This is a genomic window from Chromobacterium sp. Beijing (assembly GCF_021496765.1).
Lineage (GTDB): Bacteria > Pseudomonadota > Gammaproteobacteria > Burkholderiales > Chromobacteriaceae > Chromobacterium.
In genome coordinates this window covers 4,236,019-4,289,961 of sequence record NZ_CP053750.1, presented here as the reverse complement: position 1 = coordinate 4,289,961, position 53,943 = coordinate 4,236,019, and the positions used below count along the sequence as shown (strand labels likewise).

The window sequence follows — 53,943 nt, the reverse complement described above, 5'->3', positions numbered from 1 at the left end:
CAGCCTGGGCATTCTGGCGCTGATCCTGTTGCTGCTGGGCGCCACGCTCAGCCAGTTGCTGCGCCCGCTGGGCCGGCTGCAATCGGCGATGAGCGAGCTGGCCTCCGGCAGCGGCGATCTGACCCGGGCGCTACCCATCGCCAGCCGCGACGAGATCGGCCTGGCCGCCGGCGCCTTCAATACCTTCACCGGCTCGCTGCGCACGATGATGCTGGACGTGCGCCGCCACGCCGGCGATGTGCTGGGTTCTGTGCGCCAGTTGTCCGGCGACGTGGATCAGATCCGCGGCAGCTCGGCGCGCCAGTCCGAGGCCGCCAACGCCACCGCCGCCAGCGTGGAGCAGTTGTCGGTCAGCGTCAGCCACATCGCGGAATCGGCGCGAGTGGCGGAGCAGCGCGCGCGCGAGGCCGATACGCTGTCCAGCGAGGCTTCGGCCAATGTCGACGCCACCGTGCGCGAGATCGGCCGCATTTCGCAGACGGTGCGCGAGCTGGCCGAGGTGCTGAGCGGCATGCAGCAACGCTCGGACCAGATCAGCGGCATCGTGTCGGTGATCCGCGACATCGCCGACCAGACCAATCTCTTGGCGCTGAACGCGGCGATCGAGGCGGCGCGCGCCGGCGAGATGGGCCGCGGCTTCGCGGTGGTGGCGGACGAAGTGCGCAAGCTGGCCGAGCGCACCGCTCAGGCCACGCTGGAAATCTCCGGCGTGATCCAGACCATGCAGCAGGACACCACCAAGGCCTCCGACAGCATGGACGGCGCGCTGCGCCAGGTGGACCAGGGGGTGAAGCTGGCCGAGGAATCGGCGCAATCGATCCAGCAGATCAGCGGCCACGCCCAGCAAGTGGTGGAATCCGTGGGCGACATCGCCGCCTCCACCTCCGAACAGTCCAGCGCCAGCCAGGAAATCGCCCGCCACATTGAAAACATTCACGGCATGTTGCTGCAAACCGACGAATCCATCAGCCAGGCGCAGCAGGCCACCACTTTGTTGGCGCGCCTGGGCGAGGAGCTGGATTCCCTGATTGGAAAATTCAAGCTGTAGCCGCGGCTTGGTCGGATTTTTTGATCGACTCTTGCGGTTTTTTGCGCTTTTTCCGCGCCGTCCCGGCCCGTATAGTCCGTTCATGGCCGGCCGCCCTCCGCGGCCGGCGTCATCAATCAAGGCCGGCGCGCCGGCAGGAGAACGCAAGATGGACAAATGGATCACATTGCTTGCCCGCGTGCTGTTGGCTCAGGTCTTCATCCTGGCCGGGATAGGCAAACTCGGCGCCGGCTACGCTGCCACCCAGGGTTATATGGCCGCGATGGGCGTGCCCGGCTTCTTGCTGCCGCTGGTGATCGCTTTGGAAATCGGCGGCGGTCTGGCCTTGGCGCTGGGCGTGCAAGCGCGCTGGGTGGCCTTGCTGCTGGCCGGTTTCTCGGTCGCCTCGGCGCTGCTCTTCCACTGGGAACCGGGCAATAGCCAGCAAATGATCCAGCTGACCAAGAACCTGGCCATGGCCGGCGGCCTGCTGATGGTGTTCGCCCACGGCGCGGGCAAGCTGTCCTGGGACGGCCGCAAGGACTGAGAGCCTGCTCAAAATGTGCCGCGCGTCGGCGGGAGAGTGAGGCAGGAGCGTTGAACAGGCTCTGCACCGGCCCGGGCCGCGACGGCCCGCCCTCCTCTTGCCCGCCGACTCGTGCCACAATGCCGCATTGCATTGAATCGAGCGCGCCATGTCCCTGCATTTCCACGTGATTCCGGTCACGCCGTTTGCCCAGAACTGTTCCATCCTGTGGTGCGGCGCCAGCGGCCGCGCCGCGGTGGTGGACGCCGGCGGCGATATCGAACGCATCGCCGACTGGACCGCCCGCCAGAACCTGACGGTGGAAAAACTGCTGCTGACCCACGGCCATATCGACCACGCCGGCGGCGCCGCGCGCCTGGCCGAGCAACTGGGCGTCAAGATAGAAGGCCCGCAGCGCGCGGAAAGCTTCTGGCTGGATCAACTGCCGCAGCAAGGCCATATGTTCGGCTTTCCGCGCAGCGAGGCGCTGACGCCGGACCGCTGGCTGGAGGAAGGCGACACTGTCAGCGTGGGCGAGGAAAGCCTGAACGTGATCCATTGCCCCGGCCACACCCCCGGCCATGTGGTGTTTCACAGCCCAAGCGCGCGGCTGCTGATCGCCGGCGACGTGCTGTTCCAGGGCTCGATCGGCCGCACCGACTTTCCAATGGGCAATCACCAGCAACTGATCGACGCCATCCAGCAAAAGCTGTTCCTGCTGCCGGACGACACCACGGTGGTGCCGGGCCACGGCCCTTTGACCACCTTGGGCGAGGAAAAGCGCAGCAACCCCTATGTGGCCAACCCTCGCTACCGCTGAGCCGCGATGCCTCCCGAATTTGAACGCAAGGTGATCGCGCTGCTGCTGGCGCTGCCGCCGGGCCGGGTCACCACTTACGGCGCCCTGGCGGAACAGGCCGGCTATCCGCGCCATTCGCGCCACGTCGGCCGTTTGCTCAGCCATTTGCCGGAAGGCCTCAGCGTGCCCTGGTTTCGGGTGCTGGGCGCCGGAGGGCGCATCTCGCGGCCGGGCAGCGAGCAGGCCGACTGGCAGCGCTTGCTGCTGGAAGAGGACGGGGTGGAATTGAGCGCGGCCGGCAAGGTGGATTTAAGGCGTTACGGCTGGCCGGACGCGCATTTTTGTAGCAAAAAACTGTAGTTCCACAACATTTAATGTTTCATTCAAAATATCTATAGCTCAAAATACATCGCATTTACATAAAATGACAAAAATGCGACAGGCGCATTGTAAATACTTTGCAAACGAATATTTCTGAGCTAGTCTGCGCCCGCGCCGACAGGTCTGTCCGCGCGCACTACACGCTACACGCACAATATTCTGGTGAAACAATGAAAACTCGCAATCTGCTGCTGGCCCTGGCTCTGGTGGGCGGCTGTACCCTGGCGCAAGCCGGTGATTACTCCTTCGGCAATGTCAGCTTCAACCAGTTGAACTGGTCGCCGAGCACCTTGGATCGCACGCAAGCCGGCCCGTTCGGCGCCAAGCGCAACTTCCAATACCTGGAAGCCGAAGGCGGCATCGGCCGTTCCTGGGGCGATGTTTACGGCTTCTTCGATCTGGAGAACTGGAACCGCAACGACAAGGAAATGCCGGCAGGCGATCGTCGCTACACCACCAAGGTAGTTGCGCGTTTCAACCTAGCTGAAGTCGGCGGCGTGCCGGTCAAGCTGTACACCCACGTATACGATACCCGCGGCCACAATTTCTTTGACCAGAACCGCGTAGTGGGCCTGGGCACCGACCTTAGCTTCGGCAAAGTCTGGTTCAAGCCTTTCCTCGGCTTCCACCAGGAACTGAAATATGGCGTTGGCGCCAATATGAACGGCTATATGGCCGGTTATGTCGCCGGTTTCGACTTTACCGCCTTCGGCCAGCCGTTCTCGGTGACCCAGTGGCACGAAACCGAATTCGACCGCGCCAAGGAATACACCACCCTGGCCACCCCGAACGGCGTAAGCGAACGCCGCACCGGCCAGAACGGCGCCATCGGCCTGTGGTGGACCCCGGTCAAATCCATGACCGCCGGTCTGCAGTACCGCTACGCCGTCAACAAGCTGGGCGTGGCCGGCAACGAAAACGCCGTCATCTACTCGCTGAAATACAACTTCTAAGCCCTATCGGCCTGGAAATGAAAGCCACCCTTCGCGGTGGCTTTTTTCATATTGGCCTTCTCCCGCGGCAAGCTTGGCCTCAAGGCCGATTGACACCTTACTTACTAGTAAGTATCTTCAACGCCAACACCGGCAAGCCCAAGCAATCAAACACTTGCCCGCCGCGCTGGCGCCGGACGGCGGCCGCGGCCACAATGATCTGCGCGAGAAATCTACACGAGGACGAAAACATGACGGCATACCCGCACCTGTTGGCCCCGCTGGACCTGGGCTTCACCACGCTGAAAAACCGCGTGCTGATGGGCTCGATGCACACCGGCCTGGAAGAAGCCCCGCAAGGCTTTGAGAAAATGGCGGCCTTTTACGCCGAGCGCGCCCGCGGCGGCGTGGGCTTGATCGTCACCGGCGGCGTCGGCCCCAATCCGGAGGGCTGTGTCGCCGAAGGCGCGTCCATGCTGGCCGACGAGGCCGAAGTGCCGCACCACAAGCTGGTCACCGACGCGGTGCACGCAGCCGGCGGCAAGATCGCGCTGCAAATCCTGCACTCCGGCCGCTACAGCTTCCAGGAAAAATGCGTGTCCGCCTCGCCGCTGATCGCGCCGATCAACTTCTACAAGCCGCGCGAGCTATCCGACGCCGACGTCTGGCAAACCATCGCCGACTTCGCCCGCTGCGCGCGGCTGGCGCAGCAGGCCGGCTACGACGGCGTGGAGGTGATGGGCTCGGAAGGCTATCTGATCAACCAGTTCATCGCCCGCGCCACCAATAAGCGCAGCGACGACTGGGGCGGAAGCTTTGAAAACCGCATCCGCTTCGCCATTGAAACCGTGAAAGCGGTGCGCGCCGCGGTGGGCAGCGATTTCATCATCATCTACCGGCTGTCCATGCTGGACCTGGTGCAGGACGGCAGTTCCTGGGATGAGGTGGCGCATCTGGCCGGAGAGATCGAGAAGGCCGGCGCCACGCTGATCAATACCGGCATAGGCTGGCACGAGGCGCGGGTGCCCACCATCGCCACCATGGTGCCGCGCGGCGGCTTCGCCTGGGTCACCAAGAAGCTGATGGGCAAGGTGAAGATTCCGCTGATCACCACCAACCGCATCAACACCCCGGAAGTGGCCGAAGAAATCCTGGCCGGCGGCTGCGCCGACATGGTGTCCATGGCGCGCCCCTTCCTGGCCGATCCGGACTTCGTCAACAAGGCCGCCGCCGGCCGCGGCGACGAGATCAACACCTGTATCGGCTGCAACCAGGCCTGTCTGGACCACATCTTCCAGGGCAAGCTGACCAGCTGCCTGGTCAATCCGCGCGCCTGCCGCGAGACCGAACTGAACTACGAAAAAACTGCCCAGGCCAAGAAGCTGGCCGTGGTCGGCGCCGGCCCGGCCGGCCTGGCCTTCGCCACGGTGGCGGCGGAGCGCGGCCATCAAGTGACCTTGTTCGACGCCGCGGCGGAAATCGGCGGCCAGTTCAACGTGGCCAAGCGCATTCCCGGCAAGGAGGAGTTCTACGAAACCCTGCGTTACTTCAAGCGCAAGCTGGAACAAACCGGGGTGGAGCAGCGGCTGAACACTCGAGTGGCCGCGGCGGACCTGGCCGGCTTCGACGAAGTGGTGCTGGCCACCGGCATCGCGCCGCGCACGCCGGAGATTCCCGGCGTGGAGCATCCCAAGGTGCTCAACTACCTGGACGTGCTCAAGCACGGCAAGGCGGTTGGCAAGCGCGTCGCCATCATCGGCGCCGGCGGCATCGGCTTCGACACCGCGGAATTCCTGACCCACGAAGGCAAGTCCAGCTCGCTGGACACCGCCGCCTTCATGCACGAATGGGGCGTGGACATGGCGGTGGAGCATCCGGGCGGCCTCAGTCCGCAAGGCCCGCAACCGCACCCCAGCCCGCGCGAGGTCTACCTCTTGCAGCGCAAAACCAGCAAGGTGGGCGAAAGCCTGGGCAAGACCACGGGCTGGATTCACCGCGCCAGCCTGCAGATGAAGCGGGTGCGCATGCTGTCCGGCGTCAGCTACGACAAGATCGACGACGCCGGCCTGCACATCACGGTCAAAGGCGAGGCTCAGCTGCTGCCGGTGGACAATGTGATCATCTGCGCCGGCCAGGATCCGCTGCGCGAGCTGCAGGCGCCCCTGCAGGCCGCCGGCAAGAGCGTGCATTTGATCGGCGGCGCCGACGTGGCGGCCGAACTGGACGCCAAACGGGCGATCGATCAAGGCTCGCGCCTGGCCGCCCGCATCTGATTTCCGCTCGCCCTCTCGCCGGCCGGCCATGCCGTAAAGACATGGCCGCCGGACTGCCGTAAGCAGGCTCTCAGAACGTGTTTACGATCTCGCGAGCTAAGGCGGAACAAGGCGAAAACGGTTGAGAAAGCGGAGTGTACAGACGGTACATGAGCATTTCGAAACCATTTTCAACGCCGTATCGCCGACGCGCAGCAGATCGTAAACAGGCTCTCAGGCCCGGCTCCGCCGGGCCTGTACGCTGCCCCCGCCGTTCCCGCCCGCGCGTCCCCGCGCAAAACACCGTCCTTTAGTACAGATCGGCCCTGATAAAACGTTTTAGCTCTTGTTTGACGTTCATTAATTTGTCATCGTTGCGGCCATCGAATTAATTCATATATATGACCATATGACCGACATGCGTCAGGCGGACCTCCGCCTGCCTCTGTACCAGCAAGTGCGCGACGCTTTGGCGCGCGACATCGCCAACCGGGTATGGAAGCCCGGCGAAGCGATTCCCACCGAGGCGGAGCTGGTGGGACGCTTCCACACCTCCATCGGCACCATCCGCAAGGCGGTGGATCAATTGGTGGCCGACGAGATGGTGGAACGCCGCCAAGGCAAGGGCACCTTCATCAAACCGGCCAACTTCCAATCCTCGCTGCTGCGCTTTTTCCGCTTTCACGACGCGGCGGGCAATTACCGCATCCCGGAAGCGAAAATCCTGCACCGCGAACAATTGACGCCGCCGCCGGCCATCGCCGACAGCCTGCAGCTATCGCCGGGCGCACAGGCCATCCACCTGACCCGCTTGCGCTATCTGGACCGCGAGCCCTTGCTGGCCGAGTCCATCTGGCTGCCGGCGACGCGTTTCCAGGCGCTGCTGGCCATTCCGCTGCACAGCTTCGGCGACCTGCTCTATCCGCTGTACGAGGACTGCTGTCATCAGGTGGTGGCCTCCGCGCGTGAAATCCTGACCGCGGAAGCCATCGCCTCGCCGCACGCGGAACTGCTGCAACTCGCGCCCGGCACCCCGGCCATCGTGCTGGAGCGGCTGGCCAAGGCCTATGACGGCAGCCCGCTGGAATGGCGCAGCGTGCGCGGCCGCGCCGATAAATTCCGCTATCAGGCGGACATCCGCTGATTCCGCGCCGCCCGCGCCGTGGCAGCGGCGCGCGGCGACGCATCGACAACAAGCAAGAACCATAAAGGGCAGCATCATGTTGCATTGGTATAAGCAGGTTTCGCCGGGCGAACGCAAGACCTTCTGGGGCTGTTTCGGCGGCTGGGCGCTGGACGCGCTGGACGTGCAGATGTTCAGCCTGGCCATCCCGGCGCTGATCGCCGCCTTCAGCCTGAGCAAGGCGGAAGCCGGGATGATAGGCAGCGTGACCCTGGTGGCCTCGGCGCTGGGCGGCTGGATCATGGGCGCGGTGTCGGACCGCGTCGGCCGGGTGCTGGCGCTGCAAATCACCATCGTCTGGTTCTCGCTGTTCACCCTGCTGTCCGGCTTCGCCCAAAACTATGAGCAATTGCTGGTGTTCAAGGCGCTGCAGGGCTTCGGCTTCGGCGGCGAGTGGGCCGCCGGCGCGGTCCTGATGGCGGAGATCATCCGGCCGGAACACCGCGGCAAGGCGATGGCCTCGGTGCAAAGCGCCTGGGCGGTGGGCTGGGGCGCGTCGGTGCTGCTGTACTCGGCGATCTTCCTGCTGTTCCCGGCGGAAATCGCCTGGCGCGTGATGTTCGGCATCGGCATCCTGCCGGCCTTCTTCATCATCTATATCCGCCGCCACATTCCGGAACCGCCGCGCCGCGAGCGCCAGGCCGCGCCCGCGGTGCCGCTGCTGGACATCTTCAAACCCGACGTGCTGCGCATGACCCTGATCGGCTCCTTGATCGGCGTCGGCGCGCACGGCGGCTACGCCGCGCTGATGACCTGGCTGCCGATGTTCCTCAAGACCGAGCGCCACTTGTCCATTCTCGGCACCAGCGGCTATCTGGCGGTGATCATCGTCGCCTTTTGGTGCGGCTGCATGGCCAGCGCCTACCTGCTGGACCGCATCGGCCGCCGTCTCAACCTGCTGCTGTTCTCCGTCTGTTGCGTGGCCACGGTGCTGATCTACGTGTTCGCGCCGCTGAGCAATCCGCTGATGCTGTTCCTGGGCTTTCCGCTGGGCTTCTTCGCCGCCGGCATTCCCTCCAGCCTGGGCGCGTTGTTCAACGAGCTCTACCCCAGCGGCATGCGCGGCGCCGGCGTGGGCTTCTGCTACAACTTCGGCCGCATCCTGTCCGCCGGCTTTCCCTTGCTGGTCGGCTATCTGAGCGACAGCTGGACCCTGGGCGCCTCCATCGGCGTCAGCGCCGCGATGGCTTACGCCATCGTCGCGCTGGCCGTGTTCTGCCTGCCGGAAACCAAGGGCAAGCCGCTGAACGACACGCTGCCGGACCCGCGCGGACCGGAAGCCCGCGACGCCCGCGCCTCGGCCTGAACGGCGGACGCGCCATTTCATCGAAATTGTGAGGTCACCATGGCATTAGACGAAATCGCCAACCAGATCACCGATGACGAGTTCGCCCTGGACACCATCCAGGGCGAGCGGGTCATCATCACCTCGCCCATCATCCTGGGCACGGCCGGCAGCGAATGGGAGGGCTCGCCGATTTTCCGGCGCGACTACCTGCTCGCCCTCTTGTCCCACAGCATCCGGCATCAAGTGCTGGACGCCGCCGACATCGACGCGGCGCTGGACCTGGGCGCCGTGCGCGGCGGCGCCTGTCAGGCCTGCGGCTGAACCCGGCGCCGATGATAGACGGGCACGCCCACATCTTTCTGCGTCAGCTGATAGGCACCGCCCCGCTGCGCTACAAGCCGTACCGGGACGCCCCCTTGCAAGCCTATCTGGCTCAGCTGGATCAGTTCGGCATCGCCGGCGGCGTCCTGGTGCAGCCCAGCTTTCTGGGCACGGACAACCGCTATTTATTGCAGGGGCTGCGCGAGAGCGAGGGGCGGCTGCGCGGCATCGCGGTGATCGAGCCGGACTGTCCGCTGCCGGCCATGCGCGCGATGGACGACGCCGGCGTCGTCGGCCTGCGGCTGAATCTGATCGGCCGGCCGCTGCCGGACCTGCACTCGCCGGCGTGGCGCCGCTGTCTGGCGCATGCCGCCAGCCTGGACTGGCAAGTGGAGGTGCACCGCGCGGCGCAGGATTGGCCGGTCTTGCTGCCGCCGCTGCTGGACGCCGGAGTCAAGGTGGTCATCGATCACTTCGGCCGGCCGCATCCCGCTTTGGGGGTGGACGATCCCGGCTTCCGCCGCATGCTGGACGCCGGCGCGGCCAGCGGCCGCGTCTGGGTCAAGATTTCCGCGGCCTATCGCAACGGCCTGGCCGGCCGCGGCGAGGACATCGCCCGCGCCGCGCTGCCGCTGCTGGACAGCGCGCTGGGGCCGGGGCGGCTGCTATGGGGCAGCGATTGGCCGCATACTCAGTTCGGCTCCATCCGCTACGCCCGCATGCTGGAGCTGTTGGAACAGTGGCTGCCGGACGCGGAACGCCGCCGACGCATCACTCACGATACGCCCGCCCGGCTGTTCCGCTTCGACGCGGCTACAGAAAGTGGCGATCCTCCGCCAGATGACTGGCCGGACAGCTGAACATCAACACCAGCGGCGCGGCGCCGGTATTGCTGAGTTGATGCTGGGTATTGGCCGGCACCACGAAGGAGCTCCGCTCCGCCACCTCATGGGCGCGCGCCGCCCCGGTGGCCACATCCACCAGCCTCATCTCGCCTCGGCCGCTGACGATATGGTAGTGCTCGTCGCCATGACGATGATAATGGCCGTTGATGGCCACCCCGGGGGCGATTTCGGTTAAATACGTGCTGAAGCCGGCGTCGCCGGCCAATTTCAAAATCTTGATGCCCACGCTCTTGTCGTAAACGCCGTTTTCAAGTTCCAACTGCCAATCAATCACCTTCATGATATTCCTAACAAACCGTAATAGCGGACAAAACAAACATTAAAAGCGAGCTATTATTTCAAACCTGCGCGCCTTATGCGCCTTCTCCGTGCGCCTTAATCCTTTAGTACAGTTAATCAAGGCCAAACGGCCATTCGCATTGACACTATCGGAACAAAAAATCTATAAGTGCCCAGCTTAGAGCCTGTTCAAAGCTTAGCGAACAAGAGCGAGACACGGCGTTGCGGCATTAGGAACGCGCGCGCATACGGCGCGCCGCGTTTCAAAACCGGTTTCAACGCCATTCCAAGCATCTCGCCAACGCTCAGCAACCATTGGACGGCGGCCGACGCGACAGCGAGGCCAAGACAGCGCACCCCGACATGACCAACCTCCGCACCAGGCGCACATTATGGACTATCAGCTCGTCTCCCCTGAACGCTTCACCGAAGAGCAAAGCGAATTCGTGGCTCAGTTCCGCCAATCCGTCACCCAGATCTCCGGCCAGACCGACATGATCGTCGGCGCCAAAGACGCCAACTCCCGTCATCTGGCGTCCAGCGACGCCTACGCCAGAATCGTGGCGCTCAAGCGCGGAGACGACGTGGTGGACCGTCTGGACAAGGAAATGCCCTGCGAAGGCACCGCCCAGTTCGCCGATTGCTATGTGCAGGAAGACTTGGCGCTGATGCAAACCTGCGATCCGACACGCAAGGTCTCCATCCTCAACGTGCATGAATACGGAGACGGCCTCAAGGCGCGGGTGTTCTCCAAGCATCTGCTCAAGCACGAGGCGACGCGCTCCATCCTGGGCACCATCTATTACGCGCATGAAATCGAGATCGCCAACTTCATCAACCTGATGCCCAATTACATTTTGGAATTCGGCGCCGGCTGCAGCATAGAACAGGTGCAGGGCGAATTGAAACTGCTTGACGTGGAATTGACGGAATACGAACAGGAAGTCTGCTTCCTGATGCTGCTGAATTGGGACTTCAAGCAAATCGCCGACTTCATGAACAAATATCGGCCCAAGCCCAAAACCCGGGTGGCGGATTCTATTATCAAGAGCAAAAACTATATCTGCGAAAAACTGGGCCTGCCCTCGCAACGACGCGCCGAATTATGCGATGCGCTGATTGCCGCCGGCATGCACCGCAAAATGCCGACCTCGCTTTTTAGCCGGCTGATCGGTTCCAAACAGCTGTGATATCCAACTGGGTATTCTCCATTTTTCTGGAGTTACCCCATAAGCATAAAAACGCTATGCTCTGAGCCTGGAGCGGTACACCGCGCGGCCGGACTGCCATCCCATGCCGATATCGCCGGCCCATCACGCGGCGAAGCCGGGCGGCCGACGCATCTCGCCGGTTCGCGCCTCAAGCGCGACGCCGCGACGCACTATCGGGATGCCGGCCGCTCGACAATAAAAAAACTTGAAACGCCGCCAAATCCAGCCCTTGCGCAACGCCAAGCGCCTCCCGCCTGCGCGCCGCCTCAGGCGGGCGTCGCAAGGCGACGCCAGGACGGCGAAGCGGCGGCCATTTCAAGATCAACGCGGGCCAAAGAGAAACCATGATGCGACAGGAGTCAGCAATGAGCATACGCGCCTTGAATTATGGCAAGCATTCTGCAAGATCCTTATCGGGAATCGCCAGAAACGTGGAGGCCTTCGCGCTGGACACGATAGACGGCGAACGCGTGATCATCACCCTGCCCGCCATCCAGGGCGAGCAAGGCAGCGAATGGGAAGGATCGTTGATTTTCCGTCACGACTACCTGTTGGAGCTGCTGGCCTACAGCGTGGAACACGGCATCATCAAGCCCGGCGAGGTCAGCAAGGCCTTGATCGACGGCAGTTCGCGGCCCAGCCAGGCCTAAGACCGCGAACAGACGCCAAACCCGAACCCGAGCATCCTCCAACCGCCGCGCCCTGCGCGGCGGTTTTGCTTTCAGCGGCCGCCCCGGCGGCATATCGCCGCCAGTTCCCCGGCCGCGGCGGCCGGGTCCGCCGCGCCGAACACGCCGCCTATCACCGCGATCGCATCCGCGCCGGCCGCCAGCGCCTGTCCGGCGTTGCCGGCATGGATGCCGCCTATCGCCACCAGGGGCGCGCCCAAGCTGCGCGCCTCGGAAAACAGACCCAGCCCCGCGCGCGCCGCGTCCGGCTTGGTGCCGGACGGAAACACCGCGCCGAAGGCGAGGTAGCTGGCGCCGGCCTCCGCCGCCCGTCGCGCCCGCTCCAGGCTGTCGTAGCAAGACGCGCCTATCAGCGCGCCGGCGCCCAGCCGCCGCCGCGCCGCGCTCAGGGCGGCGTCGTCGCGGCCCAGATGCACGCCGTCGGCCCCGACGCGCGCCGCCAGCTCCACATCGTCGTTGACGATGAAGACCACGCCCTTGCGCCGGCACAGCTCGGCCAACGCCTGCGCCTGCTCCAGACGCAAAACCGCGTCCTCGCTCTTGTTGCGGTATTGCAGGATGTCGATGTGCGGCGCCGCCGCCTGCGCCAGGCTCAGCAGCCGCGCGCTGTCCTCGGTGTCCGGCGTGATCGCGTACAGCCCCTTAAGCCTGTCCGGCATCGTCGTCCTCATCGTCGCCGCGCGCCCAGAACATCCGATCCGGCAGGAACTGGCCCATGCCGGGCCGGAAACCGTTCAGCAAGGCCTGGTAGGTGTATTCCTGCGCCTCCCGCACCGCTTCCGGCAACAGCAGGCCGGTGGCCAGCATGCCGGCGATGGCCGAGGCCAGCGTGCAGCCGGAACCGTGGTAACTGCCCGGCAGACGCTCCCAGGCGTCGGAGCGCACCAGACCGCCGGGACCGTACAGCTGGTTGACCACTTCCTTGGTGTTTTCGTGGGTGCCGGTGATCAGCAGGTGCGGGCAGCCCAGCGCCAGGATGCGCTGCGCGCACTGCTCCAGCGTCAGATCTTCGTCCTCGTCGGCGTCGTTGCTGGCGATGCGCCGCGCTTCTATGCTGTTGGGCGTCAGGATGGACACCTGCGGAATCAGCATGTCGCGCATCGCGGCGATCAGGTCCTCGTCGGCCAACTCGTGGCCGCCGCCGCTGGCCAGCACCGGATCCAGCACCACCGGGATGTCCGGGTAGTCCGCGATCAGCTGCGCCACCACCGCCACGTTCTCCACGCTGCCCAGCATGCCGATCTTGAAAGCGGTGACCGGAATGTCTTCCATCAGAAAACGCGCCTGGTCATTGACCCAGTCCGCGTCCAGCACCATAAAGTCATTGATGCCGACGGTATCCTGCACCGTAATCGCGGTGATCACCGACAAGGGATGGCATCCCAGGCTGGCCAGCGTCAGAATGTCGGCCTGGATGCCGGCGCCGCCGGAAGGGTCCGAGCCCGCCAGGGTAAGGACCACGGGAGGAGTGGGCTGAGTGGTCAAGACGGAAACCTCTTCGTTCTGTATATGGGCGGAGCGGCCGGCGGGCGCATTGTCAGTGTCGCGGACCACTCTTAGAATAACTGTTTTACTCGATCACAAGGTGATGCGATGCGTACTTGGATGTGTCTGATCTGCGGCTTTATCTACGACGAGGAAGCCGGCCGTCCGGAGGATGGTATCCCGCCGGGCACCAAGTGGGAAGACATTCCGCCCAACTGGACTTGCCCGGATTGCGACGCGCGCAAAGACGATTTCGAAATGGTGGAAATCTGAGCCGGCGCCGCCCGCGTCCGCCGCGATTTCCCGCCGCGCCGCAGCTCGCCGTTCAGGCGGCGTCCGGCGCTCAAGAGGCCATACCGCAATGAAAAGTTTCTGGAGCAAAACCCTGGCCGGCCTGCTGGTCGCCGCCGCCCTCGCCGGCTGTGCTCAGGTCAACACCACCCAGGGCGGCGCCGTCGGCGTCAACCGCGGTCAAACCATGCTGCTGTCCAGCCAGGAAGTGGAGCAGATGTCGGCCAAATCCTATGCCCAGCAGCTGGGCAAGGCGCGCGCCGGCGGCCAGCTCAACGCCGACGCGGCGATGACGGCGCGGGTGCGCAAGATCTCCCAGCGCCTGATCGCCCAGGCGCCGGTATTCCGTCCCGACGCGGCCAAATGGCGTTGGGAAGTCAATGTGATGCGCAATGACGAACCCAACGCCTACGCGATGGCCGGCGGCAAGATCATGGTCTACTCCGGCCTGATCACCAAGCTCAAGCTGAGCGACGCCGAACTGGCGGCCGTCATCGGCCATGAAATCTCGCACGCATTGCGCGAGCACTCGCGCGAAAGCATGAGCCAGGCCTACGCGCAGCAAGTGGGTCTGTCGCTGGTGGGCGCGGTGGCCGGCCTCAGGCAGAACCAGCTGGACATGGCGGCGATGGCCGCCGACGTGGCCTTGTCCAAGCCCAACAGCCGCACCATGGAATCCGAGGCCGACATCATGGGCCTGGAACTGATGGCGCGCGCCGGCTACGACCCCAACGCCGCGGTCAACGTCTGGAACAAAATGCAGGCGGCCGGCAATGGCGGCGGCGTGGAATTCCTGTCCACCCACCCGTCCGGCCCCACCCGCATCCACGACCTGCAGCAGCGCATCCCGCAAGTGATGCCGCTGTACCAGGCCGCGAAGAAAGGCTGAACATGCCCTTGCGCAAAGAGGATATGGACGCGCTGCTGGCCCAGGCCCGCGCCTTGCCGGGCGCCCAGTTCGACATCAAGTGGGAAACCCGGCGCGTGCTCAGCCTGGAAAGCAAGATGTTCGCCCTGTTCAACGACGACACGGTGATGTACAAGGTGGCCGACGACGATTTTCTCGTCCTCAGCGGCCTGCCCGGGGTGCGGCCGGCGCCGTATCTGGCGCGGGCGCGCTGGATAGAAGTGTCGTCGCTGGAGGCGCTGAGCCTGGAGCAGTTGCATGACGGCCTCGCCGACGCGCGGCGCCTGGTGCTGGCCAAGCTGCCCAAGGCGGTCAGACAGCGCTACGAGGCCAACGCATGAGCGCAGCCGGGCCCATCGCCGCGGTGCTGATTCACGTCGCCGATTGGCGCGCCGGACTCGCCTGGTATCAACGGGCTTTTCCAGCGGCGCAAGCCGTAGACCTGCCCGAGTTCGACTTCGCCTGCCTGGAATGGCAGGGCGTCCGGCTGGAAATCGTGCGGGCCGACGCCAAGGTGGGCTCCGGCGCGGCCGGCAGCGTCGTCTATTGGCGCAGCGGCGACCTGGACGCCGACATCCATCGGCTGACCGGCCTGGGCGCCGCCTTGTATCGCGGCCCGCTGGCGATAGAAGCGCAACAGGGCATCTGCCAATTGCGGGACCCATGGGGCAATTGCATCGGTTTGCGCGGCCCATGGACGCCCGCCACAAAGACAAGGACACCGTGAGCTACCTTTACCTGAAAGCCTTTCACATCTTTTTCGTGGTGTCCTGGTTCGCCGGGCTGTTTTACCTGCCGCGCCTCTATGTCAATCTGGCGCTGGCGGAACAGGACGCCGAATACCAGCGCCTGCTGCTGATGGCGCGCAAGCTCTACCGCTTCATGACCCCGCTGGCCGCGCTGGCGCTGGCCACCGGTCTTGGCCTGTGGCTGGGCTTCGGCATCGGCGGCGGCTGGCTGCACGCCAAACTGACCCTGGTGCTGCTCTTGGTCGGCTACCACGGCTGTTGCGGCAAGCTCTACCGCGACTTCGCCGCCAAAACCAACCGCCGCAGCCATACCTGGTTCCGCGTGTTCAACGAACTGCCGGTGCTGGTATTGCTGGCGGTGGTGATTCTGGTGGTGGTCAAACCGTTCTGAGGAGATGGATCGCATGCGCAAATGGATTGCATTGTGGCTGGGCTGCCTGCCCGCCTGGGCCGCCACCCCGCTGCCGCCCAAACCGGCGCTGCCGCCGGAAGTGGTGGCCACGCTGCGCCGCGACGGCGCGGAGCTGCTGCGGCTGCCGATGTGCGTGGACGCCAAGGGCGCTTTTTCCGGCCAGCGGGAGGTCGGCGACGCCCTGCTCAGCATCGGCGGCACCGTCTCCGCGGCGCGCGCCCAGCACAAGCCCTTGCTGAACGCCAACGCCAGCTGGAGCGACCAGGACGGCAAACGCGTGGTCAGCGCCCAGACCCTGATCGGCGCCCAGCCGGAATTGGTGGGGAGCTGGCCGCAACGCGCCACGCCTTACGGCCAGAGCAGCGGCGTAGTCTCTCAGCAAAGCAGCCTGTCGCTGTATCTGCAGATCTCGCCGCGGGCGGAAGCCTGCGGTAAACCCAAGGGCGAACAGATCGCCCATTAGAAGCTGTTCAATGTCCGCTGCACTGCGGCGATACAGCGTTGAACTGGCTGGAGTAGGTATAAAATGGCAGTGGAAATCGAACGCCGCTTCATCGTCGTAGGCGACGCCTGGCGCGGCCTGGCCCCAGGCGTGCAATACCGCCAGGGTTATCTGTCGGTGGAAAAGGAACGCACCGTGCGCGTGCGCGTGGTCGGAGATCAGGCCTGGCTGACGTTGAAAAGCAATATCAGCAACGTCAGCCGCCACGAGTTCGAATACCCGGTGCCGCTGGCCGACGCGCAAACCATCATGGGAGCGATGTGCCCGATGGTGGTGGACAAGCTGCGCCACCGCATCGAGCACGGCGGCTTCATCTGGGAAGTGGACGAATTTTTCGGCGACAACGCCGGCCTGGTCTTGGCCGAAATCGAGCTGCCGGATGAAAGCACCTCATTCGACCAGCCGGCCTGGATAGGCGAGGAAGTCACCGAGGACGGCCGCTACACCAACGCCTATCTGTCCAAGAACCCCTATAGCCGCTGGTAGTCTTGCCGGCCTGACGCCATAGATTAGCGATGGCTCGGATCAAGGCTATGCGAATGGGTTGCCATATTGCAGAACGTAATCATGGTAGCCCATTTTAAATAACTTATGCTCCATCTCTATTTCCGCCGAATCACCCGCGTGCAAAGATTTTAATACGCTTTCCGAAAACTCCATGGCCGCGGTTCCATTCGCTGTGATCAGGTTTCTATCCCGCACCGTTTGCGCTGCGATAAAGCCCGCGTGATGGCGATATTCCGGATATTCCGCCCACAAATGCTGAGCATTGCCGGTGTGGCGATAATCATTCAACAAGCCGTTCCGCGCCAAAAAATCCACCGCGCCGCAGATTGCCGCCACGACAACCCCTGTTGCCAAGCAAGCGGCAACCCTCTCCCTCAACTCAGAGCTATCCAGGCTCCAGGCGTTGCCGCCGACTAAAACCAACAGCGCGGTATCGCCGGGAATATCCATCAGAGCGTAGTCAACAACCGTTGTAAAACCGCCCATGGATTTGCACACGCCCCGCTCCAAGGAGGCCGTGGCCACCGACCACTGCTTGCTCATCGCCAGCCGGCTGGACAGAAAAGCGCTTTCCCACTCGGCGTACTCATCCAATAAGAAAAATACGGCTTTTTTCATGACGCGTTCTCTATCGAAAATGACATGGTCAAAAGCATATATCACTCATAGCCCACCCACGCCAGCCTCGGTTAAAATAGCGGCCAATGGCGGGTCCAGCGCCCGCGCCCAATCCGAACACACCCGCGGCCGCGGCCGCCCGACAAGGAAACGCACATGTCCCGCAATCTGGAACTGTTTGAACGTGGCAAGAAATCCATCCCCGGCGGCGTCAACTCGCCGGTGCGCGCCTTCGGCCAGGTCGGCGGCACGCCGCGCTTCGTCAAGCGCGCCGAAGGCGCCTACTTCTGGGACGCCGACGACAAACAGTATCTGGACTATGTAGGCTCCTGGGGTCCGGCCATCGTCGGCCACGCCCATCCGGACGTGGTGCGCGCGGTGCAGGAAGCGGCCGTCGGCGGCCTGTCCTTCGGCGCGCCCACCGAGGGCGAAGTGCTGATCGCCGAGGAAATCCGCAAGCTGCTGCCCTCGGTCGAGCAAGTGCGCCTGGTCTCCTCCGGCACCGAGGCCACCATGTCGGCGATCCGCCTAGCGCGCGGTTTCACCGGCCGCGACCTCATCGTCAAATTCGAAGGCTGCTACCACGGCCACTCCGACAGCCTGCTGGTCAAGGCCGGCTCCGGCCTGCTCACCTTCGGCAACCCGTCCTCCGGCGGCGTGCCGGCCGACTGCACCAAGCACACCCTGGTGCTGCAGTACAACGACGTCGAACAGCTGGACAAGACCTTCCGCGAAATCGGCGGCCAGATCGCCTGCGTGATCCTGGAACCGATCGCCGGCAATATGAATTTGATCCAGCCTTCGGCCGAGTTCGTCCAGGCGCTGCGCAGCCTGACCGAACAACACGGCGCGGTGCTGATCTACGACGAAGTGATGACCGGTTTCCGCGTGGCGCTGAACTGCGCCCAGGGCCTGCACGGCGTCAAGCCGGACCTGACCACGCTGGGCAAGGTGGTGGGCGGCGGCATGCCGCTGGCGGCCTTTGGCGGCCGCGCCGACATCATGGCCTGCATCGCGCCGCTGGGCAACGTCTACCAGGCCGGCACCCTGTCCGGCAATCCGCTGTCGGTGGCCGCCGGCCTCGCCACCCTCAAGCTGATCCAGCAGCCGGGCTTCCACGCAGAGCTGGGCCGCCGCACCGCGCGTCTGGCCCAGGGCCTGGCCGACGCCGCGCGCGCGGCCGGCGTGACCATGAGCAGCGACAGCGTGGGCGGCATGTTCGGCTTCTACTTCAGCGAGCACGCGCCCAAGTCCTACGCCGAAGCCACCCGCTGCGACATCGAACGCTTTAAGCGCTTCTTCCACGCGATGCTGGACGAAGGCGTCTACCTGGCGCCGTCCGCCTACGAAGCCGGCTTCGTCTCCAGCGCCCACAGCGACGACATCATCGAGCAGACCCTGGCCGCCGCAGCCCGCGCGCTGAGCCGCGTCTAAGCCTGAACGCCGCCGCCTCCGCGCGGCGGCGCCTTCCCGCATGCACACTCCCCCCACCCGCCTGGCCTGGCGGCTGCGCGTCGAAGCCTCCGGCGTCGAACTGCAGCCCTGCGAGCAAACGCGAGGCCCCGACGGCTACGGCCGCGGCCGGCGCCTGCCGCTCACCAGACTGCTGGCGGAACAGGACGGCCTGGACTGGCTCAGCGGCCAGGACCGGCTGATCCTGCGCGCGCTGGCCGCCTTGCAGGCCGACATCGCCGCCGACGGCCACGCGGCGCTGGACGCGCTGGCCGCGCTGCCGCTGCTGGTCGGCCACCCGGCGCTGTACTGGGCCGACGCGCCGGAACAGCCGCTGCGGGTGGAGGCCGGCCAAGTGGCGCTGGAACTGGAGCGCCAGGGCGAACAGATCTCCCTGCGGCTGAGCCCGCCCGGCATCGCCGCCTGCGCCGGCGTGCTGTGGCGCAAGCTGGCGCCGGACCGTCTCGCGGTCTACCGGCTGGACGAGGAGGTGCGCCAGATCGCCGCCCTGCTCGGCCACAGCCTGAGCCTGCCCTGGCACGCCCGCAAGAAAGTGCTGGACGCCATCCGCGACATCGCGCCGGAGCTGCCCTTGCACGACGTCAGCGCCAGCTTCGACGACAGCCTGCCCAGCCAACCGGCCGACGTCACCTTGCGCGCGCTGCTGCGGCTGGACGAGGCCGGCCTGCGCCTGCAGCTGAAAGTGCGCCCGCACCCGGCCAGCGCGCTGTACGCGCCCGGCCGCGGCGCGCCCGGCCTGGTGGTGAGTGTGGACGGCGTCGCGCTGCAGCTCAAGCGCGACCTTCCCGCCGAGCGCGCCCGCCAGCGCCAGGTCCACGCCGCCTGCCCGACGCTGGCCGCCGCGCACCGCGACGGCGACGAATGGGTGCTGGACGGCCAGCAGGCGGCCTTGGACCTGCTGGCCGAACTGCAGACGCTGGACGCGGACACCCTGCAATGCGAATGGCCGTCCGGCCAGCGCCAGCGCATCCGCGCCGGCGTCGGCCTGCCGCAGCTGAAACTGAGCGCCAAGCGCAAGGGCGGCTGGCTGGAAGTGGACGGCGAACTGAGGCTGGACGACGGCAACATCCTGGCGCTGCGCCATCTGCTGGAAGCGCTGGCCGGCCAGCCCGGCCGCTACCTGCGCCTGTCCGACGGCGATTGGCTGGCGCTGTCCGACTCCCTCGCCGCCCGGCTGCGCCAACTGACGCTGCTGGCCGACCACGCCGCGCCCGGCGGCCTGCGCCTGAGCCCGCTGGCCGCGCCGCGACTGGGCGAACTGGCGGCCGAGGCCGGCGCTTTCGACGGCGACGCGGGCTGGAATGAACAATGGCGGCGGCTGCAATCGCTGCAAAGCTTCGAACCCGAAATACCGGACACCCTGCGCGCCACGCTGCGGCCTTACCAGCAGCAAGGCTACAACTGGCTGGCGCGGCTGGCCCACTGGGGCGCCGGCGCCTGCCTGGCCGACGATATGGGCCTGGGCAAGACGGTGCAGACGCTGGCGCTCTTGCTCAGCCGCGCCGCGCTCGGCCCGCAGCTGGTGGTGGCGCCCACCTCGGTGGCGCTGAACTGGCTGGCCGAGGCCGCCCGCTTCGCGCCCAGCCTGCGGCTGCGGCCCTACCAGCAACAACGACGGCTGGACAGCGCCGGCCCCGGCGATCTGGTGGTGGCCAGCTACGGCCTGCTGCAACGCGACGCCGACACCTTCGCCGAGGTGCGCTGGGCCAGCGTGGTGCTGGACGAGGCGCAGGCGATCAAGAACGCAGCCAGCCAGCGCGCCCAGGCCGCCCACGCGCTCTACGCCGATTTCCGCCTGGCCGCCAGCGGCACCCCGGTGGAAAACCATTTGGGCGAATTGTGGAGCCTGTTCCGCTTCGTCGCGCCCGGCCTGCTGGGCAACGAGGACAAATTCCAGCAGCGCTTCGCCCAGCCCATCGCCGACGGCGACGAAGACGCCCGCGACGCGCTGAAGGCGCTGATCCGCCCCTATCTGCTGCGCCGCACCAAGCAACAGGTGCTGACAGAGTTGCCGCCGCGCACCGACATCACCCGCGCCGTCCCGCTGAGCGAGGCGGAAATGGAAGTCTACGAGGCGATGCGTCAGCAGGCGCTGGACAAGCTGGGCCAGCCGGGCGAGGCCGAGGGCGGCGCGATGCAAGTGCTGGCCGAACTGACCCGGCTGCGCCGCTTCTGCTGCCACCCCACGCTGACCCAGCCGGACAGCGCCTTGCCCTCCGCCAAGCAGGCATTGTTCCGCGAACTGATGCTGGAACTGCTGGACAACGGCCACAAGGCGCTGGTGTTCAGCCAGTTCGTCGATCACCTCGCCATCGTCCGCCGCTGGATGGACGAGCAAGGCATACGCTACCAATACCTGGACGGCGCGGTGCCCGGCCCGCAACGCAAGGCGCGCATGGACACCTTCCAGGCCGGCGACGGCGAGGTGTTCCTGATCAGCCTGAAAGCCGGCGGCACCGGCCTCAACCTGACCGCCGCCGACTACGTGATCCACCTCGACCCCTGGTGGAACCCGGCGGTGGAAGACCAGGCCAGCGACCGCGCCTACCGCATGGGCCAGCAGCGGCCGGTGACGGTGTACCGGCTGGTGGCCCAGCACACCATAGAAGAAAAGATCGTGGCGCTGCACGCCAGCAAGCGCGAGCTGGCCGACAGCCTGCTGGACGGCGGCGATCTCAGCGCGCGGCTGGACGGCGCGGCGCTGTTGGCACTATTGCGCCAAAGCTGAGCATTGCCCTTTCGTCATAAAATGGGCAAGCTGGCGTCATTTCCTTGATTCCGGATTATCCATGCTCAAAGCCATCCTGCTGTCCAGCCTGCTGCTGTCCGCGCTGCCCGCCTGGGCCGGCCTGTCCCAGACCGACACCGCCTCCGAGAAAATCTCCGTCGGCACCCTGTCCATCGTCGCCGCGCCGGCGATCAGCGTGGCCGGCAGCGCCCAGGGCAAGGGCGAATCGCTGCTGGCCCCGGTGCTGGCGGTGACCGGCAGCGCCTATGTGATCACCGGCCTGGCCCAGGGCGCCGGCGACACCGTCAAGATGTCGCTGGATGCGGCGCAAGGCGGCGCCAAGCTGGTGGTGGAGTTGTCCGGCAAGGCGCTGAAAGCCACCGGCGCCGCGGTCGGCGCCTCGGTGCAAGTCACCGCGGTGGCTAGCGGCACCATGCTGGTCACCTCCGGCAAAGTGCTGGCCTTCATCCCCAACAAGCTGGGCGAGGCCCTGCTGGAGCACAACCGTGTCCCGTCCTGACGCTCTGCCCGCCCGCCTCGCCGGCCTTGGCCTGGCGCTCTGCCTGCTGCTGCCGCACACCGCCCAGGCCGGCCGCAGCTGCGAGGAACAAACCATCACCCCGGCCACCTTCGGCAAGGCGATGGCCGCCGCCGAACAGCTGCGGCAAAAGCTGGACGCCAGCGGCGGCGACGTCGCGGTGATCGGCCGCGTCGGCCAGGACCTGTCGCGCTTCAAGCTGCGCTACACCCATGTCGGCATCGCCTACCGCCAGCCGGAAGGCCGCTGGCGCGTCGCCCACCTGCTCAACGACTGCGGCAGCGCCAGCTCCGACCTGTGGTACGAGGGCCTGGGCAATTTCTTCCTCGACGATATGTATTCCTTCGAATCGGTGGCGCTGCTGCCGCCGCCGGCGCTGGCCGCCCGCCTGCGCGAACGGTTGCAGACGCCGCCGCGGCTGCGCGAACTGCACACCCCGCAATACAGCCTGCTGGCCTATCCCTTCGCCACCCGCTACGAAAACTCCAACACCTGGGTGCTGGAAACGCTGGCGGCCTCGGCCAGCCAGGAAGCGCGCATCGCCAACCGCGAACAGGCGCAAATGTGGCTGAAGCTCAACGGCTACGCGCCGTCGGAACTCAAGCTGGGGCCGCTGACGCGGCTGGGCGGCCGCATGTTCAAGGCCAATGTCGCCTTCGACGACCACCCCAACGAAATGCGCTACGCCGACCGCATCCAGACCGTGACCGTGGATTCGGTGATGAACTTCCTGCAGGCGCGCAAGGAGGGCTGGCAAGTGTTGGACATCCCCGCGCCTTGACTTGGCCTAGAGCCTGTTCACGATCTTTTATGAGTACCTTGAGATGCTGTGTAGATACGTAGGAGACTTCGTATTCGACGCGCCCCGGCACCCTTCAAACCTGCCGTCGGGTGGCGGGCCCGAGGTTTTAGCTACGCAGCAACTTCGCTTCGCTCGTTTTAAGCCGCGGCTTGTTCGAGCACCGCGACCTTAGCGCCCCATCACTGAGAATCTTTGATTCGCTCAGCGATGGGGCGGTTGGCTCGCGCAAATCTCCCTTTCCGTTTGACTCCCTCGCGACGCTTCGCTCGGTCAGGGCGGAACCGGCCCCAAATCATCATTTAGGCCATTAGCCCGATCTGAAATGATCAAAAACAAGCTCCAGCAGCAAAACCGGCCTACATAGCGCGGCGACGGGCCTGTGCCGCCGCCGCGCCTGGCCTCAACCGCTGTTGCGCAAGCCGGCCGAAGTGCCGTTGATGGTCAGATGGATCGCGTACAAGGCCTCGGCGTCGTCCGGCTGACGGCGCAGCCGGCTCAGCAACTCGGCCTGCAACAGGCCCAGCGCGTCCAGATACGGCAAGCGCGTTTCCAGGCTGCGGTGCAGCGTCGGGTTCTTCTCCAACAGCGCGCTTTGGCCGGTGACGGCGTAGAAAGCGTCCAGCGTGGCCTGCCACTCGGCCTGGATGCGGCCGAACAGCGCCTCGGCCAGCGCGCGGTCCTCCACCAGGCCGGCGAAGCGGCGGGCGATGCCCAGATCCGCCTTGGCCAGCACCTGCTCCATATTGGACAACACCACCTGGAAGAACGGCGAACTGCGATACAGGCTTTGCAGGCGCGCGCGACCGGCTTCGCCGTGGCGCTCGATGAAGGCGCGCACCGCCGAGCCGACGCCGAACCAGCCGGGCAGCATCACCCGCGATTGCGACCAGGAGAACACCCAGGGAATGGCGCGCAGGTCCTTGATCGAAGCCAGGCTCTTGCGAGAGGCCGGCCGGCTGCCGATATTGAGCTTGGCGATGGCGTTGATCGGCGTCGCCTCCAGGAAGTACTGCATGAAGCCCGGCGCTTCCACCAGCTCGCGATAGGCGCGGTAGGCGGCGTCCGACAGCTCGTCGAACACCGTCTCGTCGGTCTCGCAGCTGGCGCAGCCGCTGAGGCTGGCTTCCAGCGTCGCCGCCACCAGGGCTTCCAGGTTGCGGCCGCCGATGGCCGGGTCCGAATACTTGGACGCGATCACCTCGCCCTGCTCGGTGATGCGGATGCGGCCGGCCACGCTGCCGGCCGGCTGCGCCATGATGGCTTCGAACGACGGACCGCCGCCGCGGCCCACCGAGCCGCCGCGGCCGTGGAACAGCCGCAGCTTGACCCGGCCGTCGGCGAAACAGCGCACCAGCCGCTTTTCCGCCTGGTAGAGCTGCCATTGGCTGGTCAGATAACCGCCGTCCTTATTGCTGTCGGAATAGCCCAGCATCACTTCCTGCATGCGGCCGCGGCTGTCCAGCAGTTGCTGGTACCACGGCAGCGCGAACAGCGCCGTCATCACCTGAGCGCTGCGGTCCAGATCGGCGATGGTTTCGAACAGGGGCACCAGGTTGACGCTGGCGCGCGGCTGCCCGTCCACCAGCCGGATCATGCCGGCCTCCTTCAGCAGCAGCGCCAGCGCCAGGATGTCGCTGACCTGGGCGCAATTGGAAATAATGCTCTGACCGATGGCGTCCACGCCGAACTGACGTTGGATCAAGGCCGCCTCGCGGAAGATGGCCAGTTCCTTCTCCGCTTCGGCGCTGTAGTCCAGATAGGGCGAATACAGCAGCCGCGGCGTGGCCAGCTCGCGCAGCAGCACCCGGGTCCGCGCCGCCTCGTCCAGCGCCGCGAACTCCTCCAGCCCGGCGCGGGCGAACAGCTCGCCCACCACCGCCTCGTGGCTGCCGGCGAACTGGCGCAGGTCCAGCGGCATCAGGAAGAAGCCGAACACGTCCACCGCGCGGATCAGTTCCGCCAGCCGGCCGTCGGCCAGCGTCGCGCTGCCGTGTTCGCGCAGCGAGGCGTCCAGCACCGCGAGATCGGCCTGGAATTCAGCCTGGTCCGCATAGGGCCGGCCCGCCGGCCAGCGGCCGCTCAGGCTCACGCCCAGCCGCAGGCCGGTGGCCAGCACCCGCGCCTCCATCGCCGCCAGCGCGCGCCGGTACGGCTCCTCGCGGCGGCTCTCCTCCTGGTCCGGCGTCAACGCCGCCAAACCCACCAAGGCCGGGCTGACGCCGACCAGGCGCTGCGACAGCGACAGCTCGCGGTACAAGGCCGCCAGCTCGTACAGATAATGTTCGAAGGCCACTTGCGCCTGGCGCGTCACCGCGTGGCGCAGCACCACGGCGTCGACATTGGGGTTGCCGTCGCGATCGCCGCCTATCCAGCTGCCGACGCGGATGAAGGACGGCAGCGGCGTCGTCTGGCCCCAGGTGGCCTCGATCTGCCGGTCCAGGCGCTGATACAGCGCCGGCAAGGCCTGAAAGAAGGTCAGCGGGTGGTAGGCGACGCCGTTTTCGATCTCGTCCTTGACCGCCAGCTTGAAGTGACGGATTTCCGAGGTCTGCCACAGCGCGACGATCACGCGCTTGAGTTTGGCCTCCAGTTCCTCTTCTTCTTCCGGCGTCAGGTCCGCCGCCGCCAGCTTGCCCAGGAAACGGCGCACCGCGCGGTGGCCGTCCAGCACGCTCTGGCGCTGCACCTCGGTGGGGTGGGCGGTGAGGATGGCGCCGACATAGGCGTCGCGCAGGGTGTCGGCCAGCATGGCGATGCTGACGCCGTCCGCCTTCAGCTTGCCCAGCGCGCGCGACAGGCTGCCCTGCTGCGGCGCGGAACCGGCCTGGCGGTGGGCGCGGCGGCGGCGCACATGGTGCAGGTCCTCGGCGATATTGAACAGCTGGGCGTACAGGCCGCAGGCGCGCACCAGCGCCATCGCCGCCGCCGGGCTCAACTCCGCCGCCAAGGGCTGGCTGCGTTCCTCGGCGCTGCGGCCGGCGATGGCGCGCACCTCGGCGTAGACCTCGGGTCCGGCCTGTTCGCTCAACACCTCGGCCAGCGCGCGGTCCAGGCGCGCCAGATCGGCGCGCAGCGGCAAGTCCTTGTCTAAATCGCTCATTCGGTATTCCTTGATGATGACGAGCGGCCGTGGCCGCTCCTAGTTTTGAATCGGCTCAAGTCAGCGCGGTCGCTGACTTCAGACGATTCGTTTCGCATGCAAAACATCATAAGCAGGCTTGCCGCTGTAGTGGCAACACTACTGTCATTTAAGCCGTTAGATATTGACCTGACTGCGCATTGCGCAACATCAAGCTTTACGCCCCCGCCTGGACGATGCCGCGGCGCTGCGCGTCGGGCCGGCGTGCTAGAATGCCCGCCATCCAAGCACATAGCCCAATCGGAAACCGGTTTTCATGGACAAAATCGTCATCGCCAGCCGCGAGAGCCGGCTGGCCATGTGGCAGGCCGAACATATCCAGGCCCGGCTGCAAGCGCTCTACCCCCACCTCAGCGTGGACATTCTGGGCATGACCACCCAGGGCGACCAGATTCTGGACAAGACCCTGTCCAAGATCGGCGGCAAAGGCCTGTTCGTCAAAGAGCTGGAAGTGGCGCTGGCCGAAGGCCGCGCCGACCTGGCCGTGCATTCGATCAAGGACGTGCCGATGGTGCTGCCGGAAGGCTTCGCGCTGGCCGCCATCTGCGAGCGCGAAGACCCGCGCGACGCGCTGGTGTCCGCCCGCTGCGCGGACTTGTCGGAGCTGCCGGACGGCGCGGTGGTGGGCACCTCCAGCCTGCGCCGCGAATCGCAGATCCGCGCCCGCTATCCGCGGCTGGTGGTCAAGCCGCTGCGCGGCAATGTGCAAACCCGGCTGCGCAAGTTGGACGACGGCGAGTACGACGCCATCATCCTGGCCGCCGCCGGCCTCAAGCGCCTGGGCCTGTCCGAGCGCATCCGCAAGGAGCTGCCGCCGTCGGAAAGCCTGCCGGCCGCCGGCCAAGGCGCGCTGGGCATCGAAATCCGCGCCGACCGCGCCGACCTGATGCAGCTGCTCGCGCCGCTGAACCACGCCGCCACCCACGCCTGTGTCAGCGCCGAGCGCGCGCTGGCGCGCGAGCTGGGCGGCAGCTGCCAGGTGCCGCTGGGCGCCTTCGCCACCCTCAGCGAAGACACGCTGACGCTGGGCGGCTTCGTCGCCAGCCCGGACGGCTCGGTGATGCTGACCGCCAGCGCCAGCGCCCCGGCCGATTACGCCGACGCGCTGGGCCGCGCCGTGGCTAAGAAGCTGCTGGACGACGGCGCCGGCCCGCTGATCGAGGCGGTGCTGGCCGACCCGCGCTGAGACGGCGATGCCGCGCGTCCTGGTCGCCCGCCCGCTGGCGCAAAGCGCCGAGTTGCTGCGCCTGCTCGCCGCCGCCGGCTTCGACGCCGGCCATCTGCCGCTGATGGAGATCGCTCCGCAGCCGGACGCGCTGGCGGCGCTGCCGCGACAAGCGGCGGCGGCGGACTGCCTGGTCTTCGTCAGCCCCAGCGCCATAGATCAGGCCTGGCCGGCGCTGCGAACGCTGGACCTCGCCGCCAAGCGGCTGGTCTGCGTCGGCCGCGCCAGCGCCGCCAAGCTGGCCGCGCTCAGCGGCCGGACGGCGCTGCACCCCGCCGAGGGCAGCGACAGCGAAGCCTTGCTGGCCCTGCCCGAACTGGCCGATATGCGCGGACAGCGCGTGCTGATCGTGCGCGGCGTCGGCGGCCGGCCGCTGCTGGCGCAAAGCCTGGCCGCGCGCGGCGCGGCGGTGGAGTTCGCCGAAATCTACCGCCGGCTGGACGGCGCGCCGGACTGGGCGGCCTTCGACCTCGCGCCGCCGGACGCGGTAATCGTCACTTCCGGCGAAATCGTAGAGCAATTGTTCCGTCTCGCTGGCCCCAGTCGAATCAGGACGTTACAATGCCTGCTATATTGCGTGCCGCATCCGCGCGTGGCCGACCGGCTCGCCGCGCAAGGCGCGACGCGCATCATGACAACCCGGGCCGAAGACAGCGCGCTGGTCGCCGGCCTTAAAAAATGGTTCTGTCGTCACCCATGAGCGAATCCCAGATCACCGAAACCGCCAAACCCGAGTCCAAGAAATCGCTGAGTCCGGCCTTGCTGATCGCCATCGCCGCGCTGGGCGTGTCCGGCTGGCAGTACTTCAGCACCCAGCAGGAACTGACCGCCGCCCGCCAGGAACTGGCGCGCCGGCTGGCCGAAGGCAGCGGATCCGCCAAGGAGCTGCGCGCGATGACCGAGCAGGCGATCAGCGCCAACCGCGCCACCGAAGGCCGGCTGGCGCTGATGGAGGCCCGCGTCAACGAATCCGCCGGCCAATACGCGACGCTGAACGGCATGTACCAGGAACTGACCAAGAACCGCACCGACTGGCTGCTGTCCGAAGTCGAGCACACCCTGGCCATCGCCAGCCAGCAATTGCAGCTGGCCGGCAATGTGCCGGCCGCCGTGTCCGCGCTGGAAATGGTGGACGCGCGCCTGGCCAAGTTCGACCGCCCGCAGCTGATCGGCGTGAAAAAGGCGGTGGCCACCGACCTGGAAAAACTCAAGGCCCTGCCCTATCTGGACAGCGTCGGCCTCACCGTCAAGCTGGACCGGCTGATGCTGTCCGCCGACAGCCTGCCGCTGGCGGTGGACGCCCACCGCCTGGCCAGCCAGAAACCGCAGGCCAAGGCCGCGACGCCGGCCAGCGCGCCGCTGTGGGAACGCTTGGTGGCCGACGTCAGCAAGAGCCTGGGCGAGCTGATCCATATCCGCCGCATGGACAAGCCCGAAGCGCTGCTGCTGTCGCCGGAGCAAGCCTTCTTCCTGCGGGAAAACCTGAAAATGCGCCTGCTGGACGCGCGCCTGGCGCTGATCCAGCGCGACGGCAAGACCTTCGCCGCCGACATCGTGGCCGCGCGCAGCTATGTGCAGCGTTACTTCGACCGCGACGCTCCGGCCGTCACCCAATGGCTGGGCACGCTGGGCGAACTGGAAGGCGCGCCGCTGGACGTGGCGCTGCCGGACATGAACGCCAGCCTCAAATCGGTGCGCGACGCCCAAGGCGCGGCAGGAGAATAAACCGTGAAATTCGCCTTGTGGATTACCGGGCTGTTTGCCCTCGCGGTGCTGGTCGGCCTGGCCGCCACCCTGAACACCGGCTACGCCATCCTGTTCCTGCCGCCTTACCGGATGGAAGTGTCCTTCAACCTGCTGATCGTGTCGGTGGTGGCGCTGATCTTCGTGGTGCACCTGGTGCTGCGCATGGTGGCGGTGGCCGCCAATCTGCCGGCGGAAGTGCGCCGCTTCCAGCGCCAGAAAAAGCTGAAAGCCTCCCGCCACGCGCTGCGCGAAGCCGGCATTTCCTACTTTGAAGGCCGTTTCCAGAAAGCCGAGCGCGAGGCCAGCAAATCGCTGGACGACGAATACTCGCCGGAAAACAAGGCGCTGGCGCTCTTGATCGCCGCCCGTTCCGCCGGCGCCGCCGGCGATCTGGACAAGCGGGACGGCTATCTGGCGCAACTGGACGCCATGCCGCCGCGGCTGCAGCTGGCGCGCCATATGCTGGACGCGGAACTGAAGCTGGAAGCCAAGGACCCGCTGGGCGCCTTGGCCGCCATCGAACGCGCGCGCGCGCTGTCGCCCAATCTGACCAACGCCTTGCGGCTGGAATTGAAGGTCCGTCTGTTGCAGAAGCAGCCGGAGGCGGTGCTGGCGCTGACCGAGAAACTGCTCAAGGCCGACGCGCTGGAGCCGGAACAGGCGCGGCGCTACCGCTTGGCCGCCTACCAGCAACAGCTGGTGACGCTGCTGGGCGGTCAGGAAATCCGCGACTGGCTGCGCCGCATTCCGGAAGCCGAACGCAGCAACCCGCAGCTGATGGACCAGGTGGTGGCGCGGCTGATCGTGCTGCAGGACTACGACTACGCCGCCACCTTGCTGGCCGGCGCGCTGGCCAACGACGACCACGACACCCCGGAGCTGTCTCGCGAACTGGGCAAGCTGGCCGAGCACCTGAGCGAGGACAAGCGCCTGGAACTGCTGAAAACCGCGGAAAACTGGCTGAAGAAGCGGCCGCGCGACCACTGGCTGCTGATGGCCTTGGGCCGTCTGGCCCTGTGCCAGCAGCTGTGGGGCAAGGCGCAGAGCTATCTGGAAGCCAGCGCCTCGATCTCGCCGACGCTGTGCGCCCACGCCGAGCTGGCGCGGCTGTTCGAAGCCACCGGCAAGGAAGAGCTGGCGGCTCAGCATTACAACAAGAGCCTGGAGCTGGCGCTGAAACAGGGCTGCTGACCCCGAGGACTCCATACGAAAAAGGACATGCTCGCGCATGTCCTTTTTTATTTGCCCTGATTGTTATCGGCTCAACTCGACAACAGCAGCACCCCCAGGCCAAGGCCAGATAGCGCGCCGCCTTGCCCAGGGTCAGCCACAGAATGCTGGACCACCAGGGCAGGCGCAGCCAGCCGGCGGCCAAGGGGATGGCGTCGCCGATCACCGGCAGCCAGGACAGGGCCAGCACCGCCGGGCCGAAACGCTGAAACCAGCCGGCCAGCCGCGGCGGCAGCTCCTTGCGCGGCGCCAGCCGCCCCAGCCACAGACTGGTGACGCTGCCGGCGGTATTGGCCACCGTGGCCACCAGCAAGGCCGGCCACAGCCACTCCGGCCATTTGTACAGAAAGGCGGACAGCGCCAGTTCGGAATTGCCGGGCAGGATGGTGGACGAGGTGAAGGCCGACACCGCCAGCCCGCCCAGGCCCAGCCAAACCAAATGACTCATTCATCAAACCCGATGGTTTCGCCGCAGGCGGCGGCGATGGCGGCGCTGAGCGTGGAGAAGAACTCCGAACCGTCGCGCGCGGCGATCCAGCGGCCGTCGCGGAAGGCGAAGTGGTAGCCGCCGCTCTTGGCCGCGATCCACAGCTCCTGATTGGCGGTGTGGCGGTTGACGATGATCTTGGCGCCGTCGCTGAACTCGATGTCCAGCACATTGCCGGACACCAGGTAGTCGGCGTCCAGGTCATTGTCGTCGATGGCGGCTTCGATGCGTGCGAAGATGGCGTCGGTGTGCCGCAGAAATTCGGTTTCGTTCATTGCGCTTTCCCGTTGAATGACGGCCTGGACGCCGTCTTGGCGCGGCTCAGGCCTTGATCGCCGGGCGCATCGGAATCACACGACGCGCCGCAGCTTTGCTAGTATCCAGATTTTGCCACATTGGAACTCATTCGTATGCGCACCTTGCTGGCTTGTGCAAGCCTGACCCTGTTCCTGGCCGCCTGCGGCTTCAAAGGCCCCTTGTATCTGCCCGCCCCCGCCGCCAAGCCGGCCGCCGCCGCGCCGGCCGTCAAACCCGCGGCCAAGGCCGACGCCTCCGCCCCGCGCGCCGCGGCCGAACCCGCCGCTCCCGCCGTCCGCTGACGGTTCCCGCCGCGCTTTGGGCCCGGCGCGGCGGCCGCGAAATGCCGAAGACATATTGATATTCCCACGCGGTTTCCTGCGCTTCAGTCATATCCTTTACACTCAAAGGCTGTATCTGCAGATAAAGGAGCCGCCGATGTCCCACTTCGCCCGTCATCTGGAACATCACACCATCGTCAACCCCTTTCCCGGCATCGCCAAGCTGGAAGCGGCCTTGGGTCACCGCATCGGCGCGCGCATCGGCTCCAATGAAAGCATGGCCAAGCCGGCCTCGCCGCTGACGGCGGAATTCGGCGAGATGATGACGGAGCTGGCCCGGCTCTACCCGGACCCCTACGCGCACGGGCTGCGCCAGCGCGCCGCCGCCCACAACCGCGTGGACCCGAGCCAGGTGCTGTTCGACACCGGCGCCGACAGCCTGATCCTGCTGGCGCTGCGCCTGGCCTGTAATGTCGGCGACGCGGTGGTGTGCACCGCCGGCACCTATCCCACTTTCCGCTATTTCGCCGAAGGCGTGGGCGCGCGCATCCTGGAAGTGCCCTACCAGCAGCAAGGCGACCGGCTGCAAGCCGATCTGCCGCGGCTGGCGGAGGTGGCGCGCGCCGAACGCGCCGCCGTGCTCTATCTCGCCAACCCGGACAATCCCAGCGGCCATTACTGGGGCGCGGACGATATCCTGGCGCTGCGCGAAATGCTGCCCTCGTCCACGCTGTTGATTCTGGACGAGGCCTACGTCGATTTCTGCGTGGACGCGCAGGATGCGCCGCCGCAAGGCGCGCTGCCCAACACGCTGCGGCTGCGCACCTTGTCCAAAGCCTATGCGCTGGCCGGCCTGCGGGTGGGCTACGCCGTCGGCCCGCAGCACATCGTCGCCAAGGCGGACCAGATACGGCCTCAATTCGCGCTGTCCAGCTTCGCCCAGCTGGCGGCTCAAATCGTGTTGGACGATCCGGACTACTCGCGCCAGCTGATCGCCGCCACCATCCATCTGCGCGACAAGCTGTCCGACGCCTTGCGCGCGCGCGATCTGGTGGTGATGCCCTCGCACACCAACTTCGTCTGCATCGCCTATCGCGACGCCGCCAGCAGCGAGGCCATTCACCGCCAACTGCTGTCCGACGGCATCGCCGTCCACCGGCCGCCGCATCCGGCGGTGCGCCATCTGCTGCGCGTCACCGCGCAGCCGCAGGCGCTGTCGGCCAAGGTGATGGCGGCGCTGGCGGAAGGTTAAGAAGCGGCTCAACATACGCTGCGCTTCGTGATACGAGGCGCGGCGAGCACCGCTTCGTAAACGCCCGCGCGCTACGCGTGCGTTTCGCTTCCTCAGCGGTTTTCGCCTTGTCTCGCCCTGGCTCGCAAGACTTTGAACCGCTCTCCCGCCCCATAAAAAACGCCCTGGACCGGCTAGCGGCCCAGGGCGCGGTCTTTTCCCCGCCGTCCTCACTCCGAGGTGCTGGGGTTCCAATAAGCCTGGCTGATGAAAGGCTGGGCCACCAGCTTGGCGGCGATCTCCTCCAGCTCCTCCCACTCCACCGAGGTGGACAGCAAGGTGGCGGTCATCTCCACCTCGTCGTCGCCGAAGGGCTCCACGTCCAGATCCCCACCGGGTATTTGGACTCCTCCAGCAGATCGCTGAGCAAGGCCATCGCGTGCTTCTGGCCGGAACGGCTGGAAATCACGCACAGCTGGTAAGTGACTTCGCTGGTTTCGTCGTCGATCGGCTTGCGGTTGATGGAGTTCACCACCGGACGCAGCAAGGTGTTGCTGGCCAAGACGAACAGCGTGATCAGAAAGGCCTGCGGAATCTGACCGGCGCCGGCGCTGGCGCCGACCGCGGCCGAGCCCCACAAGGTGGCGGCGGTGTTCAAGCCGCGCACGTTCAGGCCTTCCTTCATGATGGTGCCGGCGCCCAGAAAACCGACGCCGGACACCACGTAGGACGCCACCCGCGCCGCGCCGCCGGTGCCGTCCAGCTGCAAGGCCATGTCGACGAAGGCCGCCGCGCCCACCGCCACCAGGGTATTGGTTCGCAAGCCGGCGGTACGCTGACGGAACTGCCGCTCATAGCCAATGGCCGAGCCCAGGATGAAAGCCGTCAACAGGCTGAGCAAGGTTTGCAGCAGACCAGACCCGTTGAAGCCCAGAAACTGCAGTAAGGTTTCCACTTCTTATTCCTCCTGCGGTCGATTGAAAAAACAGCGCTCCCGTCGCGCCGGGAAACAGTCAGGCAGTTTGCCACATCCGCGTCACCGGGTCGTGTCCTACCAGGCGATTGCTGCGCGGCGAAGCACACGTGGCGCCGGCCCAAGCAGGAAAATTGACGACGGCGGATTCCTGCTGACAGTACGCTGTCAGCAGGGGGGCCGCACACTGTCCTCCAGGCCGCAACGCCGCCTCCGTCCCGCCCGGAAGCGGCGCCGGGATGTCCCCGGCCGGATCTCGATAAAACCTGTTCAAGGAGTGTGCCATGTCCCCCGTTCTACACTGGTTTGAAATTCCCGTGCTCCAATTCGAGCGCGCCGTCGCCTTCTATCAACAGGCGCTGCGGGTGGAGCTGCAAGAAGAGAGCTTCGACAATAATCGCATGGCCCTGTTTCCCCAAACCGGCGACAGTTGCGGCGGCGCGCTGCTCAGCTGCCCGCAAGCCCGCCCCCATGTCGACGGCGTGCGCGTCTATCTGGACGGCGGTGCCGATCTCGACGCCACGCTGGAACGGATCAAGAGCGCCGGCGGCATCGTGGTGCAGCCCAAGACCGCGCTGCCGGAGAACTGGGGCCAGATCGCGCTGTTTTCCGATCCGGACGGCAATCTGATCGGCCTGCACAGCGCCGCATGAGCCGGCGCTACTGGATAGGCGTGGCCAGCCGCGACCATGTTCGGCGCGGCCTGGCCGGCGGCTTCGCCCAGCTCTGCCACGGCAAGGCCGCGCCGCTCAGGCGGATGGCGGCCGGCGACGGCCTGATCTATTACTCGCCGGTGTTGAGCCTGGAGGGGCGCGAGCCCTGCCAGCGCTTCACCGCCGTCGGCCTGGCGGCGGACGCGCGGGTCTATCCCTTCCGGGTCAGCGCCGATTTCGAACCCTACCGGCGCGACATCGCCTTCTGGCCGGCGGAGGACGCCGACATCCGTCCGCTGCTCGGTCAATTGGCCTTTATCGCGGATCCGGCGCGCTGGGGCTACGCTTTCCGCTTTGGCCACCTGGAAATCGGCCGCGCCGATTTCCTGTTGATCGCGCGCGCAATGCGGGCGACACTGCCGCCATCCATGCTGCGGGAATCCGACTGAATGCGCCGAGCCGACCGACTGGTCCAAATCCTCTTGCTGCTGCGCGGCCGCCGCCGCACCACCGCCCGGCAATTGGCCGAATGGCTGGAGGTGACGCCGCGCACCGTCTACCGCGATATGGCGGACCTGATGGCCAGCGGCGCGCCGGTCAACGGCGAGGCCGGCGAGGGGTATTGGCTGGAAGCCGGCTTCACGCCGCCGGCGGTGGCGTTTTCCGCGCGCGAACTGGCGGCGCTGGAAGTGGGCGCCCGCATGCTGGCCGCCTGGGCCGACCGCGACACCGCGGCGGCGGCGCAATCGGCGCTGGGCCGCATCCACGCGGTGCTGGGCTCGTCCGGCCTGCCGCCGGAACCGCTATACGCGCCGACGTCGGGCAATTACCCGCGCGAGCGCTTGGCGCCGCTGCGCGACGCCATCGTCTCCCGCCAGCCGCTATGGGTGGACTACCGCGACGAAAGCGGCCGCGGCAGCCAGCGCGCCTTGATGCCGCTGGCGCTGTTCTTCTGGGGCGACCGCTGGCTGCTGGCCGCCTGGTGCGGACTGCGCCTGGACTACCGCAGCTTCCGCGTGGACCGGCTGCAAAGCTGGCGCGCCACGGACTTGAGCTGTCCGCCCGGCGTCAGCCTGGCCGGCTATCTGAGCCATGTGGACGCCGGCGGCCAGGCGCTGGCCTGGCTGGAACGACACCAGCGCCAACCCTGGCATCAAGAATAAGCGCCGCGTCGCCGGCTCAAGGCAGCAAGATGATGGAGCCGCTGGTCTTGCGTCCTTCCAGATCGCGGTGCGCCTGCGCCGCCTCGGCCAGAGGATAGCGATGCGAAGGCGCCACCTTGATCCTGCCGTCCGCCACCCGTTCGAACAGCGCCTGGGCCGAAGCCTCCAGCTCCGCGCGGCTGGCGATGTAATCGGCCAGCTTGGGCCGGGTGAAGAACAGAGAGCCGCGGCTGGTCAATTCCAGCGGCGCGAACGGCGGCACCGCGCCGGAGGCGTTGCCGAAGCTGACCAGCATGCCGCGCGGGCTCAGGCTGGCCAGCGAGATCTGGAAAGTGTCCTTGCCCACCGAATCGTAAACCACCGGCACGCCCTGGCCGCCGGTGATCTCGCTCACCCTGGCCACCACGTCTTCGCGGCTGTAATTGATCACATGCTGGCAGCCCAAACCGCGCACGATGTCGGCCTTGGCGTCGGAGCCGACGGTGCCGATCACCGTCGCGCCCAGCGCCGTCAGCCACTGCACCGCGATCTGGCCGACGCCGCCGGCGGCGGCGTGCCACAGCACGGTCTGCCCCGGCCGCACCGGGTAGCTGCGCTGCACCAGATACTCCACGGTCATGCCCTGCAACATCATGCAGGCGGCGGATTCGTCGCTGATGCCGTCGGGAATCTTCACCAGCACCGCCGCCGGCAACAGCCGTTCGCTGCTGTAAGCGCCCAGCGGGCCGCCGGCGTATGCGACGCGGTCGCCCACCGCCAGGCCAGACACCTCCGGCCCCAGCGCCTCCACCACCCCCGCCGCTTCCTGGCCCAGGCCGGACGGCAGCGGCAGCGGATACAGGCCGCTGCGCTGATAGGTGTCGATGAAGTTGACGCCGATGGCGGTGTGACGCACCCGCACCTGGCCCGGTCCCGGCGCGGCCAGCGTCTGGCTCTGCAAGCCCAGTACTTCCGGCCCGCCGGTATGGGAGAAAACGATGGCTTGAGTCATGGCGGCCTCCTCGGCGCAAAAAATCCAGTGTGCGGCAGCGCCTTCCCCCGGACAAGCCACTGTCGCAGAACAGACTGTTTCGATGCTCAGGCCAATAATTGCCCGCGCCCCCAGGCCAGCGCCTCCGGCAAGATGCGCGGCCAGGCTTCAAGCCTGTGGTCGTCGCCGTTGAACACCGTCTGACGGCAGTCCAGATACAGCGCGGCCGCTTCGCGCCAGTCCAGCACCTCGTCGCGGCTGCCCAACAGCAGCCAGTAACGGCGCGCGGACGGCTGCGCCACGCGCTGCGCCAGCAAGGCCCGCATGTCGGCGTCGCTCAGGGTATAGACCACGCCGGTATAGGGATTGGTTTGCTCGCCGATGAAGCGCGCCAGGTCGTCGTAAGGCCGCACCGCCGGGTTGATCAGCACCGCCGGGCGTTGATGACGCTCGGCCAGAAACGTGGCGTAATACCCGCCGAGGGAGCTGCCGATCAACAGGGTGTCGGCCGGCAAGGAGGCCACCAGGGCGGACGCCTGCTCAATCGCCTCGGCCGGATGCGGCGACAGCTGCGGACAATGCAGGGTCGCATCGAAAGCGTTCTGTTGCAGATAAGCGGCGGTTTCGTTCGCCTTCAGCGATTGCGGACCGGAGTTGAAGCCGTGCAGGTAAACAATATGCATGCGGATGGGAACAAACGGAAAAGAAAGAGTTCATTCTAAATGGCCATCGTCCCAAGAAAAACCCTGGCAGCCGCGGCTGGCAACCGTCCTTTCGACGGGCTTGCCAATACATTCGCATGAATGATACAAAAACGCGGAAAAAATAATAAAACCGACGATTTATGCCATTGAGCGCGGTTTACAAAGATAACAGGAGAACATTAATGCTTGCCACCCTGCCGGACAACGCCCTCGTCGCCGACGCCACCACCACCAAGCCTTACTCCGTCGCCAGCCTGATCATGGCTTGCGGCTTTCTGCACCACAGCGCGCAGGCCTTTCTCGACGACGTGCGCGCCGATCAGGCGCTGATCCGTTCCGGCTTCTGCCCCCGTCACCATGTGCATGTGGACCGCGACGGCCAAGCCACGGTGGACGGCTTCGTCCACGAACAAGTGGGTTTGTTGCTGCAACACAACGCCTCCCTGCATTTCGCCCTGCATGAGATGCTGATGCAGTTTGGCCCGGACGCCTGCAACGACACCCTGGCCGGCATCATCGTGCGTGGCCTGCGCGGGGTTCAGGACTGGCAGGCCGCCTGCCAGTGCCTGGCGGCGATGCGCCGCGGGCCGGCCCGCGCCTGAAAGCCCGGCCTGGATTTCGAGGCCTATTTGGCCCTCTTGGCCAGATCCAGCGCCTTGAGTCTGGCGCCGACGTCGCCCTGAGCCGCCGCCTTGGCGTACCAGCGTATCGCCGCCGGCAGATCCCGCTCCACGCCGTCGCCGTGCTCGTACATGCTGGCGATCAGATATTGCGCGCCCATATCGCCCTGCTGCGCGGCTTTTTCGTACCAGTACGCGGCCAGCCGGTAGTCCTTGGCCGCGCCGCGGCCCAAGAAGTACTGGGTGCCCAGATCCAGCTCCGCCGGCAGATAATCCTGCCGCGCGGCCAACTGGAACCAGCGCGTCGCCTCGGTCTGCGACTTGGCCACTTGCTGGCCGCTTTCATACAGCGCGCCCAAGGCGTGCTGCGCCTGCGGCAGACCCGCGTCGGCAGCGCGGCGCAGCCAGCGCTCGCCCTGCGCCCGGTCCGGCGCGCCGCCTTCGCCGCGCCAATGCATCATCGCCAGGTCGAAAGCCGCCACCCGGTCGCCCGCCTGGGCCGCTTGCTCGAACTGCCGGCGCGCGGCGGCGAAATCGCCGCGCTGATAGCTGGCCCAGCCCGCCACGTCCGCGGCCAGGGACGCCAGCGCCCACGCCGCCCATATCCCGCCTGCCCACGCCTTCATCGCGCCTCTCCTCATCGGGCCCGTACTACCAAAGCTTAGAAGCTGTTCAAAGCCCGCTGAAGCGCCAATGCGCTACTGACGCATTCCGCTTTCTCAGCGGCGTTCGCCCTGTCCCGCTCTCGCTCGCGAAACTTTGAACAGACTCTTAGTCGGCGGCGGCCGGGAAATCTGTCGGCGGCGGCTCGCCGCCCAGCTTCCGGTCGATGAACTCCAGGAAGGCCGCGCCTTGGCCGGCACGTGCTTACGCTCGGGAAACACCGCGTGCAGCGGCAAGGGATAGCGCTCCAGCAGAGGCAGCAGCCGGCCGGTAGCCCGGCGCAATGCTTGCTATGCTGAAAGTCCATCCCGCGCGACTAAACCACCATGGCTCCACCCCTAGGCCCTCATCCCGAGCGACAGCTGTACCGCGACGCGGACGGCCGGTATTGCGCGCGTCTGGGCGGCTGTCAGCTCAGCAGCGTGTTCCAGCCCTTGTTCTACCGCAGCGGCGGCGTGTTCGGCTACGAGGCGCTGCTGCGCGTGCGGACGCAGGACGGCCAGACGCCGTCCCCCGACTCTTTTTTGTCCGGCCTGCCGCCGGAGCTGGCGCTGGAGGCCGATCAGCTGGCGCGGCTGATCCACATCCGCAATTTCGCGCAAAGCGGCCAATCCGGCTGCCTGTGCCTGAACCTGCTGGCCCAGACCGCGGTGGTGGACAACCACGGTCGCAATCACCTTCCCCTGCTGCAAGGCCTGCTGGACTCGCTGGAACTGGACAGCGGCGGCGTGATTTTCGAACTGCCGGAATACGAGGTGGAACACCACGGCCAACCGCTGATCAACAGCCTGCGCCTGACCGCCGAGGCCGGCTTCGGCCTGTCTGTGGACGATTTCGGCGCGGTGGCCGCTCGCCACGGCAAGGTCAAGTCGCTGTGCCCGGACCTGATCAAGATAGACCGCAGCCTGCTGCTGGACTATATGTCCGGCGAACGCCACCGGCTGCCGGTGCTGCTGGAGCTGGGCTGGCAGATAGGCTGCCGCATGGCGGTGGAAGGCATAGAAACCCGCGAGCAACACCAGGCGATGCAGGAACTGGGGGTCGAGCTCTACCAGGGCTTCTACCTGGGCAAGCCGGCCGAACTGCCGGTGACCTGCCAGCTGTGACCGGCGCGGTCCAGCCACAGGCTGAGCAAGGCCAGCGCGGCCAACGCCGCGCCCAGCCATACCGGCGCGCGCAGGCTCCAGCCGGCGTCCAACAAGACGCCCCCGCCCCAGGAACCCAGCATCAGACCCAGATTGACCACCGACATGTGCAGGCTGTTCACCATAGGCCCGCTGCCGCCGGCGCGCACCACCCGCGCCACCATCGCCGGATTCATCGGCAGGCCGGCCAGGCCCAATAGCAGCACGCACGCCGCCGTCGCCGCCTGCCATTGCGCCAGCAAGGCCAACGCCACCAGGGCAGCCAGCAAGACCAGCAGACCGCCGCGCAGCACGGTGCGGGTGTGGCTGTCCGCCAGGCGGCCGCTGAACAGATTGCCGAGCACCGTCGCCAGCCCGTAAGCGGCGAACAGCCAGGGCAGCGCCGAAGCGGCGAAGCCGCTGACCCGGGTGAACAAGGGCGCCAGATAAGTGAAGGCGGCGAACACCGCGCCTATGATCAGGCCGCTGCTCAGATAAGCCGCCCATAGGCTGGGTCGCGCCAGCCGGCGGCCCTCCTCGCCCAGACTCAAGGTCTGCGGACGGACGCCGGACGGCGTCAGCGCGGCGATGCCCGCCGCGGCCAACGCCACCATGCCCGCCACCAGCCAAAAACTCACACGCCAGCCCCAGCTCTGATCCACCCAGGCCGCCAGCGGCAGGCCGGCCACCGAAGCCAGCATCAGGCCGTTGAGCACCAGCGCGGCGGCGCGCGCCACCCGGTGTTCGCCCACCAGTTCCGCCGCCAAGGCCAGGGCCACGCCGAAGAAAGCCGATTGCGCCACGCCGCAGATCAGCCGCGACCACAGCATCTGCCCGTAATCGCCGGCCAGCGCGCCCAAAGCCTGCCCGGCCAGGAACAACAGCAACAGACCGATCAAGCTGTGCTTGCGCCGCGCCGAACGCAGCAGCCAAGTCAGCGCCGGCCCGCCCAGGACCACGCTGGCGGCGAAGGCCGATACCAGATTGCCCACCGCCGGCAAGCCGACGCCCAGGGCCGCCGCCAACGACGGCATCATCCCCGCCACCATGAACTCCGACGTCGCCATCGCAAAAATGCATAAGCCCAACAGATACACCGTCGCCGGCATTGCCGACTCGCCGCTATTGCCTGTCATCCCGCTTCTCCCGTATCGCACATGAACGAGGGCTTATGCTAGATTCCTTGGCGATACGGAAAAATAGTCTTCAATTCCATACATAACGGAACTGGATTCCGTAATTTCGAGGCAAGCCATGGAAAAAATGAGCGGCATCGAGCTGTTCGCCCATATCGCCCAGCAAGGCAGCCTGGTGGCCGCCGGACGGCAATTGGGCATTTCCGCCTCCGCCGCCGGCAAAGGCCTGGCGAGGCTGGAGGCGCGCTTGGGCGCGCGTCTGGTTCAACGCAGCACCCGGCGGCTGACCTTGACCCCGGCCGGCGAGCAATACCTGCAACGTTGCCTGCGCATTCTGGACGAAGTGGAAACGGCGGAGCGCGAGTTGCAACAAGAGCAGGCCGCGCCGCGCGGCCGGCTGAAGGTGGGCCTGCCGCACGAATGCGGCGTGCTGGCCCCGCTGCTGGCCGCTTTCATGCAAGACTATCCGGAGATCGAACTGGATCTGGACTACAGCGACCGTCTGGTGGACGTGATAGGCGAAGGCTTCGATGTGGTGATTCGCGGCGGCGAACCGGGAGACTCGCGCTTAAGCGCGCGGCGGCTGGGCGCTTATCGCATGCGGCTGGTGGCCGCGCCGGCCTACTTCGCCCGCTGCGGCGAGCCGGCGTCGCCGATGGATCTGACGAAGCACCGCTGCCTGCATTACCGCTATCCGCGCAGCGGCAAACTGGCGCCGTGGCCGCTGGCCGGCCAGGATGAAGACGCGCCGGCGCTGCCGGTCCATGCCTGCGCCAATACCGGCGACGCGCTGATCCAGCTGGCGGAGCAAGGCGCCGGCATCGCCTGCCTGCCGGACTTCACCGTGCGCCGCCAACTGGCGGACGGACGGCTGCGGGCGCTGCCGGAAGCCTGGGCCGAGCGCAGCGGCGTCCTTTATCTGCTATGGCCCGGTTCGCCCTATCCGCCGCCGCGGCTGCGCGCCTTCATCGACTTCTTCGCCAAACGCGGCTTCCCCGGCGGCTGAACCCCGCCGGACTCTGGCTCAGGGCGCCGACACCAGCCGGTCCGCCATCGCCTTGATCGCCCGCATCTGCACCCCGTTCTTCCAGGCGAAATTCACGCCGGTATAGCCGAACCAGTCCCAGCAGCCGTTCGGGTTGCCCGGCGGCATCGCCGTGGTCTGCGGATACAACACGATGATGCGATTGCTGTCCGCCCATTCGTTGTAGCCGGCATGGCCGTAGAAAGCGTCGCCGACCGCGCCCGCGTACTGGCGGCAACCGTGCAGCGCCACATGCACCTTGCAGGATTCGCCCTCGGCGCAGGCGCGCGGCACATAGACATAGCCCTCGTCGGCCAGGCTGCTGCCCGGCGGCGCATACGGCTTCTGGTTGAAAGCGGACACCTGGCTGCTCAATTGGCCGGCGCGCGGCTGCAAGGGGCCGTAGATTTGCGTCAGGATAGCGCCGGCCTGGTCGTAGCCTTCGCCCTTCCAGTCGCAATGGTTGACGTAAGGCGACTTGGTCTCGCCGCAGTCATTGCCGTAAGCCGGCGTGATCTGGGCATGGCCGGCCGGCAGGCTGCGCAGGTAGTCGATGCTCGCCGCCGGCACCCCCAGCTTGCGGAAGTAACGCTCGGCGCTGTCCACCACCGCCGTCTTGACGGTATTGTCCTGGCTGCCGCTGAACAGATAGACGCGGCGCTTGGCCAGGTTGGACAAGGGATCGATCTGTCCCGCCAGCGCGAACTGCTGCGTCGCCAGCACCAGGCCGCCCACTGCCGGCGGCGGACCGCTCATGCAGGCCGGCGCGCCCGCCAGCATGCCCTTGGAACAATAGTAAGGCCCGCCCGCCACCACGCCGACGCCTCGCACCGAGGCGGAAAACGCCACCTGATACTGCACCGCCATGAAGGCGCCGGACGACAGACCGGACACCGATGACTGCCGCGCGTCGCCGCGATACGCCGGCAGCGGCTCCGCCGCCGCCATCTGCGCCAGCGTCAACGCCAGCGCCCCAGCCCACCACCAAGCAGGTTTCAACATAAGCCCTCCTTAAAGAACCCGTTCCCTGTCCGCCCCGCGTCATCAAACGCGACACGGCGAGCGCGGCTTTGAAACGCCCATGAGCCACGAGCGTTCCGCGTGCTCGGCTGCGTCGCCTTCGCTCGCGAGACTTTGAACAGACTGCGGTATCGCGCGAGGATCGCGCTCCCGCCTGGATTATGGCGTCCCCAGCCGGCAAAAATCACCCCAATGTCATGAATCGTCGGCAAATCGGTCAGTTCCCGCCCTACCCCCAACCCCTCTCTGCCGCCGGAGCTGTTCCGCGTCGCTGGTATTCCGTACTATTCCAGTTTCATCAATGACAAGAAGAACGGCATGCCCCCGCTCCCCGCTCCCCGCACCGCCGGCCTGCGCGTCTCGCTGTTGCTCGGCCTGACGCTGACGCTCGCCGCCTGCAAACCCCAGCCGCCTCCGCCCGCCGCCGAGCCGGCCGACACCGCCAGCGCGCCGTCCGTCGCCGGCCAAGTGCGACGCCTGAGCGCCGTGCCGGCCGGCGTCGAGCTGCGCGGCAAGCTGACCGCCGCCTACGGCTGGACGGACAGCGCCGGCGAGCACGTGCTGGTGCTGGCGGAGCGACAGGAAGCGCGCGGCGCCGACGGCGCGCAGAGCGCGACGCTCTACGCCGCGCAATACACGCTGGGCCAGGATAGGCCGCGACGGCAGTGGATGCTCAGCGACGGCGTGACGCGCTGCGAGTTCGACGCCAGCGCGACCTTCGATCTGGCCTCCATTGCTTTTCCGGACCTCAACCGCGACGGCGCGCTGGAAACGGTGGTCGGCTATCGCAGCGCTTGCGCCAGCGACGTCAGCCCCAACGACTACAAGCTGATTCTTCACGCCGGCAAAGCCAAATACGGCCTGCGCGGCCTGGATCGCCAGGGCGTGCGCTGGCTGGATCCGGACAGCGGCCACCTGACCGGCCTGCCGCTGCCCGAGGACTGCAGCCCGCAGGGCCAGCGGGCGCTGCAGGCCAAGGGCTGGGAGAAAGACTTCGAACCGCCCTATCTGCCCGGCTGTTACACCGACGAAAACGACTTCGCCGCGGCGCCGCCGGCTTTTGCCCGCCACATGCGCCAGCAGTGGTTCGCGCTGATGCGGCATCAGGAAGACAACTGGCTCAAGCAACAACAGGAATGAGCGCGCGGCTTGCGGCCCTCGCAAACCTGCCCTTCGGTAATTATGATAATAATTCTTGTTTGCAATAAAATCGGAGCCACCACCCGCGTCTATCCTAAGGATTTTCATGGCTTCCGATTTTTCCCGCCCGCGCCGCGCCGCGCTGCGCTTATGGCTAAGCGCCGGCCTGGCTCTGGCCTTGAGCGCCTGCGGCGCGCCTGAGCAAAGCGCCGACGCCTCCGCCGCCGCCGCCGGCCAGTGGCCGCGCACCTTGAGCACGCCCAAGGGTCCGTTGACGCTGGAGCGGCCGCCGCTGCGCATCGTGTCCACCAGCGTGACCCTGACCGGCACCCTGCTCGCCATCAATGCCCCGGTAGTGGCCAGCGGCGGCAGCGCCGCCAATTCCAAAGTCACCGACGGCCAGGGCTTCTTCACCCAATGGGGGGCCGTGGCCAAGCAACGGGGCGTGCAGCCGCTTTACCAGGGCGAGCCCAATGCCGAAGCCATCATCGCCGCCCAGCCGGACCTGATCGTGATGGCCGGCACCGGCGGCGACTCCGCGCTGAAGCTGTACGAGCAATTAAGCCAGATGGCGCCGACTCTGGTGGTCAATTACGACGACAAGAGCTGGCAGGAGCTGGCGACGCTGCTGGGACGCGCCAGCGGCCGCGAGGCCGACGCCCAGGCGGTGATCGCCCGTTTCGACGCCGAAGTCGCGCAGTTGAAAAGCAAGCTGAAGCTGCCGCCGCAGCCCACCGCCGCCATGGTGTACAGCGAGGACGGTTCCGGGGCCAATCTGTGGACGCCGGAATCGGCCCAAGGCAAGCTGCTGCAAGCGCTGGGCTTTACGCTCGCCACCGCGCCGGACAGCGTCAAGGGCAACACCAGCCAGGGCGTGCGCCGCGACATCGTGCAGCTGTCCGGCGAGAAATTCGCCGAAGGGCTGCGCGGCAACAGCATCCTGCTGTTCAACGCCGACGCGCCCAGCGTGCCCAAGGTGCTGGCCAATCCCTTCCTGGCCGGCAACGCCGCGGTGCGCGGCAAGCAGGTCTACGCCGCCGGCTTCGACACCTTCCGCCTGGATTACTACAGCTCGCGCAATCTGCTGGCGCGGCTGGCGCGGCAATTCCAATAGCCGGCAGCGGCCGGCTTCCTTCCCGACAGGCTCGCGCCCGACACGGCGCGGGCCTGTTTTCACATTGATCGCCGCCATCCGGCGCCGCCTTCTCCATGAGCCGCCTTCCCATTACGGAGCCGTGTAATTTTTTTAAGTAAATAAACAATGTTAATCATTAAATAAATTACATTAATGGCAATCGATGGAAAAGCATCGATAGCAAAGCCTATTTAGCCCCCCATATGAAATCACGGCCAAATCAGGAGGCTCCCACCACAAGCGCCGCTTGTCAGGCGCAAAAAAGCCCCGGGCGCGGACGCGCCTCGGGGCACTTCAATGCATTCCATGCCGCGATCAACTTGATGAGCGGCCATGCCGGCGCGCGGCGCCGCGCCGCGCGACAAAAAAAGGCCGCCTTGAAAGGCGGCCTGTTCGGCATGCGGCGCTTATTGCCGCCAAGCGGGATGATTCACGACCAACCCAGGCTGGCCAGCTCCTCCGCGCTCAGATGCCGCCATTCGCCCTGCGGCAGCTCGCCCAGCGCCACGCTGCCCAGGCTGATGCGGTGCAGCTGTTCCACCCGGTTGCTGGCCGCCGCCACCATGCGTTTGACCTGGTGATACTTGCCCTGGGTGATGGTCAGCAGAATCACATGGCTGTCCAGCCGCTCTATGCTGTCGGCGGCGAACTCCGCGCCTTCGTCGTTCAGATAAACCCCGCTTTGCAGCTTGGCGATGAACTCCTCGCTGGCCGCGTGTTTCAGCGTCACCTGGTAGCACTTGGGTACCAGCTTCTTGGGCGAGCTGAGCGCGTGCACGAACTGGCCGTCGTTGGTCAGCAGGATCAGGCCGGTGGTGTCCACGTCCAGCCGGCCCACGGCGGTGATGCCCAGATTGCCGAACTGATAAGGCAGCAGCCGATAGATGCCGGGATTGTGCTGCGGCTTGTGCGAGGTTTCGTAATTGGGGGGCTTGTGGAACAGCAAGTAGAGCGGCCCGGTCACCACGTCCCAGGGCTTGTCGTCCACCACCAGTTGCCGGATATCGGCCAGTTCCACCTGCTGACGGTAGTTGTCGACGATCTCGCCATTGAGTTCGACCAGGCCGTAGTCGATCAGCTGCCGGCATTCCTTGCGGCCGCCAAAGCCTTGTTGTTGCAGTAGTCGGTAAAGTTCCATCAGCGGATGGTAGCACACCGCCCCCGACGCGCCAGGCCGCCAAGCCGGAGCGTCAGGACACCAGCGGACGCATGGGATCCGCCACGCACACCCGGTCGCGCCCTTCCTTCTTGGCGCGGTACAAGGCCGCGTCGGCGGCGGCCACCACGCTGCCGGCGTCGGTGCCGTGCAGCGGGCACAGCGCCAGCCCCACCGACAAGGTGACGCGGATATCGTGCCCGCCGGCCACGATGGGCAGAACGCGCACATCGTGGCACAGCTGGCGCGCCTTGGCGTAGGCGTCGTTCAGCGACGCGCCGGGCAGCAGGATGAAGAACTCTTCGCCGCCGTAGCGGCACACGATGTCGCCGCTGCGGAAGGCGTCGCTCAGATGCGCCGCCAGCGCCGTCAGCACCGCGTCGCCGCAAGGGTGGCCATACCGGTCGTTGATCTGCTTGAAATGATCGGCGTCGACCATCAACACCGCCACGTCCCTGTGCACCGCCAGCATATGGCTGAGGATGCGCGGCAGAATATCGTCCAGATGACGGCGGTTGAACAGGCCGGTCAGCGGATCGCGCAACGCTTGCTCGCGCAAGCCCTGTTGCAGCAGTTCTATTTCATTCAGGTTCTGACGCAGCGCCTGGTTGGCCTGCAGCAAATCCTGCTCCAGCTGTTTGCGCTCGCTGATGTCGTTGACGCCGTTGATCACAAACCAGCCGTCGTCGGCCCTCACCACGGAACAGGAGATCAGCGCCCAGAACTCCCGGCCGTCGGCGGCGCGCAGCCGCACTTCGCGGTCGCGCACGCAACCGCCTACGCGCAGCAGCGCGGACACGCGCTCGCGCTCGGTTGGATCCACGTAGAAGTCCTGCACCCGCAGCGGCCGCCCGGGCGCCAGACGTTCGCGGAACAGCTCCTCGGCGCGGGCATTGGCGTAGATCAGTTCGCCGCCCTGCAAACGGTTCATCGCCAAGGGGAAGGGCGCGGCGTCGGCCATCAGGCGCAAACGCGCCTCGCTGTCCGCCAGTTCGCGGGTGCGGGCGCGGACCTTGCCCTCCAATTGGCGATTGACGCCGCGCAGCCTGGCCTCGGTGCGTCGCAGATCCACCGCCAGCGCGCCGAACACCAGCAAGGTGGTGGTCTGGATCAGCATCAGCATGCTGAGAGTCAGCAATGCCTGCTCGCCGTGCCCAAAAGCGCCGTGGCCGGACACGCCGCCGGCCAGAGCCAGCAGCAAAATCCCCAGCGACAGGCCATGGGCCAGCCGCAAGCGCTGGCGAAACGCGAACCACAGCAGAGGCAGGCTGAAGCAATAAGGCAGGGCGGCATAGCGTCCGGTGCTGTCGTCTATGCCCAGCATGGCCAGGCCGGCGACCAGCAAGGTCAGCCAGGCGGTCAAACCGTCCAGCGAGCCGAGGCCGCCGTGGCCTTCGCCTGTCACCGCGCGCCTCAACAGCAGCAGACAGGGCGTCAGGCTGAAAATGCCGGCCAGGTCCGCCAACCACCAGGCGATGAAGTGACGCCCCAGCGGCAATAAGAGTTGCGGCTGGCCATGCAGCAGGGCCGCCGTGCCGCCCATGGCGGCAACGGCCGCGGCCAGCGCCGCGCCGGCGATGAAGGCCTGGACATAGGACAGGCTGTGCAAGGGCAGGCGCCGGCCGCAGCGGTAGCGCACCAGCAAGGCGCCCAACAAGCTGCCCACCGTATTGGCGCCGGCGATCAACAAGGCGTCCGCCAGCGGCAACTGGCGCGACAAGAGGCTAAACAGCAAAGACCCCGCCGCCAGCCCCATGCCGTAGCGCTGGCCGCCGCGCAAGGCGACCGCCATCGCCAGGCCGGCCGGAAACCAGGCCGGCGTCAGCCAGGTTTCCGCATTCATGAAGCCGGCCATCAATAGCCGCGCCAAGCCCCAATAGGCCGCGGCCACGCTCAGCTGCCGCCATGCGACCGCCCAAAAGCCCGCGGCGGCATCCCTCCATCGCTGCATGCTTGTCTCCACCCTCCCTCAGCGCACAGCCGCGACGGCCGGCGAATGGGGGAAACCATCCGTCCCCCGCGCGCCGGCTTGAGCGCGACCGGTGTTCCGGGCCGTCCCCGGAACGGGGAGCAAGGCGGGAAACGCCGCTTTTTAGTCAATATAGATATATTGGATAAATTCCGCCGTCATTCCTTGGCTTTCTTGACTGCCACGCACGCAGGGGGCGGGCGGGCTATCTTGCTGATTCACATCGCGATTGAATAAATGATAGCTATCATCTAAAACGGAATCACCGCTTCGTCATTGCGTTGCGCCACCCTACTAGCCGAACAGGAAGGTCAACGATGCGCTACAGCTCAACTCACAAGACCGAAACCCGTCAACGGATCCTGACCATGGCCTCGCTGCGTTTTCGAGCCGAAGGCGTGGCCAATGTCGGCATCGCCAATCTGATGGCCGATCTGGGACTGACCCACGGTGGTTTCTACGCCCACTTCCACAGCAAGGACGATCTGGTGGCGCAATCCTGTCGCCAGGCGCTGCTGGACATGAACGAGATTTGGCAGGCCCAACTGGAGCAGGCGCCCAACGGCGCCGGGCTGAAACGGCTGGCCAAGGATTATCTGAGCGCGGCGCACCGCGACTTTCCTGACTCCGGCTGCGCCGCCGCCGCGCTGGCCGGGGAGCTGGCCCGCCACGACAAAGCCACGCGCCAGGCGTTTTCCGAAGGCTTGCAGGCGCTGCTGCACACGCTGCGCCAGGCGCAACAATGCGACACGGCGGCCGGCTCGCGGCCGGCGCTGGCGCCCGAAGCCTGCCTGGCCCTGATGGTGGGCGCCTTGCTGCTGTCCCGCGCCATCTCGGACGAGACGCTGTCCGACCGGCTGCTGAAAACCGCGGCGGCGGCGCTGGCCCTGCAAGCCCGGGCGTAGAACCCGTTCAAAACCTCGCGGACAAGCGCGAGACAAAACCTTGCGGCGGAAGAAACGGAAGGAGCGCGCGGCGCGTGAGCGTGCTGAGACCTAGCCGCCGCGCGAGATCTCGCGCAGCGCAGCAGGTAGGAAACAGCCTCTTTAGACGATGTCGAGGTGGTCTATGCCTTCCAGCGGGTCCCTGGACTTGGAGCCTTCGCTGTAAAGCTTGATCTTCAGCCGCAGATCGTTGATGGAGTCGGCGTTGCGCAGAGCGTCCTCGTAGCTGATCAGATCCGCCTCGTACAGCTCGAACAAGGACTGGTCGAAGGTCTGCATGCCGGTCTCGCGCGAGCGGCCCATCACTTCCTTCAGACCGGCGATTTCGCCCTTGAAGATCATGTCGGACACCAGCGGGCTGTTGAGCAGGATTTCCACCGCCGCCACCCGGCCGCGGCCGCTTTTGATCGGCACCAGCCGCTGGGAAATGATGGAACGCATATTCAGCGACAAATCCATCAAGACCTGTTGATGACGCTCCTCGGGGAAGAAGTTGAGGATGCGGTCCAGCGCCTGGTTGGCGTTGTTGGCGTGCAGCGTGGCCAGGCACAGGTGGCCGGTTTCGGCGAACTGCAAGCCGTAGCCCATGGTTTCGCGGTCGCGGATCTCGCCCATCAGGATCACGTCCGGCGCCTGGCGCAGGGTGTTCTTCAAGGCGATGTCCCAATCATCGGTGTCCACGCCCACCTCGCGCTGGGTGATGATGGACTTTTTGTGCTGGTGCACGTATTCGATCGGATCTTCGATGGTGATGATGTGGTCGTGGTTGTGGCTGTTGCGCCAGTCCACCAGCGCGGCCAGCGAGGTGGATTTGCCCGAGCCGGTGCCGCCGACGAAGATCACCAGCCCGCGCTTGATCAGCGCGATGTCGCGCAAGACCAGCGGCAGGTTGAGCTGGTCGAAAGTGGGGATTTCGGTGTTGATCTTGCGCAACACCATGCCGGCGTGGCCCTGCTGCACATAGGCGCTGACGCGGAAGCGCCCCAGGCCCGGCGGATTGATCGCGAAGTTGGCCTCCTTCTTGGTTTCGAACTCCTCGGTCTGCCGGTCGTTCATCACCGCGCGCACCAATTCCTTGGTGTGCTGGGCGGACAGGGGCTGCGGCGCCACCGGTGTGATCTTGCCGTCTATCTTCATCGCCGGCGGGAAATCGGCGGCGATGAAGACATCGGAGGCGTTCTTGCCGGTGGCGTGCTTCAGCAGATCCAGTATGAACTTGGAAGCCTGGTCTTTTTCCATGATGAGGTCCCGCGGGTCGCCGTTCTAGTGTAGCGCAGCGCCCGCTCAGAATTGATCCTTGTTGGCGGCCTTTTGTCTGGCGTCCGCCGGCGACACCATATTGCGCCGCACCAGCTCCTGTAGACACTGGTCCAGCGTCTGCATGCCGTGCTGCTGACCGGTCTGGATCATGGAGTTGATCTGGGCGATCTTGTTCTCGCGGATCAGGTTGCGGATCGCCGGGGTGCCCAGCATGATTTCATGCGCGGCCACCCGCCCGCTGCCGTCCTTGGTCTTGAGCAGGGTCTGGGCGATCACCGCGCGCACCGATTCGGACAGCATCGAACGCACCATCTCCTTTTCCCCGGCCGGGAACACGTCGACGATACGGTCTATGGTCTTGGCGGCGGAGCTGGTGTGCAGGGTGCCGAACACCAGGTGGCCGGTTTCCGCCGCGGTCAGCGCCAGGCGTATGGTTTCCAGATCGCGCAATTCGCCCACCAGGATCACGTCCGGGTCTTCGCGCAGGGCGGACTTCAGCGCATTGGCGAAGCTGTGGGTCTGCAAGCCCAGCTCGCGCTGGTTGATCAGGCACTTCTTGCTGTCGTGGACGAACTCGATCGGATCCTCCACGGTCAGGATATGGGAGAAGTGGTTGTCGTTGATGAAATCAATCATCGCCGCCAGCGTGGTGGACTTGCCTGAGCCGGTGGGGCCGGTCACCAGCACCAGCCCGCGCGGAAAGGCGGCGATTTCCTGGAAGATCTTGGGCGCGCCCAGCTGCTCCAGCGACAGCACCTTGGACGGAATCACCCGGAACACCGCCCCCATGCCGCGGTTCTGCACGAAGGAGTTGACGCGGAAGCGGGCGATGCCGGGCAGGTCGAAGGAAAAGTCGCACTCGAAGGTGTCTTCGAAGATTTTGCGCTGGTAATCGTTCATGATGTCGTACACCATGTCGTGCACGTCATGGTGGTCCATCGGCGGCAGGTTGATGCGGCGGATGTCGCCGTTCACCCGGATCATCGGCGGCAGCCCGGCGGACAGGTGCAGGTCGGACGCCTTGTTCTTGACCGTAAAGGCCAAGAGCTCCGAAATTTCCATAATATAATCTCCACGATGACTGCGCCGCCGCCATGGTTTCAGCCGCCAGGCGACCACTTGAAAAATAATGAAGAACCGCCCGCGTCGGCGACGCGCCCGAACGAGACCCCGGCATTTCCGGCTCTGGCGCTGATTGTAAGCTCAACTCAGCCATTTGGGATATCGCCGTCACCCCTATTATTAATGATGCGCGGCCATGATTCTTTGTAGAAACCCCAAACCCGGGCAACAAGCCTCACCGCCCGCAGCAAACCATTTCTCGACGCCATGACAGACTCCATCTCCCAACCCTTGCAGCAAGTCCGCCAACGCCTGGCGGACGCGGAACACGCCGCCGGCCGTCCGGCGGGATCGGTGCGCTTGCTGGCCGTCAGCAAAACCTTCCCCGCCGCGGACATCGAGCAAGCCTATCTTGCCGGCCAGCGCGCCTTTGGTGAAAACTACGTGCAGGAATTGCAGCAGAAGGCCGAGGCGCTGGCCGGCCTGGAGATCGAATGGCACTTCATCGGCCCGATGCAATCCAATAAAACCCGAGCGGTGGCGGAATTGGCGCACTGGGCCCACTCGGTGGAGCGGCTGAAAATCGCGGAACGGCTGTCGGCGCAACGTCCGGCGGCGCTGCCGCCGCTGAACGTGTGCATTCAGGTGAACGTGTCCGGCGAGGCCAGCAAGAGCGGCTGCGCGCCGGAGCAGGCGCTGGAATTGGCGCGCGCGGTGGCGGCCTTGCCGCGTCTGACCCTGCGCGGCCTGATGTGCATCCCGGAACCCACGGAGGACACGGCGCGGCTGGCATCTCAGTTCGCCCAGCTGCGCAGGCTGCGCGAACGCCTGATCGCCGAAGGGCTGGCGCTGGACACGCTGTCCATGGGCATGTCCTCCGACATGGCCGTCGCCGTCGCCGAAGGCGCCACCCTGGTGCGGGTGGGCACGGCCATTTTCGGCGCGCGCCATTATCATTGAATGACATCGGCTTGAAACGATAGCAGTTTCAGGCCGGTTTATAAGGAAAAAGCATGCGGATTACCTTCATAGGCGGCGGCAATATGGCCAACGCCATCATCGCCGGCCTGATCAAGCAGGCGGCGCATCGCATCCACGTGGTGGACCCGGACGCCGGCAAAGTGGAACGGCTGCGCCAGGAATACGACGTCAGCGGCGGCGCGGCGCTGCCGGACGCCTTCGGCATCGGCGACATCGTGGTGCTGGCGGTCAAGCCGCAGCATCTGCGCGACTTGTGCCTGGAGCTTGAGCCCAGGCTCAACGGCGCGCTGGTGATCTCCATCGCCGCCGGCATCCGCCTGGACGCGCTATGCCGCTGGCTGGGCAGCAAGCGCGTGGTGCGGGTGATGCCCAACACCCCGGCGATGATAGGCAAGGGCGTGTCCGGCCTGTTCGCCTCGGTGGGCGTCAGCGAAGACGACCGCCAGGACGCCAACACCGTGATGCAGGCGGCCGGCATCACCGTCTGGCTGCAAAACGAACAGCGCATCGACGACGTCACCGCCGTGTCCGGCAGCGGCCCGGCCTATGTGTTCTATTTCATCGAAAGCATGATAGAAGCCGCCCAGCAAACCGGCTTTTCCGAAGCGGAAGCGCGCCGGCTGGTGCTGGCCACCTTCGAAGGCGCGGTGGAACTGGCCAAGCAAAGCCCGCTGTCCGTGGCCGCCTTGCGCACCAATGTGATGTCCAAGGGCGGCACCACCGAACGCGCCATCGCCCGCTTTGAGGCGGAAGGCGTCAAGCAGGCCATCATCGCCGGCACGCTGGACTGCCGCGACCGCTCCATCGAAATGGGCCAACAACTCAGCCAGGACTAAGCCACATCATGTTCTTCGACACTTTGCGCTTTCTGATCCACACCCTTTGCGGCCTGTTCGTGCTGGTGCTGCTGCTGCGCTTCTATCTGCAAGTGGCGCGCGCGCCGTTCAAACACCCGCTGTGCCAGTTCGTGATGGCCGCCACCAATTTCGCGGTGCTGCCGCTGCGCAAGCTGGTGCCGGCGATGCGCGGCTACGACAGCGCCACCATGTTGCTGGCCTGGCTGGTGGCGCTGCTGTCCAATGTGCTGGTCACCTTGCTCAGCTCGGTGCCGGAAGTCTTCACCTTTCCGCAGGTCTGGGTGGCGCTGTCGCTGCTGTCGCTGCTGGAAGTGTTCAAGCAATCGCTGACCCTGTTGATGGGCAGCGTCATCGTTCAGGCCGTGCTCAGCTGGGTCAGCCCCTACAACCCGCTGATGCCGGTGCTGGACGCGTTGACCCGGCCCTTCCTGCGCCCGTTCCGCAAGGCCAATATCGGCGGCGTGGATCTGTCGCCGCTGGTGCTGCTCCTGATCATCCAGGTGATCCTGATGCTGCCGGTGCGCATGCTGGAAGCAAGCTTCTTGACCCAACTCAAGGTAGTACTGTAGCAATTCAGGTTATTTGTCATATTTTTTCGCGGCCGCGCTTTGCGGCCGCTCGTTTGGCAACCGATTTGCATCACCACACCAGGAGACTTCCAATGAAAAAAGCCTTGCTCGCCGCCGCCCTGTTGAGCGCCGCCGCCGCTCCCGCCTTCGCCAATATGCAGCTGGCGCAAAAATACAGCTGTACCGCCTGTCACGCGGTGGACAAGAAGATCGTCGGTCCGGCCTATAAGGACGTGGCCAAGAAATACGCCAGCCAGAAAGGCGCGGAAGCCATGCTGATGGCCAAGATCAAGAACGGCGGCTCCGGCGTGTGGGGCCCGGTGCCGATGACCCCGCATCCGAACATCCCGGACGCGGACCTGCGCGCGCTGGCCAAATG

The 53,943-nt window shown here is 66.1% G+C and carries 59 protein-coding genes and 1 pseudogene (2 of these 60 cut by a window edge); 42 read left to right on the top strand and 18 right to left on the bottom strand.

Features of this window, described 5'->3' with window-relative positions; genetic code table 11:
* From HQN78_RS19960 to HQN78_RS19915, 10 genes are all read left to right on the top strand, one after another.
* Positions 1-1,048 carry the 3' portion of a methyl-accepting chemotaxis protein gene (locus HQN78_RS19960; RefSeq protein ID WP_158274386.1) on the top strand. It extends 935 nt beyond the left edge of the window, so only the last 1,048 of its 1,983 coding nucleotides appear in the window; its start codon lies off the left edge, out of view; it ends in the stop codon at positions 1,046-1,048.
* A 148-nt stretch (positions 1,049-1,196) separates the two neighbouring features.
* Entirely contained in the window at positions 1,197-1,574 is a 378-nt protein-coding gene (locus tag HQN78_RS19955) for a DoxX family protein (protein ID WP_235085778.1), read from the top strand.
* A gap of 148 nt (positions 1,575-1,722) precedes the next feature.
* Positions 1,723-2,373, top strand: coding sequence for an MBL fold metallo-hydrolase (locus HQN78_RS19950; protein WP_235085776.1), 651 nt, complete (start codon positions 1,723-1,725; stop codon positions 2,371-2,373).
* Positions 2,374-2,379: 6 nt separating this feature from the next.
* Positions 2,380-2,712 carry an MGMT family protein gene (locus HQN78_RS19945; protein ID WP_227105683.1) on the top strand — a complete coding sequence of 111 codons (333 nt, stop codon included), beginning with the start codon at positions 2,380-2,382 and terminating at the stop codon, positions 2,710-2,712.
* Positions 2,713-2,903: 191 nt separating this feature from the next.
* Positions 2,904-3,686: an outer membrane protein OmpK gene (locus HQN78_RS19940; RefSeq protein WP_227105685.1), complete on the top strand. Its 783-nt coding sequence runs from the start codon at positions 2,904-2,906 to the stop codon at positions 3,684-3,686.
* Positions 3,687-3,916: 230 nt separating this feature from the next.
* Positions 3,917-5,938, top strand: coding sequence for an NADPH-dependent 2,4-dienoyl-CoA reductase (locus tag HQN78_RS19935; RefSeq protein ID WP_235085773.1), 2,022 nt, complete (start codon positions 3,917-3,919; stop codon positions 5,936-5,938).
* Positions 5,939-6,326: 388 nt separating this feature from the next.
* Positions 6,327-7,061 (top strand): GntR family transcriptional regulator, encoded by a 735-nt coding sequence (locus tag HQN78_RS19930; RefSeq protein WP_235085771.1) that lies wholly within the window; start codon positions 6,327-6,329, stop codon positions 7,059-7,061.
* A gap of 76 nt (positions 7,062-7,137) precedes the next feature.
* Positions 7,138-8,406, top strand: a complete 1,269-nt coding sequence (locus tag HQN78_RS19925) for an MFS transporter (protein WP_235085768.1) — start codon at positions 7,138-7,140, stop codon at positions 8,404-8,406.
* Positions 8,407-8,445: 39 nt separating this feature from the next.
* The gene (locus HQN78_RS19920) at positions 8,446-8,709 is read left to right on the top strand and encodes a hypothetical protein (RefSeq protein ID WP_235085766.1); all 264 of its coding nucleotides are present in this window, start codon (positions 8,446-8,448) and stop codon (positions 8,707-8,709) included.
* An 11-nt stretch (positions 8,710-8,720) separates the two neighbouring features.
* A complete protein-coding gene (locus tag HQN78_RS19915) occupies positions 8,721-9,569 on the top strand; it encodes an amidohydrolase (RefSeq protein ID WP_235085763.1) in 849 nt (282 codons plus the stop codon).
* On the opposite strand, the gene HQN78_RS19910 is transcribed toward HQN78_RS19915, so the two are convergent.
* Positions 9,523-9,894 (bottom strand): cupin domain-containing protein, encoded by a 372-nt coding sequence (locus tag HQN78_RS19910; protein WP_107801183.1) that lies wholly within the window; start codon positions 9,892-9,894, stop codon positions 9,523-9,525. The genes HQN78_RS19915 and HQN78_RS19910 overlap by 47 nt on opposite strands.
* Positions 9,895-10,285: 391 nt before the next feature.
* Here HQN78_RS19910 and HQN78_RS19905 point away from each other — a divergent pair, with 391 nt between their 5' ends.
* Together HQN78_RS19905 and HQN78_RS19900 are read left to right on the top strand one after the other, a co-directional pair.
* The gene (locus HQN78_RS19905; RefSeq protein WP_107801184.1) at positions 10,286-11,083 is read left to right on the top strand and encodes a hypothetical protein; all 798 of its coding nucleotides are present in this window, start codon (positions 10,286-10,288) and stop codon (positions 11,081-11,083) included.
* Between the two features lie 386 nt (positions 11,084-11,469).
* The gene (locus HQN78_RS19900; protein ID WP_235085761.1) at positions 11,470-11,754 is read left to right on the top strand and encodes a hypothetical protein; all 285 of its coding nucleotides are present in this window, start codon (positions 11,470-11,472) and stop codon (positions 11,752-11,754) included.
* 71 nt (positions 11,755-11,825) lie between these two features.
* Here the strand turns inward: HQN78_RS19900 and thiE are convergent, their stop codons facing one another.
* Together thiE and thiD are read right to left on the bottom strand one after the other, a co-directional pair.
* On the bottom strand, positions 11,826-12,452 hold the full coding sequence (thiE, locus tag HQN78_RS19895; protein ID WP_107801186.1) for a thiamine phosphate synthase: 627 nt from the start codon (positions 12,450-12,452) through the stop codon (positions 11,826-11,828).
* Positions 12,436-13,278 carry a bifunctional hydroxymethylpyrimidine kinase/phosphomethylpyrimidine kinase gene (thiD, locus tag HQN78_RS19890; protein WP_227105696.1) on the bottom strand — a complete coding sequence of 281 codons (843 nt, stop codon included), beginning with the start codon at positions 13,276-13,278 and terminating at the stop codon, positions 12,436-12,438. The genes thiE and thiD overlap by 17 nt, the downstream gene beginning before the upstream one ends.
* Positions 13,279-13,386: 108 nt before the next feature.
* Here thiD and HQN78_RS19885 point away from each other — a divergent pair, with 108 nt between their 5' ends.
* From HQN78_RS19885 to HQN78_RS19855, 7 genes are all read left to right on the top strand, one after another.
* Positions 13,387-13,551, top strand: coding sequence for a rubredoxin (locus tag HQN78_RS19885; RefSeq protein WP_039756174.1), 165 nt, complete (start codon positions 13,387-13,389; stop codon positions 13,549-13,551).
* Positions 13,552-13,639: 88 nt separating this feature from the next.
* A complete protein-coding gene (locus HQN78_RS19880; protein WP_227105698.1) occupies positions 13,640-14,458 on the top strand; it encodes a M48 family metallopeptidase in 819 nt (272 codons plus the stop codon).
* Positions 14,459-14,460: 2 nt separating this feature from the next.
* Entirely contained in the window at positions 14,461-14,817 is a 357-nt protein-coding gene (locus HQN78_RS19875; protein WP_235085757.1) for an MmcQ/YjbR family DNA-binding protein, read from the top strand.
* Positions 14,814-15,203, top strand: coding sequence for a hypothetical protein (locus tag HQN78_RS19870; RefSeq protein WP_235085754.1), 390 nt, complete (start codon positions 14,814-14,816; stop codon positions 15,201-15,203). Before HQN78_RS19875 ends, HQN78_RS19870 begins: the two co-directional genes overlap by 4 nt.
* Complete coding sequence (locus HQN78_RS19865) at positions 15,200-15,616, top strand: CopD family protein (RefSeq protein ID WP_107802058.1); 417 nt, start codon at positions 15,200-15,202, stop codon at positions 15,614-15,616. The genes HQN78_RS19870 and HQN78_RS19865 overlap by 4 nt, the downstream gene beginning before the upstream one ends.
* 13 nt (positions 15,617-15,629) lie before the next feature.
* The gene (locus HQN78_RS19860) at positions 15,630-16,100 is read left to right on the top strand and encodes a hypothetical protein (RefSeq protein ID WP_235085752.1); all 471 of its coding nucleotides are present in this window, start codon (positions 15,630-15,632) and stop codon (positions 16,098-16,100) included.
* A 63-nt stretch (positions 16,101-16,163) separates the two neighbouring features.
* Positions 16,164-16,625, top strand: coding sequence for a CYTH domain-containing protein (locus HQN78_RS19855; RefSeq protein ID WP_166450475.1), 462 nt, complete (start codon positions 16,164-16,166; stop codon positions 16,623-16,625).
* Positions 16,626-16,670: 45 nt separating this feature from the next.
* Here HQN78_RS19855 and HQN78_RS19850 read toward each other — a convergent pair whose 3' ends face one another.
* Positions 16,671-17,264: a DJ-1/PfpI family protein gene (locus HQN78_RS19850; RefSeq protein WP_235085749.1), complete on the bottom strand. Its 594-nt coding sequence runs from the start codon at positions 17,262-17,264 to the stop codon at positions 16,671-16,673.
* A gap of 156 nt (positions 17,265-17,420) precedes the next feature.
* On the opposite strand from HQN78_RS19850, the gene hemL reads away from it, so the two are divergent.
* The 4 genes from hemL to HQN78_RS19830 all read left to right on the top strand — a co-directional run bounded on the left by hemL (position 17,421) and on the right by HQN78_RS19830 (position 22,784).
* The gene (gene hemL / locus HQN78_RS19845; protein ID WP_107801193.1) at positions 17,421-18,698 is read left to right on the top strand and encodes a glutamate-1-semialdehyde 2,1-aminomutase; all 1,278 of its coding nucleotides are present in this window, start codon (positions 17,421-17,423) and stop codon (positions 18,696-18,698) included.
* Positions 18,699-18,738: 40 nt separating this feature from the next.
* Entirely contained in the window at positions 18,739-21,465 is a 2,727-nt protein-coding gene (locus tag HQN78_RS19840) for a DEAD/DEAH box helicase (protein ID WP_235085746.1), read from the top strand.
* A gap of 61 nt (positions 21,466-21,526) precedes the next feature.
* Positions 21,527-21,985: a hypothetical protein gene (locus tag HQN78_RS19835; RefSeq protein ID WP_235085744.1), complete on the top strand. Its 459-nt coding sequence runs from the start codon at positions 21,527-21,529 to the stop codon at positions 21,983-21,985.
* Positions 21,972-22,784, top strand: coding sequence for a DUF2145 domain-containing protein (locus HQN78_RS19830; RefSeq protein WP_235085742.1), 813 nt, complete (start codon positions 21,972-21,974; stop codon positions 22,782-22,784). The genes HQN78_RS19835 and HQN78_RS19830 overlap by 14 nt, the downstream gene beginning before the upstream one ends.
* A 421-nt stretch (positions 22,785-23,205) precedes the next feature.
* On the opposite strand, the gene ppc is transcribed toward HQN78_RS19830, so the two are convergent.
* Positions 23,206-25,905, bottom strand: a complete 2,700-nt coding sequence (gene ppc / locus HQN78_RS19825) for a phosphoenolpyruvate carboxylase (protein WP_227105713.1) — start codon at positions 25,903-25,905, stop codon at positions 23,206-23,208.
* 295 nt (positions 25,906-26,200) lie between these two features.
* Here ppc and hemC point away from each other — a divergent pair, with 295 nt between their 5' ends.
* From hemC to HQN78_RS19805, 4 genes are read left to right on the top strand one after another with little or no spacing between them, the layout of a single operon-like run.
* Entirely contained in the window at positions 26,201-27,130 is a 930-nt protein-coding gene (gene hemC / locus HQN78_RS19820; RefSeq protein WP_235085740.1) for a hydroxymethylbilane synthase, read from the top strand.
* Positions 27,131-27,137: 7 nt separating this feature from the next.
* Positions 27,138-27,869: a uroporphyrinogen-III synthase gene (locus HQN78_RS19815; RefSeq protein WP_227105715.1), complete on the top strand. Its 732-nt coding sequence runs from the start codon at positions 27,138-27,140 to the stop codon at positions 27,867-27,869.
* Positions 27,866-28,894 carry a uroporphyrinogen-III C-methyltransferase gene (locus HQN78_RS19810; protein WP_107801199.1) on the top strand — a complete coding sequence of 343 codons (1,029 nt, stop codon included), beginning with the start codon at positions 27,866-27,868 and terminating at the stop codon, positions 28,892-28,894. The genes HQN78_RS19815 and HQN78_RS19810 overlap by 4 nt, the downstream gene beginning before the upstream one ends.
* Before the next feature lie 3 nt (positions 28,895-28,897).
* Positions 28,898-30,106: a heme biosynthesis protein HemY gene (locus HQN78_RS19805; protein WP_048412739.1), complete on the top strand. Its 1,209-nt coding sequence runs from the start codon at positions 28,898-28,900 to the stop codon at positions 30,104-30,106.
* A 91-nt stretch (positions 30,107-30,197) separates the two neighbouring features.
* Here the strand turns inward: HQN78_RS19805 and HQN78_RS19800 are convergent.
* Together HQN78_RS19800 and cyaY are read right to left on the bottom strand one after the other, a co-directional pair.
* A pseudogene (locus HQN78_RS19800) lies at positions 30,198-30,593 on the bottom strand (YqaA family protein); the annotation flags it as partial.
* Positions 30,590-30,907 carry an iron donor protein CyaY gene (cyaY, locus tag HQN78_RS19795; RefSeq protein WP_107801201.1) on the bottom strand — a complete coding sequence of 106 codons (318 nt, stop codon included), beginning with the start codon at positions 30,905-30,907 and terminating at the stop codon, positions 30,590-30,592. The gene cyaY and the pseudogene HQN78_RS19800, both read right to left, overlap by 4 nt.
* A gap of 135 nt (positions 30,908-31,042) precedes the next feature.
* Here cyaY and HQN78_RS19790 point away from each other — a divergent pair, with 135 nt between their 5' ends.
* Both HQN78_RS19790 and HQN78_RS19785 read left to right on the top strand, forming a co-directional pair.
* Positions 31,043-31,231 carry a lipoprotein gene (locus HQN78_RS19790; protein ID WP_107801202.1) on the top strand — a complete coding sequence of 63 codons (189 nt, stop codon included), beginning with the start codon at positions 31,043-31,045 and terminating at the stop codon, positions 31,229-31,231.
* Positions 31,232-31,367: 136 nt separating this feature from the next.
* Positions 31,368-32,462 carry a histidinol-phosphate transaminase gene (locus HQN78_RS19785; RefSeq protein ID WP_107801203.1) on the top strand — a complete coding sequence of 365 codons (1,095 nt, stop codon included), beginning with the start codon at positions 31,368-31,370 and terminating at the stop codon, positions 32,460-32,462.
* Positions 32,463-32,671: 209 nt separating this feature from the next.
* On the opposite strand, the gene HQN78_RS19780 is transcribed toward HQN78_RS19785, so the two are convergent.
* Both HQN78_RS19780 and HQN78_RS19775 read right to left on the bottom strand, forming a co-directional pair.
* Entirely contained in the window at positions 32,672-32,821 is a 150-nt protein-coding gene (locus tag HQN78_RS19780) for a hypothetical protein (protein ID WP_235085738.1), read from the bottom strand.
* Entirely contained in the window at positions 32,788-33,396 is a 609-nt protein-coding gene (locus HQN78_RS19775; RefSeq protein ID WP_235085736.1) for an MgtC/SapB family protein, read from the bottom strand. Before HQN78_RS19775 ends, HQN78_RS19780 begins: the two co-directional genes overlap by 34 nt.
* A gap of 302 nt (positions 33,397-33,698) precedes the next feature.
* Here HQN78_RS19775 and HQN78_RS19770 point away from each other — a divergent pair, with 302 nt between their 5' ends.
* From HQN78_RS19770 to HQN78_RS19760, 3 genes are read left to right on the top strand one after another with little or no spacing between them, the layout of a single operon-like run.
* Positions 33,699-34,067, top strand: a complete 369-nt coding sequence (locus HQN78_RS19770; protein ID WP_107801204.1) for a VOC family protein — start codon at positions 33,699-33,701, stop codon at positions 34,065-34,067.
* Positions 34,064-34,516 (top strand): EVE domain-containing protein, encoded by a 453-nt coding sequence (locus tag HQN78_RS19765; RefSeq protein WP_107801205.1) that lies wholly within the window; start codon positions 34,064-34,066, stop codon positions 34,514-34,516. The genes HQN78_RS19770 and HQN78_RS19765 overlap by 4 nt, the downstream gene beginning before the upstream one ends.
* Positions 34,517-35,230, top strand: a complete 714-nt coding sequence (locus tag HQN78_RS19760) for a YafY family protein (protein WP_235085734.1) — start codon at positions 34,517-34,519, stop codon at positions 35,228-35,230.
* Between the two features lie 16 nt (positions 35,231-35,246).
* On the opposite strand, the gene HQN78_RS19755 is transcribed toward HQN78_RS19760, so the two are convergent.
* Both HQN78_RS19755 and HQN78_RS19750 read right to left on the bottom strand, forming a co-directional pair.
* Complete coding sequence (locus HQN78_RS19755; RefSeq protein ID WP_107801207.1) at positions 35,247-36,221, bottom strand: quinone oxidoreductase; 975 nt, start codon at positions 36,219-36,221, stop codon at positions 35,247-35,249.
* A gap of 86 nt (positions 36,222-36,307) precedes the next feature.
* The gene (locus tag HQN78_RS19750; protein ID WP_107801208.1) at positions 36,308-36,883 is read right to left on the bottom strand and encodes a YqiA/YcfP family alpha/beta fold hydrolase; all 576 of its coding nucleotides are present in this window, start codon (positions 36,881-36,883) and stop codon (positions 36,308-36,310) included.
* Between the two features lie 203 nt (positions 36,884-37,086).
* Here HQN78_RS19750 and HQN78_RS19745 point away from each other — a divergent pair, with 203 nt between their 5' ends.
* The gene (locus HQN78_RS19745; protein ID WP_043589344.1) at positions 37,087-37,506 is read left to right on the top strand and encodes a hypothetical protein; all 420 of its coding nucleotides are present in this window, start codon (positions 37,087-37,089) and stop codon (positions 37,504-37,506) included.
* A gap of 23 nt (positions 37,507-37,529) precedes the next feature.
* On the opposite strand, the gene HQN78_RS19740 is transcribed toward HQN78_RS19745, so the two are convergent.
* Positions 37,530-38,150, bottom strand: coding sequence for a tetratricopeptide repeat protein (locus HQN78_RS19740; protein ID WP_107801209.1), 621 nt, complete (start codon positions 38,148-38,150; stop codon positions 37,530-37,532).
* 363 nt (positions 38,151-38,513) lie between these two features.
* On the opposite strand from HQN78_RS19740, the gene HQN78_RS19735 reads away from it, so the two are divergent.
* Positions 38,514-39,293: an EAL domain-containing protein gene (locus HQN78_RS19735; RefSeq protein ID WP_107801210.1), complete on the top strand. Its 780-nt coding sequence runs from the start codon at positions 38,514-38,516 to the stop codon at positions 39,291-39,293.
* Here HQN78_RS19735 and HQN78_RS19730 read toward each other — a convergent pair.
* On the bottom strand, positions 39,248-40,447 hold the full coding sequence (locus HQN78_RS19730; protein ID WP_235085731.1) for an MFS transporter: 1,200 nt from the start codon (positions 40,445-40,447) through the stop codon (positions 39,248-39,250). The two genes, HQN78_RS19735 and HQN78_RS19730, sit on opposite strands and share 46 nt — an antisense overlap.
* A gap of 118 nt (positions 40,448-40,565) precedes the next feature.
* Here HQN78_RS19730 and HQN78_RS19725 point away from each other — a divergent pair, with 118 nt between their 5' ends.
* Positions 40,566-41,453: a LysR family transcriptional regulator gene (locus tag HQN78_RS19725; protein ID WP_227105717.1), complete on the top strand. Its 888-nt coding sequence runs from the start codon at positions 40,566-40,568 to the stop codon at positions 41,451-41,453.
* A gap of 18 nt (positions 41,454-41,471) precedes the next feature.
* Here HQN78_RS19725 and HQN78_RS19720 read toward each other — a convergent pair whose 3' ends face one another.
* Complete coding sequence (locus tag HQN78_RS19720) at positions 41,472-42,473, bottom strand: PHB depolymerase family esterase (RefSeq protein ID WP_107801212.1); 1,002 nt, start codon at positions 42,471-42,473, stop codon at positions 41,472-41,474.
* Positions 42,474-42,809: 336 nt separating this feature from the next.
* Here HQN78_RS19720 and HQN78_RS19715 point away from each other — a divergent pair, with 336 nt between their 5' ends.
* Positions 42,810-43,631: a M949_RS01915 family surface polysaccharide biosynthesis protein gene (locus tag HQN78_RS19715; RefSeq protein ID WP_107801213.1), complete on the top strand. Its 822-nt coding sequence runs from the start codon at positions 42,810-42,812 to the stop codon at positions 43,629-43,631.
* A gap of 106 nt (positions 43,632-43,737) precedes the next feature.
* Positions 43,738-44,745, top strand: a complete 1,008-nt coding sequence (gene fepB / locus HQN78_RS19710; RefSeq protein WP_227105721.1) for a Fe2+-enterobactin ABC transporter substrate-binding protein — start codon at positions 43,738-43,740, stop codon at positions 44,743-44,745.
* 451 nt (positions 44,746-45,196) lie between these two features.
* Here fepB and HQN78_RS19705 read toward each other — a convergent pair whose 3' ends face one another.
* The gene (locus HQN78_RS19705) at positions 45,197-45,904 is read right to left on the bottom strand and encodes a pseudouridine synthase (RefSeq protein WP_107802064.1); all 708 of its coding nucleotides are present in this window, start codon (positions 45,902-45,904) and stop codon (positions 45,197-45,199) included.
* A gap of 52 nt (positions 45,905-45,956) precedes the next feature.
* A complete protein-coding gene (locus tag HQN78_RS19700) occupies positions 45,957-47,873 on the bottom strand; it encodes a diguanylate cyclase (protein WP_235085729.1) in 1,917 nt (638 codons plus the stop codon).
* A 335-nt stretch (positions 47,874-48,208) separates the two neighbouring features.
* Between HQN78_RS19700 and HQN78_RS19695 the strand changes: the two genes are divergently transcribed.
* Entirely contained in the window at positions 48,209-48,796 is a 588-nt protein-coding gene (locus HQN78_RS19695) for a TetR/AcrR family transcriptional regulator (protein WP_107801222.1), read from the top strand.
* Between the two features lie 141 nt (positions 48,797-48,937).
* Here the strand turns inward: HQN78_RS19695 and HQN78_RS19690 are convergent, their stop codons facing one another.
* Both HQN78_RS19690 and HQN78_RS19685 read right to left on the bottom strand, forming a co-directional pair.
* The gene (locus HQN78_RS19690) at positions 48,938-50,074 is read right to left on the bottom strand and encodes a PilT/PilU family type 4a pilus ATPase (protein ID WP_048412756.1); all 1,137 of its coding nucleotides are present in this window, start codon (positions 50,072-50,074) and stop codon (positions 48,938-48,940) included.
* A gap of 45 nt (positions 50,075-50,119) precedes the next feature.
* Positions 50,120-51,157 carry a type IV pilus twitching motility protein PilT gene (locus HQN78_RS19685; protein ID WP_043589321.1) on the bottom strand — a complete coding sequence of 346 codons (1,038 nt, stop codon included), beginning with the start codon at positions 51,155-51,157 and terminating at the stop codon, positions 50,120-50,122.
* Between the two features lie 267 nt (positions 51,158-51,424).
* Here HQN78_RS19685 and HQN78_RS19680 point away from each other — a divergent pair, with 267 nt between their 5' ends.
* From HQN78_RS19680 to HQN78_RS19665, 4 genes are all read left to right on the top strand, one after another.
* Positions 51,425-52,117 (top strand): YggS family pyridoxal phosphate-dependent enzyme, encoded by a 693-nt coding sequence (locus tag HQN78_RS19680; protein ID WP_227105727.1) that lies wholly within the window; start codon positions 51,425-51,427, stop codon positions 52,115-52,117.
* Between the two features lie 53 nt (positions 52,118-52,170).
* Positions 52,171-52,974 (top strand): pyrroline-5-carboxylate reductase, encoded by an 804-nt coding sequence (proC, locus tag HQN78_RS19675; RefSeq protein WP_107801224.1) that lies wholly within the window; start codon positions 52,171-52,173, stop codon positions 52,972-52,974.
* Positions 52,975-52,982: 8 nt separating this feature from the next.
* Positions 52,983-53,564: a YggT family protein gene (locus HQN78_RS19670; protein ID WP_107801225.1), complete on the top strand. Its 582-nt coding sequence runs from the start codon at positions 52,983-52,985 to the stop codon at positions 53,562-53,564.
* A 92-nt stretch (positions 53,565-53,656) separates the two neighbouring features.
* Positions 53,657-53,943, top strand: the 5' portion of a protein-coding gene (locus HQN78_RS19665) for a c-type cytochrome (RefSeq protein ID WP_107801226.1). It continues 19 nt past the right edge of the window; 287 of the gene's 306 nt are visible here — the first part of the coding sequence; it begins with the start codon at positions 53,657-53,659; its stop codon lies off the right edge, out of view.

What these genes read in the sequence shown, in the direction of transcription:
- HQN78_RS19770 (WP_107801204.1), top strand. Translation starts at nt 33,699, where the DNA reads ATGTCCCCCGTTCTACACTGGTTTGAAATTCCCGTGCTCCAATTCGAG.
- HQN78_RS19905 (WP_107801184.1), top strand. Translation starts at nt 10,286, where the DNA reads ATGGACTATCAGCTCGTCTCCCCTGAACGCTTCACCGAAGAGCAAAGC.
- HQN78_RS19815 (WP_227105715.1), top strand. Translation starts at nt 27,138, where the DNA reads ATGCCGCGCGTCCTGGTCGCCCGCCCGCTGGCGCAAAGCGCCGAGTTG.
- HQN78_RS19925 (WP_235085768.1), top strand. Translation starts at nt 7,138, where the DNA reads ATGTTGCATTGGTATAAGCAGGTTTCGCCGGGCGAACGCAAGACCTTC.
- HQN78_RS19730 (WP_235085731.1), bottom strand. Translation starts at nt 40,447, where the DNA reads ATGACAGGCAATAGCGGCGAGTCGGCAATGCCGGCGACGGTGTATCTG.
- HQN78_RS19715 (WP_107801213.1), top strand. Translation starts at nt 42,810, where the DNA reads ATGCCCCCGCTCCCCGCTCCCCGCACCGCCGGCCTGCGCGTCTCGCTG.
- HQN78_RS19680 (WP_227105727.1), top strand. Translation starts at nt 51,425, where the DNA reads ATGACAGACTCCATCTCCCAACCCTTGCAGCAAGTCCGCCAACGCCTG.
- HQN78_RS19705 (WP_107802064.1), bottom strand. Translation starts at nt 45,904, where the DNA reads ATGGAACTTTACCGACTACTGCAACAACAAGGCTTTGGCGGCCGCAAG.
- cyaY (WP_107801201.1), bottom strand. Translation starts at nt 30,907, where the DNA reads ATGAACGAAACCGAATTTCTGCGGCACACCGACGCCATCTTCGCACGC.
- HQN78_RS19850 (WP_235085749.1), bottom strand. Translation starts at nt 17,264, where the DNA reads ATGAAAAAAGCCGTATTTTTCTTATTGGATGAGTACGCCGAGTGGGAA.
- fepB (WP_227105721.1), top strand. Translation starts at nt 43,738, where the DNA reads ATGGCTTCCGATTTTTCCCGCCCGCGCCGCGCCGCGCTGCGCTTATGG.
- hemC (WP_235085740.1), top strand. Translation starts at nt 26,201, where the DNA reads ATGGACAAAATCGTCATCGCCAGCCGCGAGAGCCGGCTGGCCATGTGG.
- HQN78_RS19950 (WP_235085776.1), top strand. Translation starts at nt 1,723, where the DNA reads ATGTCCCTGCATTTCCACGTGATTCCGGTCACGCCGTTTGCCCAGAAC.
- HQN78_RS19880 (WP_227105698.1), top strand. Translation starts at nt 13,640, where the DNA reads ATGAAAAGTTTCTGGAGCAAAACCCTGGCCGGCCTGCTGGTCGCCGCC.
- HQN78_RS19790 (WP_107801202.1), top strand. Translation starts at nt 31,043, where the DNA reads ATGCGCACCTTGCTGGCTTGTGCAAGCCTGACCCTGTTCCTGGCCGCC.
- HQN78_RS19870 (WP_235085754.1), top strand. Translation starts at nt 14,814, where the DNA reads ATGAGCGCAGCCGGGCCCATCGCCGCGGTGCTGATTCACGTCGCCGAT.
- HQN78_RS19940 (WP_227105685.1), top strand. Translation starts at nt 2,904, where the DNA reads ATGAAAACTCGCAATCTGCTGCTGGCCCTGGCTCTGGTGGGCGGCTGT.
- ppc (WP_227105713.1), bottom strand. Translation starts at nt 25,905, where the DNA reads ATGAGCGATTTAGACAAGGACTTGCCGCTGCGCGCCGATCTGGCGCGC.
- HQN78_RS19740 (WP_107801209.1), bottom strand. Translation starts at nt 38,150, where the DNA reads ATGAAGGCGTGGGCAGGCGGGATATGGGCGGCGTGGGCGCTGGCGTCC.
- HQN78_RS19900 (WP_235085761.1), top strand. Translation starts at nt 11,470, where the DNA reads ATGAGCATACGCGCCTTGAATTATGGCAAGCATTCTGCAAGATCCTTA.
- HQN78_RS19810 (WP_107801199.1), top strand. Translation starts at nt 27,866, where the DNA reads ATGAGCGAATCCCAGATCACCGAAACCGCCAAACCCGAGTCCAAGAAA.
- HQN78_RS19745 (WP_043589344.1), top strand. Translation starts at nt 37,087, where the DNA reads ATGCTTGCCACCCTGCCGGACAACGCCCTCGTCGCCGACGCCACCACC.
- HQN78_RS19910 (WP_107801183.1), bottom strand. Translation starts at nt 9,894, where the DNA reads ATGAAGGTGATTGATTGGCAGTTGGAACTTGAAAACGGCGTTTACGAC.
- HQN78_RS19875 (WP_235085757.1), top strand. Translation starts at nt 14,461, where the DNA reads ATGCCCTTGCGCAAAGAGGATATGGACGCGCTGCTGGCCCAGGCCCGC.
- HQN78_RS19955 (WP_235085778.1), top strand. Translation starts at nt 1,197, where the DNA reads ATGGACAAATGGATCACATTGCTTGCCCGCGTGCTGTTGGCTCAGGTC.
- HQN78_RS19935 (WP_235085773.1), top strand. Translation starts at nt 3,917, where the DNA reads ATGACGGCATACCCGCACCTGTTGGCCCCGCTGGACCTGGGCTTCACC.
- HQN78_RS19855 (WP_166450475.1), top strand. Translation starts at nt 16,164, where the DNA reads ATGGCAGTGGAAATCGAACGCCGCTTCATCGTCGTAGGCGACGCCTGG.
- HQN78_RS19725 (WP_227105717.1), top strand. Translation starts at nt 40,566, where the DNA reads ATGGAAAAAATGAGCGGCATCGAGCTGTTCGCCCATATCGCCCAGCAA.
- HQN78_RS19700 (WP_235085729.1), bottom strand. Translation starts at nt 47,873, where the DNA reads ATGCAGCGATGGAGGGATGCCGCCGCGGGCTTTTGGGCGGTCGCATGG.
- HQN78_RS19835 (WP_235085744.1), top strand. Translation starts at nt 21,527, where the DNA reads ATGCTCAAAGCCATCCTGCTGTCCAGCCTGCTGCTGTCCGCGCTGCCC.
- HQN78_RS19860 (WP_235085752.1), top strand. Translation starts at nt 15,630, where the DNA reads ATGCGCAAATGGATTGCATTGTGGCTGGGCTGCCTGCCCGCCTGGGCC.
- HQN78_RS19885 (WP_039756174.1), top strand. Translation starts at nt 13,387, where the DNA reads ATGCGTACTTGGATGTGTCTGATCTGCGGCTTTATCTACGACGAGGAA.
- hemL (WP_107801193.1), top strand. Translation starts at nt 17,421, where the DNA reads ATGTCCCGCAATCTGGAACTGTTTGAACGTGGCAAGAAATCCATCCCC.
- HQN78_RS19695 (WP_107801222.1), top strand. Translation starts at nt 48,209, where the DNA reads ATGCGCTACAGCTCAACTCACAAGACCGAAACCCGTCAACGGATCCTG.
- HQN78_RS19840 (WP_235085746.1), top strand. Translation starts at nt 18,739, where the DNA reads ATGCACACTCCCCCCACCCGCCTGGCCTGGCGGCTGCGCGTCGAAGCC.
- HQN78_RS19690 (WP_048412756.1), bottom strand. Translation starts at nt 50,074, where the DNA reads ATGGAAAAAGACCAGGCTTCCAAGTTCATACTGGATCTGCTGAAGCAC.
- HQN78_RS19685 (WP_043589321.1), bottom strand. Translation starts at nt 51,157, where the DNA reads ATGGAAATTTCGGAGCTCTTGGCCTTTACGGTCAAGAACAAGGCGTCC.
- HQN78_RS19670 (WP_107801225.1), top strand. Translation starts at nt 52,983, where the DNA reads ATGTTCTTCGACACTTTGCGCTTTCTGATCCACACCCTTTGCGGCCTG.
- thiE (WP_107801186.1), bottom strand. Translation starts at nt 12,452, where the DNA reads ATGCCGGACAGGCTTAAGGGGCTGTACGCGATCACGCCGGACACCGAG.
- proC (WP_107801224.1), top strand. Translation starts at nt 52,171, where the DNA reads ATGCGGATTACCTTCATAGGCGGCGGCAATATGGCCAACGCCATCATC.
- HQN78_RS19930 (WP_235085771.1), top strand. Translation starts at nt 6,327, where the DNA reads ATGACCGACATGCGTCAGGCGGACCTCCGCCTGCCTCTGTACCAGCAA.
- HQN78_RS19785 (WP_107801203.1), top strand. Translation starts at nt 31,368, where the DNA reads ATGTCCCACTTCGCCCGTCATCTGGAACATCACACCATCGTCAACCCC.
- HQN78_RS19945 (WP_227105683.1), top strand. Translation starts at nt 2,380, where the DNA reads ATGCCTCCCGAATTTGAACGCAAGGTGATCGCGCTGCTGCTGGCGCTG.
- HQN78_RS19915 (WP_235085763.1), top strand. Translation starts at nt 8,721, where the DNA reads ATGATAGACGGGCACGCCCACATCTTTCTGCGTCAGCTGATAGGCACC.
- HQN78_RS19750 (WP_107801208.1), bottom strand. Translation starts at nt 36,883, where the DNA reads ATGCATATTGTTTACCTGCACGGCTTCAACTCCGGTCCGCAATCGCTG.
- HQN78_RS19765 (WP_107801205.1), top strand. Translation starts at nt 34,064, where the DNA reads ATGAGCCGGCGCTACTGGATAGGCGTGGCCAGCCGCGACCATGTTCGG.
- HQN78_RS19735 (WP_107801210.1), top strand. Translation starts at nt 38,514, where the DNA reads ATGGCTCCACCCCTAGGCCCTCATCCCGAGCGACAGCTGTACCGCGAC.
- HQN78_RS19760 (WP_235085734.1), top strand. Translation starts at nt 34,517, where the DNA reads ATGCGCCGAGCCGACCGACTGGTCCAAATCCTCTTGCTGCTGCGCGGC.
- HQN78_RS19920 (WP_235085766.1), top strand. Translation starts at nt 8,446, where the DNA reads ATGGCATTAGACGAAATCGCCAACCAGATCACCGATGACGAGTTCGCC.
- HQN78_RS19720 (WP_107801212.1), bottom strand. Translation starts at nt 42,473, where the DNA reads ATGTTGAAACCTGCTTGGTGGTGGGCTGGGGCGCTGGCGTTGACGCTG.
- HQN78_RS19755 (WP_107801207.1), bottom strand. Translation starts at nt 36,221, where the DNA reads ATGACTCAAGCCATCGTTTTCTCCCATACCGGCGGGCCGGAAGTACTG.